Below are 56764 nucleotides of genomic sequence, written 5' to 3' on the forward strand. Positions count from 1 at the left end.
AAGAGATGGCATCGCGCAACTGAAAAGCCACTGCCCGCATCATGGCGCTAGGATCCGTGTCCGCCAATACCCGTACCTGCTGCCCTATTGCCAGGCGGATCGTAGCGGCGTAAATCAGGGGTTGCGCCACCGCGTAAGGCATGCCACACACGTCGATCACGTTCTGGGCCGAGACTCTGGGTGCGGGCGATATTGCTGATTGAATTGACATGGTGTGAAGTCCTTGATAGCAAGTTCGGCGGTGCCTGGGACGGCAACAGACCCTAACTTATGGTGCGTCTGCAGAGAAAAGCACGCCGGTCCATCATGATGAAGTCTGGAGACCGGGATTGCAATACGGGTAAGCCCGTCCGTCACCGGACCGCTTTCCCTGGGCGTCAGGAGTGCGGTATCTCGCCTCATATGATAGATTACAGCTTAGCAGTTGGCGCATGCCGAGATCCGTAGAAGAGCTCCGCAAAGGCGAGTGCCAGAAAGGCGCTAGCTCAAATTTATTTCGCTTATCTTACCTGAAATTAGGCAGAAACTAATGTTTAAAAAGTCACTGGTGATCATGGCTCGTACATTATTGGCAGCGTGGTTGGTATCGTCTATTTCGGCTTGTGCAAAAAAAACACCTCCTTCGTCAACCTCCACAGGAAGCGCGGCGACCGCTACTGCAACGTCCAGCATGACTGCCACACCCTCTAAAATGACTCCGAGCGATTTCTGGCAACTGATGGGGAAAAAACTTACCTATATCCAAGAGGGCCACCAGGGGCCTGTCGTTTACGATTTTACGGATACAAATTGCCCATTCTGTCATCTTTTATATGTGACCGAAGCCCGTCTCATTCGAGAAGGAAAATTGACCGTCCGCTATGTCCCTGTCGCTATAATAAAGCCCAGCAGCATGCCGGAGGCTGCCGCCATATTACAGGCTGATAACCCTGTAGCGGCCTTACAAAAGGCCGAAGATGCCATTGCTAAGGGCATGAAGACAGGCAAGCCAGCCAACCTCGCACGAGCTACGGACGCAATCGGCAAGGCGTCACCAAAAACCATCGCAGCGATCAAAAAGATAGAGGCAAACAATGTATTCTTGCAGGAAATAGGCGTCGACGATCTCCCGGATATTATTTATCTGCCCAAAAAAGGCAAGCTTGGTCTGATAACGGGATTGATAAGCGAGAAGAAGCTCACGGAACTGCTACCGCAAATTCAATGATCTGAATAAAAATGCTGCCATCAGGCTGCCGTCTCCAGATCAAACGCAGTGAGCCGGTGCGTATCGACGTCCGTATAGTGGACTTTGGAATTTGGCGGAATTTCTTACGCCATTTTAACCAGAGTTGATATAACCTCACGATGCAATCACTCAGCACAGTATGGTGGGTCCTTCCTGGTTTGTTCCTTGCCGGTATAGGTGCCGGGTTCGTCAATGTTCTGGCGGGTGCGGGGTCCATGCTGACCCTGCCTGCGCTCATTTTCGTGGGCCTTGATCCAATCGCCGCAAACGGCACCAACCGCATCGGCATCCTTTTGGAAAATCTCACCGCAGCGCGCACCTTTTACCACCATAACCTGGTGGATCTGAAAATGGGAATAAAGCTGGCGCTGTGGACGCTGCCGGGCGCCATGCTGGGCGCCATTGCAGGTATCCATATCGGCAATCTCTGGTTTCAGCGTATATTGGTGATTGTACTGGCAGTTAGCACTGCCACAATGTTTCTTCCAAAATTTGCTACCGGAGAATCCACACGTCCAGATGGCGATGCGTCGCCCTGGCTCTACCCAACGCTGCTCGCTCTAGGGTTTTACGGTGGCTTTATGCAGCTCGGTATCGGTTTTCTCTTTATCTTCGCACTGCGCCATTTCCTCACCAGAGATCTCGCCCAGGTAGCCGCTTATAAAACCCTAATTATCGCATTGTACACCTTACCGACTCTCGTTATCTTTGCCTGGATGGGGCAGGTTCACTGGGGTGCGGGCATCGTCATCGGTATGGGTGGTATGATTGGTGCGAGACTGGCCACGAGGCTTACCATGAGTCGCCGCGGAAAACTGTGGGTCAAGGTAATAATGGCGATAGTCATACTTGCGATGGCTGTCAGGCTTTGGGTTTGACAGCGAAAGCGCAGTTCGCATCGCATAAATCGCATCGCGTATTCGTGTAACCAATTGGTTTATAAGATGGTGCCCAGGGCCGGACTCGAACCGGCACGGCATAAGCCGAGGGATTTTAAGTGATTATTGTAGGCGTCCCACCTAATCCCATGCGGTTTGTTGATAAGAACGGCATCGATAAAAAACAGTAGCTTAGTTGTTGTTCTTTTCCTGATTTATCCCTTGCAATCCCGCCCAAGCCCGCTATAATTCCTATCAAAGACTTATCAAAGGATTCAGGCTATGGCGACCAAGACAGCACTCACCGACCGCGAAGTCAAAGCGGCTATCGCATCCGGGAAATCCGGCTGGTTGAATCAGAACATGGGCGCAGGCGAAGGCAGTCTATCGCTTCGATACTGGCCGACAGGGGCGACGTGGTATTACAGCTATAACGTGCGTGGCAAAACCCGCCGTATCGTCATCAAGCCCGATTCAGGAACCGCACAGTTGCTGACCTTGGCGCAGGCCAGAGCAAAGGCTCTTGAGCTCATCAAAGAGCGCCGCGATGCCCCAGGCGGCGACTTACTCTTGCACCAGAAAATGCAGACCGAGGCCGCGCTACGTTCCAAGGCCGCTCACGAAGCAGAAGAACGTGCCCGCAGTCTCAGGACCGTTGAAAAGCTCCTGAACAATTACCTGGATAACATGCGGGCGCGAGGAAAAATCAGCACAGGTTCCGTAGCCAATGAGTTCAATAACCTTCTGCGGGACTACCCGGCGCTTGCCGACCGCGATGCAGCCAGTGTAACGCCGCTTGAGTGGGTGGGCATCCTGCGGCGATATGGAAAAACGGACGGACACACCGATAAAATGCGGAAGCTACGTTCCTACCTTAGAAGTGCATACAGCACCGCGCTCCGTGCCGACCTGGACCCGCTACAGGACGCCAGTGCAGGCATGATGCTTACCACAAACCCGATTGACGGCATCCCGGCAGGCACGTCCAGGGCGAGGGATCGCAACCTGAGCGAGCAGGAATTCAGGGCGCTGTGGGCACGGTTGAGGGCAGACAGCCACCCGTTATCTCTGGCCTTGCAAGCTCTGATTTTACTTGGCGGCCAGCGGTACACGCAGCTTATTCGGGCCACCGTGCGAGATTATCAAGATGGCGAGCTCACCTTGTACGATCCCAAAGGGAGACGCGCCACGCCAAGGAAGCATGTATTACCCGTTCAGGGTATGGCTAAGGGGCTGCTGGATGAATTCGCCAACCGCTCTGCGCTTCTCGGTACGGACCTGCTGTTCACCATCACTGGTGCCGGCCCGGCGCTTCTCGATAGTGCCAGTCGCTACATCACGGATCTGAGCAAGGCAATGGTTGAGCGTGGCGAAGCGACCGATACGTTCCGTCTGAGCGATATACGCCGGAGCCTTGAAACCATCATGAGCGGCAAGCTCCGTATCAGCAAGGACGACCGGGCGCAGTTGATGAGTCATGGCGTATCTGGGGTGCAAGACAAGCATTATGACAAAAGTGCCCACATGGACGCCAAGGCGGAAGCTCTTGCCAAGCTGGAAAGGTGGCTGGTGCAAGATACTGCAATAGTCGTACCGCTCCGGGCTGGGGGTGCGGGATGACCGTCCAGGCGATGAATACCCGGCAATTCATTGATGTGGCCACAGATACCTACGTCAGAGGGCCAGAGCACCGGGCCTACGTGAACCGACGCGCAGACGTGTCAGCGCCCTTGGATGATTATCTGGACCAGCTCTGGGGACCGAGCTTTACGCCGCAAGAGGCCGATCTTTACAAGGCCGTACAGCAACAGCTTATTGACAACATCCTGTCAGGGGCCATCAAAACGTATGCGTGGCCTATGCTGGTGCCGGATATGCGCCCGACCATCGAAACCATTGAAACGGATTCCAGCGTTATCCTTTTGGCGGACTTTCAGAAGTGGGTAAAGAAGAATAACCCCGCAGCGCGTGCGGATTGGCTAGACCTGATTATGGACGCCACGCAACCTACCGGAGATCCGGTTCAGCCGGACAGCCCCGGCATGCCGGTGGTGCAGGTTCGCACGAAGAAGCCGCGCGGACCCGTTCCAAACGCAACAAAGAGCGCGGCTTATTTGGAAGGCGGCGAGAGGCTGGTGGCCGTGGCGCAGGAACTGGTGGACAGCGGCCAGAAGTTGACAGCCGAAACGCTAGGCAAAGCTCTTGAAAAAAAATACAGAGGCACAAAAGCGTCAATATGGAAGAGAGACTACGTAGCAGAAGCTACGATGGCATCAATAAAAAGCCAGACCACCCATGACTAATTGTTACTGGTAATAGCTCAGCAACAATAGGTAACAGCTTTTCCATTCGCAGTGAAAACACGAAACCGGCCTAACCGCCGGATTTTTATTGTCTTTAGTCCGGCATCAATAGAGCACGGAAGGGACATAACCGGACATTGTTGCACGACACAAAATAGGGGATAGATTGGGTATCGGTATTCATTTAGAGGACCGATACACATGAAAACAATTACCGAACAACGCGGGTTACGCGCCCAGGCAGCGGCGAAGTATTGCGGGCTGGGAAGATCAACTTTCTTGCGGTATGTCAGCGAGGGCAAAGCCCCGCAGCCCCGGAAGTTATCACCCGGCGCAGTTGTGTGGTTAAGGGATGAGCTTGATAAATGGCTGGAGGCGGCGGCATGAGCGCCGCCCAAAAGAAAACCGGGGCGGGCACCCCGGCGGCACACAGCAACACACTCGCACAGAAGCATACCAGCCCACGCGGTCGCCGTGCAATTTTCCATCTCTGGACAGCGAGCAGGGCAGTCCAACACGCTGCACTCACCGCCGACGACCTGGCGCTGATCCGGGAAGCCCTGGCCGAAATTGCGGGGGTGCTGGGATGACCCCTACCAACGAAGTGTTAAGCGATATGGCCGCATGTGGCCTGACGCCAAGCAAGCCGGACACAATCGAGTTCGATACTCCCGGCATCGTTCGCTACCACGTCCAGGGCGATAAACCCGGAACCCGCAACGGTTATTGGCGTGGGTTCAGCGATGGCCGACCTGCTGGCATTTTCGGAAGCTGGAAAACCGGCCAGACGCATCACTGGGTACATGGCGCGTCCACTGCCACCGATGCCGACCGCGAGCGCATACGGGCCATTCAGCGCGAACGTGAACAGGAACAGGAAGCCCGCCATGCGGCAGCCTCAGCCAAGGCTATCAGTATATGGGCCGATGCAGCGCCAGCGGACCCAGCGCATCCGTATTTGCAGCGCAAGGGCGTTGCGCCCGGTATTGCCCGCCAGCGTGGAGACATGCTGATTCTGCCTATCGTGGATTTTCCGGGGCCCTTACGCGGGATCCAGACCATAAGTCCTACAGGTGAAAAACGCTTTACCAAAGGGATGCACAAGCAAGGCGGTTTTATTCCAGTAAATGGGAAGAAGCCGGAGCCGGGAAAGCGGCTGCTGATATGTGAAGGCTGGGCCACTGGTCAGAGCTTGGCAGCACTCTCGCCGGAGGCCGTGGTCCTCGCTGCGCTGGACTGCGGAAACCTTCAGGCCGTGGCAGTCGAAGCCCGCCGCCGATTCCCCCAGATTGATTTGGTTGTCGCTGCGGACGCTGACGAAATCGGGATGGCGAAGGCAAAAGCCGCCGCCGTTGCCAGCCATGCGAAATGGATCTGGCCGAGGTTCCCGAAGGATGCACCAGAAGGACTCAGCGACTTCAACGACTGGTCGGTATGGCGGAAATCTCAGGGGGTGGCGCATGTTTGACGATTCCGAAGATTGGACGCAAAACATACCGCCCTATGGCGATGACTTCGAGCCGCCGGCGCCGCACCGGTCAGTTGTCCCTGATCCTGTCGCTGGTGCTGAAGACCTGCCGGAGCCGGAGGCGCCAGTGGATTCAACGACGGTTGCAATGGCCGAGCTTCTAGCCATCGCCCAAGCGGGAGACGCGCCAGCATTCTGGAGATCGCTCAAGCCCCATGCCGCGACGTTGAAATCGCTCATGGATAACGATCCCGGCGAATACCAGGCTTGGCGCGCAGAGATTAAATCAGCGTGCAGCAAGATCAATGTGGGGACACTGGACAAATTTATTAGCCCCTCCGGTGGCGACGGCGACGGCAGCCAAGCCACTGAGCTGGCGGATTTGGCCGCATCCCGTTGTGAACTCTGGCATGATGGAGATGGTAACGGTTTTGCCAGTTTGGAACGCGACGGGCACCGCGAACATTGGCGCGTTGACTCCACCGGCTTCCGGGATTGGTTGTCCTGGCTGGCTCATTCTGAGATGGGCACGGCACCATCAGCGGAGACCGTAAAAAGCGCCTGCAATGCTCTCGCCGGTCAAGCCAAGTTTGACGGTGACGAGCACGAACCTCGGCGGCGGGTCGGCAAAGACTCCTCCGGGTACTGGCTGGATGTTGGAGATGACCAATGGCGGGCGATTCTGATAACCGCGACCGGCTGGCGCATCATGAACGATCCGCCCGTACGATTCATCCGAACCAAGGCCACCAGGGCGCTTCCCGAGCCGGTATCTGGTGGCAGCGTTGACGTGCTCTGGAATCTGGTGAACGTGCCGAAGCAGGAAAGACTGCTGGTGCTGACGTGGATCCTCGAGTGCTTCCGGCCAGATACCCCCTACGCCCTGCTGGAACTCACCGGGGAACAAGGCGCGGCGAAGTCCACAGCACAGCGCACATTCCGGCGCTTCGTTGACCCTAACCAAGTGGAGCTACGCGGGAAACCAAAAACAGTTGAGGATATCTACGTCAGCGCCAGCAACTCCCACTTGCTCAGTTACGAAAATCTCAGCGGATTGTCGAACGACCAGTCCGACGCGCTTTGCACCTGCTGCACGGGTGGAGGTTACGCGGCGAGACAGCTTTATACGAATGGGGAAGAATCTACGCTCACGGCGCATTGCCCTGTGGCGCTGAACGGCATTTCCCCGGTCGTGCTCCGCCCCGATCTGCTGGATCGCGCAGTCTCTATAACCCTGCCCGAGATCATGGTACGAAGAACTGACGACGAGATCAGTACGGCCACCGAAGCGGCGGCACCTGGAATCATGGGTGCTCTGTTGACGCTGTTCAGCGAAGCCTTAGCCATCCTGCCTTCGGTAAACATCCCCCCTGAACAGCGGCCACGCATGGCGGATTTTGCAACGTTGGGTGAAGCCATCGCCCGAGTGCAGGGATACACGGAAGGCCACTTCCTCGCTCTCTACACCGATCACCGACGCACCGCGATAGGCCGGACGATTGATGCAAGCCCCGTAGCGGCGGCGATGGTGGCCTATGTGGATCGCGGCAATCGGTACGTGGGCACCGTCAAGGGATTGCTGGAAATACTCACCGAGCACAAGCCGGATCACGAACGAGACGAATACTGGCCGCGCAGCCCAAAAGGGCTTGCGGATGCCATGCGGCGATATGCCCCGGCGCTTCGTCAAATGGGGATCATCGCCCGCGTGGACAACACCCGGCGGAAGGATGGGGTTCATTGTGTACTTCACGTACAGGCACCGGACTATTCTCCCCAGCCCCAAGTACCGGGAAATGAAGTTCACCAAGTTCACCAAGTTCACCCATCCCAGAAACCGGAACCCCAAACAGTGGAAACCTGCCCCCAATGCGGCGGCTCAGGTTGCCCGTTGTGCTGGGATACAGATGATGATCCCGCTGCCGGCGCTGATGATTTAGTGGACGGTGAAATATGAGCGCGAAAAAGCTGCTGATCGAGATCACGAAGGCGGGCGGCACCATCGCCGCCGAGGGGGACAAGCTCAAGTTTCAGGGCATCCCCGCCCGGCTGGTCCACATTATCAAGCAAAACAAGGCTGAATTACTGGCTGAACTGCAAAAGGTGAACGTGGTGAACATGGTGAACATTGATTCCGGCTACTTGCCCCCGGCAAGAATAGTCTGTGACGCGGAACCGATGTTCACCCCGCTTCCGTCTGATCAATGCGTGGACGATTACGCAATGGCCGAACGCCTGGCGATTCAGGCCGAGTCATCCCTTGGCGAAGATCCCGGCGATGTTCCCGGCTTCGCTGACATGACTGAACTCACCCCGGAACAACATGGCGCCATCCTCCACCGTCTCATGAATGCGGCACCGGCCATGAGCACCACTGATACCACCCCAGCCGATACGATGCAGCCAACGCCAGCTATGGCCCCTCAGCGGGTATCCTGTGGGCAATGCTGCCGCTTCCAACCTGGACCGCAACCGCTATCCATTGGCCGATGTTTGGCGACCGTGGACGGGCAACCGCCAGCCGGGAATCGTGGAGACTACCGAGCGGCTTTTCCAACGGCACCGCGTCAGTGCCCTGAGTTTTCGGGGGTGCAATCATGATTTGTGAGGCCAGCCACCTTTTCAGGAGAACGAATGCCGTTGTCCACTCGCTGAGGCGCGCGCTGGACGTACTGGGCTGCCGCCTGCCCAGAGAGGCCGTTATCCATCTGCCGTACTGCTGGCATAACGTCCCAAACACCACCGACATGGTACTGCTGAATCGGGAATACCGGCCCATTGGCGTTGCTGGCGATTGGGTGAATTATGCCGATCATCCCGAACTCATGGCCCCGCGCCACATGGTTCATTCCGACTACCTGACCGCCGCAGTGCCCAGCCACACATTAAAGGATGTGGCCTTGCGTACCATGTTCTGCAACCCCGGCCCCGATCCGCGCCGCTGGTTTTTCAACGATGCCACCGACCCACGACGCGGCAAGAAATATCGGCAACGGCTGGCGGATTTGATAGAGAACAATCTCAACGCTCTGGAGGAGCTGCAATGAACGCCCAGCAAGCCCCCATACAGCCCCTACAGCGCACGCAATCAGCCGAGGTGCTACCCAAATGCAACGCAAAGGAGAAAACAGCCATGAATGACGACGACGAGCACAGCAAAATAGTGCCGATTGCTGGAAATCGGAAGCCACCAAACGCCGGCATGGGTAGGCGCAAGGGTGTCCCGAACCGAACTACGGCCAGTCTGAAGAATATGATTACGGGTGCGCTTGATGAGCTTGGCGGGCAAGCGTGGCTTGTCGAGCAGGCGCGTCAAGATCCGCGTGCATTTATGGCGTTACTGTCACGCCTTATCCCTTCCGAAATTAAAGCAGAGGTAAGTGTAAATGAACTCAGTGAATCCGAACGACTACAGCGCTTTAATGCCTTACTTGAGCGAGCCAGAACGCGCAGAGATGGAGGCTCTACTGGCGGCTGAGCCTGAACCGGTAGAGATTGTCTTTAGCGTTATTCGCCCCGACCTGAGCGTCCAGGCGCACCTGCTGAGAGAGCCGGGCGGGGGGCTACGGGAACTCAGCACCGACGAGATCGCTACTCGTGGCCTGCCCGCGCCGACGCCGGAAGTGAACGGCGGTTTTCGACGTGGTGACTTTTGCGAAACAATCCCATGAAGCCGACATATTGCGGCGCTAAAACTCGCGCAGGCACCCCATGCCGCCGTTACCCGATAACAGGCCGGAAACGCTGCAAGTTGCATGGCGGTACTAATCCCGGCCCCGGTTACGGCAATCAAAACGCCAAGACCCACGGTATTTACGCATCACGCTGGACGCCAGAGGATCATGAGCGTGCCGGTGAATCCCAGAAGCTGATCGGCACCCTGGATACTGAAATAGAACTGGTACGGGTGCGGATTGCCCGCATCCTGGATACCGAGGCGTCTGGCGGATACCCAGATGCTGCTTTTCATACGCTGCTGGATCGTTACGTGGGACGGCTCTGCACACTGGAAACGCAACGCAACGCCTTGAATGACGGCGGCCCAACTGAACAAATCATCACCATTCGCGGCGGCTTTCCCGGAACCTGACACCATATTACCGCACTGAACTAGGGCTTGAATTACGTGAAATGCTCGCAGCCCAGGCGAAGGCGCGACAGGCAACCAGCACAGGAGGAGCCGCACCCCAGCATAAGGCAAATTTGCCGGAAGCTGCTAAGGGAGAAACCCGCGATGCCATTGCCGAACCACCGGAACGCCTGGACCCGCACACCGCCGACCCTATCGCCCCCGGCCGCACCATGCCGGATCTTCAGATGCAGGGGTTATTCTTTGGGTGGGGCTGTCTATAAGCGCACCCTAATACCTATCAAAATCCTATCAAAACCGACTTATCAAGGATTTCGTCATGATGGGGAAAATGCCTAACCAATTGGTTTATAAGATGGTGCCCAGGGCCGGACTCGAACCGGCACGGCATAAGCCGAGGGATTTTAAGTCCCTTGCGTCTACCGATTTCGCCACCTGGGCATGACTGCGGCAACAGAAAGCAGAATTTGCCTGCTCCCCGTCCCCCTCCGTCCGGGAACCGGAAGGATAGCACAGCCCCAGCGGCTTGGGCAGAGTTTAGTGCTGACATTTGGCGCGTAACCGATTGGCAGTTTAACGGGTTCTGCATTCTGGGCGGATGAGTTACCTCATCCTCACCGCAGGCCCAATCGCCGTTTCTGCCACAGGGTGTAGAGGGTCGGGATCACCAGCAGTGCCTGCAACGCGGCGCTGAACGTGCCACCCACCATGGGGGCGGCGACGCGCTTCATCACATCGGCACCGGCACCATTGCTTACGTTACGGGAGCAGGTAATGGTGTCGTAAACATTGTCTACCCCTGTCCACAAGACGTTGCGGCCTTTGGTCTGACGCTTTGTTTGGCGTAATGGCTACGCCTGGGGGTGGTGGAGACCGTGAACCAGTCTCTCTCTTGCTCAGATGGCGAAAGACGTAACAACCAGACACCTTACGAGAGGTCTTTTACGCTTCAGGTTTCCTGGGCGCAGAGGGAGGGTGGTTGTTATTTGAATTCGCCGGCCCAAAAAACCCCACAAGAAAAGAGGGGTAGGCGGCGGCATCGTGCGCCATGTACCATTTCACGGTATGGCTATCATCCAGGCCATCGGAACGCGAGCACCCTGCAACGGCGGTTATTACGAACAGCATGACGAGGAGCTTATTCATGATGGCGTCCTTTTCAATGAGCATGCGATCAGTCGCTCTCACCCTTGGCCCAAGCACTATCATGTGCAGTGATGGATAGTTTAACTACCTCGATGGAGCTAACTATCGAGGTGGACTGCGATGACGCAAGCTGGCGTATGAAGGAGTTCGGCATATTTGGTCACAGTGGCAAGACCGTTCACCTCCCCGATTGGACCTGGAATTTAACCTTCACCCCGGCACGACACCAAAGGCACCGTTAAAGCGAGGTCGCACTGATTATCGCTGACAGACACCAGATTCCTCGTCCCAGGGTAAGTTATCTTACAGATGATACGGATACGGTTACATGCGGCAAATTGTCGCACCCCCATCGCTTTGCAATGCCTGGTTACGACGAGGGAGGGGCGGTTGCATTATCAGGACATCTGAATACTCTTTTGTTTGAGGACCCTAACGGATCAGAACAGGAAACCCATCCCTGCCCCGAAGTAATGGGTAAATCCACCCAGGTTTCCGCTCAAGCGCACACCTTCTTCGAGGTCCACCTCACAGTAGGGAGTAAGCAGATACTGCACACCGCCATCCGCATCAAAACCGGACCCCAGGCCCGGCCCAGTGCGGCTTTGTCCGTAGACCTCGCCGTAGAACTGTAGATTCCACAAAGGCAACCAGGTAAAGGTGATATCCGGATTAACGCTCGTGAAGCGACCACCTCCTGCGAGTGCGGGATTGGTCTGAGATGTGACGCCCAATTGCAAGGATATCCCAGTGTCGTTACTGGGGGCATAGTCAACGATACCGTTAAAAGCTACCCCTGTCCCCCGGCTGCCAAACGCCGGGCTTCCGGAGGGCAGGGTAAACAAGCTTTCCACGGCGCCCAGCCAGTGCTTGGTATAGCCCAGTTCGTGCTTGATACCGACCGTAGTGGACGAGAATCCCTGGAGATGTGGGCTACCTGGGACCTGCTGCAGATTGTCGTTGGGCGGCAGCAGGACGAATTCGTTGTGGCCCGGTAGGCCAAAGCGCAATTCCGCCTCGGGAAAATTATCGGCAGTGCCGCCTCCGGTTCCTGTAAGGTTGGCATGTTGGTAACCCGCTTCCAGTACGGCTTGGCCATATTGCACCACGCAGGCACTGTCAGACACCGTGGGCCGATCTAGCAGGGCGAACAATGCGGACGGCCCGGTACAGGGATTTTGGATGGCATCATCTGCACATACGGCTTGGATGCTCATGATAAGCGTTGCCAGCAAGGCGGTAACAGAAAAAATTTTTAGTTCGTTCATGTTGCTGGCATATTCCTTAAGAAGCGCTTTTCAACATATTGATTATATTGTCATTACCACCTGTCACTGATGGGCGGAATGGCGCCATTTCAAAGTGCCTGAAATGATGGCCTCGAACGGTGTTAAGGATGGGTGTTTTTGGCTCCTTTCGCAACAGTGATTTTCGGAGATTCCGGGAGCAGTTGGGGCGTGCGGTAACATCTCACCCTTTGAGATATTTACAATTTACCAAATTCTGGTGCGGATGCGCCAAGGAGATGTGGTGATTACCCGTTCTTGACTCATGGGGCGCAGGAGCTTAGGCGCCTTATAACAACACGCGGCAACACACGGCTGACTGGATCCTCAGCAGCCTTTGCCGGATGACAGCGAACTTGCGGTTCTGTAGTAGTGCGCAGGCAGTCCGTGCCCATCCAGTATGTTTCCGCCCACCGTCCCTTCCCCGCAAAAGTGGGGTCCGTTACTCCAAGCCATCCAGCCGGCAGATGCAGCGTTCTTGCCCGTCATAAAGGTCTGCTGGCGCCAGCAGTCACATCAATAAGCGTTTATTGCCTGTATTCGTTTACCGATCTCGGCAACCTCACGGGCATCCTTAATGACTTCCTCCCAGTGACCATCCTTGATCTGTACAATCATGGTGTACGTTAAATATTCTGCTTTATCTTTCAGTATTTTTGTCTCATACCTTGGATTAGTTGGCGCATGATCTTCGCGTGCATAGGCAGATAATGGCGCGGTCAAAAGGATCATCATCATAAACCCCCGTAGGGCAGCATGACGAAATCTGACAGTCGTGATCTGACTTTCTTTACCTATCTCCTGGTGGAATGTTCTCGGTGTCATGGCGAACTCTCCTGTATTGATTCAGATAAATTTAGTAGAAATCCAGTGGATGATATAATTCGATTCTGCTCGTCTATCCATCACTCATTCCTGGGTTTCGTGTCATCTCCGTTATTTGAAGTAATGTCGTCCAGCCCTTCCGTCCCGCTGCTCAGGTCCGCCTGGACACTGAACGCAACGTCCCAATCGGCATGAAGGGCTTGGTGTTCCGACTCGGTGAATCCCTTGTGGCCGTGGATCATGGCCGATACCAAGCCGTGGCGGCCCGCGATCTCGTGCGCGATCACCAGCGCCACATGGACCATGACGAAGGCAAGCAGCAGAAAGAAACCCCATTCATGTACCGTCATGAGGGGGGAGGTCATTGCCTCACTATCGCTCATGAGCGAGAGGGTGATCCCCAAGATCACCTGCGCCGCGGCAATGACAAAAAAGGCGAGATAGGCGGGGCCGGCGAAAGCGTTATGCCCCCGATAGGGGGAAATCGGGCGGCGGAAGCCGCTCAGATAGCAGGCGAGGGTTTCCCGCCAGATGCGGCGCTGGGCTATCGCTCATGAGCGAGAGGGTGATCCCCAAGATCACCTGCGCCGCGGCAATGACAAAAAAGGCGAGATAGGCGGGGCCGGCGAAAGCGTTATGCCCCCGATAGGGGGAAATCGGGCGGCGGAAGCCGCTCAGATAGCAGGCGAGGGTTTCCCGCCAGATGCGGCGCTGGGCTGACGTCAGGGGCAGGAGGTCGCGCCAACGCGCCGTCGGCGGGCCGACAAAGAGCCAGATGATGCGCAGCGCTAGCCCAGCGGCAAAAGCATAGCCGCCGTAATCGTGGACGATGTCGATCTTTTCCATCAGAGCGGCGGACATGTCATCACCCAGGGTCAGGAGAGTCGCCCCGGAGGTGAATTGCGCCATGATGGTAAGCGCCAGCCACCAATGCAGGGTCCGCAGCAGCGGGTCCCAGACGGGGTGCAGGATATAACGTGTGTCCGTTGTTGATGCCATTGCCTTCTCCTGGTCTGTACCGTCTTCACCGCAGGCCCAATCGCCGTTTCTGCCACAGGGCGTAGAGGGCGGGGATCACCAGCAGTGCAAGCAACGCGGCGCTGAACATGCCGCCCACCATGGGGGCGGCGATGCGCTTCATCACATCAGCACCGGCACCATGGCTGAACATAATGGGCAAGAGTCCGCCTACCACCAGGGTAAAGGTCATGGCCAACGGCCGCAGGCGCAGCATGGTCCCCTCGATGACGGCAAGCTGAAGGTCATGCCAACTCTGCAAGGTGTCGCGGGCCTGCCGCCGGAGAAGGGCCTGATCCAGGTAGAGGAGCATCACCACCCCGAATTCCACCGCCACCCCCGCGAGGGCGATGAAGCCCACGGCCACGGCCACCGAGAGCTTGTAGCCGAGCCAGTAGATGAGCCAGAAGCCGCCCACCAGGGACAAGGGCAAGGTAAGCAGGATGATGGCCACCTCCACCCAGTTCTTGAAGTTGAAGTAGAGGAGCAGGGCGATCAGCAGAATGACGGCGGGGATCACCAACTCCAGGCGTTTGGCGGCCTGCTCCATGACCTGATACTGGCCTACCCAGGAGAGGGTATAACCTCCTGGAAGGTCGACGGCCTTCGCAATCGCAGCTTTGGCGCGGGGCACATAAGCACCGATGTTGGTGCCGGGCTGTAGGTCAATGTAGATCCAACTGTTCAGCCGACTGTTGTCGCTAGTGAGCATGGCTGGCCCTCCCTCGATGCGGAGGTCGGCCACCTGGGCCAAAGGGATCTGGGCGCCGTCGGGAGCGGCGATGCGGCTTTCCATCAGGGTGGCCAGGGACTGGCGCAGTTCCCGGGGGTAACGGAGATCCACCGGGAAGCGCTCCAGCCCTTGCACCGCAGTGGTCAGGATCTCGCCACCGATCGCCGTCTCCACCAGACGGTTCACATCCGCCACCGAAAGACCGTAGCGGGCGGCCTTGGCGCGGTCGGTGTGAATGACGATGTAGCGGCCGCCGGTGACCCGGGCCGCATAGGCGCTTTGGGTGCCGGGGACCTTCCGCAAAACCGTTTGGAGCTCCTGCCCCAGGCGGTTCAGGGTGTCGAGATCCGTTCCGGCCACCTTGATGCCTAACGGCGTCTGGAGACCGGTGGTCAGCATATCCACCCGCCCCTTGAGCGGCTGTGTCCAGATATTCGACAGGCCGGGGATATTCAGGGCTTCAGTCATCTTGCTTTGCAGCCTGTGCAAGGTCATCCCGGCTGGCCACTGGTCGGGATTCTTCAAATTCACCACCGTATCGAACATGGACAGGGGCGATTGATCCGTCGCTGTCTGGGCCCTTCCCGCCTCACCGAAGACCGTTTCCACCTCGGGGAAGGTCTTGAGGATGCGGTCCGTCTGCTGCAGGAGCATGGCCGCCTGGCCGATGGAGACCGCCGGGTCCTGGGTGACGGGCATGTAAAGCAGCGTCCCCTCGTCCAGGGGCGGCATGAACTCCGAGCCCAGGCGATTCCAGGGATAATAAAGGGTGGCCGTGAGCAGCAGAGCGATGATCAGCATGAACCAGGGAGCGCGCAAAACACCGCGGATCACGGGTCGGTAAAGGAAAGCCAAGGCCCGGTTCAGGGGATTTTTGTTTTCGGGGAGGATGCGTCCGCGGATGAACCAGGCCATGAGGATGGGCACCAGGGTTACCGAGAGTATGGCGGCGGCGGCCACGGAAAATGTCTTGGTGAAGGCGAGTGGTGCGAAGAGCTTGCCTTCCTCGCCGCCCAGGGCGAAGACCGGCAGGAAGGAAACGGCGATAATGATCAGCGAGAAGAACAGGGCCGGACCGACCTCCTCCGCCGCCGCCATGGCCACCGCCCAGGGGTCGGCGCCGGACTCCCTTTCGAGATGCTTGTGCATATTCTCGATCATGACCACGGGGGCATCCATCATCACGCCGATGGCGATGGCGATACCACCCAGGGACATGATGTTGGCGGGGATCCCCAGAGACCACATGATGAAAAAGGCGGCCAGTATCCCCAGCGGCAGGGCGATGAGCGCCACCAGCGCCGAACGTGCACGCAGCAGAAAGAGCAGGGAGATGAGCGCCACCGCCAGGGATTCTTCCAGCAACTTGCCGGTCAGGGTATGGATACTGCGCTGGATGAGCGGAGCCTGGCTATAGGTCGTGACGACCTGCACCCCCTTGGGTAGGGAAGGCTGGATTTCCTTCAGCTTGCGCTCGATCTGGTGGATGAGGGCGTAGGCGTTGCCGCCCTGGTTCATCATGACGATCCCGCCCACCACCTGTCCGTGGCCGTTGAGCTCGGCGATCCCGTTGGGCAACTGCGGCCCCAACTGCACACGGGCTACCTCCCGCAGTGTAATGGGCACGCCGTTGCGCACCCCCAGCGAAGCATCCTCCAGGTCTTTCAGGGAATGGATGTAACCCGAGGTACGGACGATATAACTCGCTTCCCCCATATCCACCACCGAGCCGCTGGTCTCCCCGTTCGCGGCGCGGATGGCGGCCTCCACCTCCGGCAGGGTCAGGTTGTAGGCGAGGAGTTTCTGGGGGTTCACCACCACTTGGTATTCCTGCACCATCCCCCCCACCGTAGCTACCTCCGCGACGCCGGAGATGCCTTGCAGTTCGTACTTGAGGAACCAGTTCTGCAAGGTGGTGAGTTGGGCTAGATTCAAAGTTCCGCTGGGATCGGTGAGGGCATACTCGAAGATCCAGTCCACCCCTGAACTGTTGGGGCCAAGGGCCGGCGTGATCCCCGGCGGCAGCTTGGACTGCACCTGGCTCAGGTATTGGAGTACCAGATTACGGGCCTGATAGATGCTGGTGCCACCCTTGAAGAGGACGTAGACATAGGAGTCCCCGAACATCGAGTAGCCGCGCACGGCCTGGGCACCGGGCACCTCCTGCAGGGTGGTCTCCAGGGGATAGGTCACCTGATCCTGAACGATCTGCGGAGCCTGGCCCGGATAGGAGGTCTTGATGATGACCTGGGTGGGCGAGATGTCGGGGATGGCCTCCAGGGGAATATTGATCACCGCCAGCGTACCGGCGACGCTCAACACCAAGACAGCGATCATGACCAGCAAGCGGTTTTCCATACACCAACGCATGATCGCCCTAATCATGGGATTGACCTCCCTGGCCCCTTGTTCATTCCGGGCGTGGTACCCGGGCCGGACGAGGTCGGGGGCGTCGGTGGGGCGCCTGCATCCCCGTCGGGAGCGGCCGGCGCCGGGGATTCCCGGCCCTGAGTCAGACCACTGTTCTGCGACCGGGAACGTCCACTGCCCGGCATGGCACTCGTGGTGGGCGCCGTGTTGCCACCCAGCATGCGGGCCTTGACCGACTGGAACTGGGATTCGGAATAGAGCAGGAACTGGGCGCTCTCCACCACCCGGTCGCCCACCTTGAGTCCCTTGTCGATGGCTACCCAGCCGTCGGTTTCCGGCCCTAGGGCGACCTGTACCGGCAGGAAGTGCCCTTGGCCCTCACCCATCATCACGTAATCTCCCTGAGCAGTACGCAGTACGGCGCTGCTGGGCACCGCCAGGGTCTCCTTGGGGCTGGCTAAAATAGTGGCGGTGGCGTAGGTGCCGGGGCGCAACTCTCCGCCAGGATTGGGAAAGCTCAGCCGTGCCGTCACCGTCCGGTTTTTGGCGTCGAGGGTCGGATAGAGAAAGTTCAGACGTCCTTCCCAGGCCTTGCCGGGATAAGCCGGTAGATGCAGGCGCACGGGGTTGCCGATCCGTATCCAGGGCAATTGGTAGGAGTAGAGCGCTACATTGACCCATACCCGGTCGAGATTGGCGATTGCATAGATATTCGTCTGGGGCGAGACGTAACCACCTTGGCGCACGTCGAGGCTCTCGACCACCCCGGAAGCAGGCGCCAGGAGTGGCACGTCCCGTTGCGCCGTCCCGCGCTGGGCCAGGGCCGCGATCTCGCCTTCCGGCATGCCCAGCAGTCGCAATTTCGCCTTGGCTGCCGCCAGCAGAGCCGAGTCTTCCGTCGTTCCGCCCTGGCGGCGGGCAATGAGATATTCCTGTTGGGCGCTATACAGCTCGGGAGAATAAATCTCGGCGAGTACCTGTCCGCGCCGCACGGGGTCACCGACGGCGCGGACATTCAAGCGTGTCACCCAGCCGGAGAAGCGCGGATTGACGGAATAGACGCGGTTCTCGTCCACTGCCACGGTGCCCACGGTGTGGATGGCCTGACCCATCGGACGGCGCTGGACATCCACGAGACGCACTCCCAGGTTTTGGGCTAGGCGCGGATCGATGCTGAGGCCGGACGCCTTGGGCGCGTTCGGACTGGAGGCATAGACCGGGAGATACGCCATCCCCATGCTGTCCTTCATTGGGTGATCCGAATGAATCTTGGGGTTCATGGGGGCGGCCCAGTAGAGGATATGCCGTCCCTTTGGCGTGCCTTCCTGAGAATGGGTTGCGGTGGAGTTGGCACTCGGTGCCGCGGCAGGGACTCGCAGCCACCACACCGCGCCAGCCCCCAGACCTACACCAATGCCCAGCAGGCCCATGCCGATGATCCAGTTGCGTGCCTTCATGGTTGCGTTGCTCCTTGGGTGGTGAGGAAATCCAGCTCTGCGGCGCTGAGGTCCAGGTCGCGGCGGTATTGCAGGCGGGTCAGAGCATAGTCCAGCACTTCTTTCTGGGTGCGCAGCACCGCGCTCAGTTCGGCACGTCCCGCCGCGTAGGCGGCGAGCGTCGCGGAAAAGGCATTCCGGGCGGTGGGAAGCAGTTGCCGCTCGGTGCGCTCCAACTGGGCCTTGAGGGCTTCATAACGGGCAAAGGTGGCGCGCGCCTGCTGGGTCAAGGCAAGGTGCTGATCGTCATAGCGATATTGCGCCTGCAAGGCCTTGGCCCGGGCGGCGGCGACGTCCTGGTCCTGGCGATCGCCCGGGAATATGGGCAGGCTCAGGTTGACCCCCGCTGACAGCCAGTTGGGGCTGCCGGGGTAGAAATCCTGGCCATAATCGACGCTGACCGTGACTTCCGGCCAATAGCCACGCTTGGCCACCTGCACGCCAATTTGCGCGGCTCGCGTTTGCGCCTGGGCGGAACGCAGGAGGGGTTGGCCGGAAAGCCGGGCTTCCGCTTGGGCAAGAGTGGGCGGGGGTGGCAGGTTCGGCCATTGCTTTTCTATGGACGGCGGTTCCGGCAGATCCAGGATCTGCGCGATTTGTGCCAGATCGCTTGCCCGCTCTGCCTGCAATTTGCTGATATCATTGGCCAAGCTGTCACGCGCCAGTTGGGCGCGGAGTACATCGGCCTGAGATCCCTGCGCGGAGCGATAGAGTGCCAGCGCCGCTTGCACGCTTTCTGCCTGCAACTGCTCCTGATGCCGGACCGTTGCTACCGCATCTTCGGCATAGAGGGCTTGCAGCCAGGCGCGGCGCAGCAATAACACCAACTCGGCAGACTGGCCGCGCAGGGTGTCGGCGGCCGCCTGCGCCTCCACCCCCGCCTGCTGCCCTTCCAGCCCCAGTTTGCCAAAGGAGGGAAAAGTCTGGCTCAGGCCCACGCTCAACATGCTCATCTGCTGTTGGTTCATGGAGAAGTTGTTGAGGGGTGCGTTGACCACACCGAGGGCGAGGTGCGGATCGGGGAGTTGGGCTACCGCCACCGCTTGGTGCTGCAATTCCGCGATCTTTTGGGTCAGGGCGCCGAGACCGGGATTTTGCCGCAGGGCGATCGCCTCTGCGCTCTGCAGGCTCAATGGGGCGGCCCCGGCAGTCGTTGCCGACAGGAGCAACAGCACCCCAGCCAAGAGGCGGCTACTGCCCGGTGCCGGTGGGGTAAAACGACCAAGAATATTGGTATCCATAAAAAATCTCCATGGCAAAACAGTGACATATCTCCCCAGTTGAGAGGGAAGTGCCAGCTTGCTCAGGAGAAATTAAATGACCAACCGCACGTGCTGGAGGGGGGGAGGGTGATGGGGCGGGTGGGGGAAAAAAACCTGCACTGGTGCCGGGCGGAACATTGCCAAGCGGGAAAATGTCACGGAGCCCGTCATTACCTGGGCTGGGAAAGCCATTTCAGAAAGCTTTAGTCCGCCTGATGTATGAGCCCTGGCGCAGATCAACATGCACTGACCATGGGTCGCCCTAGAATGCGTGTTTATATCGGCGGCGCGATCGTCCCGGCAACAAGCCGGGCCTGTTGCCGGCATGCCTGTCACAGCAGCACATGAAAGGCAAGACGACATGCCCGCTGCAGCATTGCTCATCCATGCTCCCAGCAGGAACAAAGCCAGCAACGCAACCAGGGGGAAAGATCGGCTGATTCTCGGCATTTCGGTGTTCGACGCTTCCTTCCAGAATCCTTTAAAGATGGTAAACCCTGAAGTACGCTACAGAGTCAAGGAGCAAAATTGGCCTGTCTGGCATACCATCGGAACCATGACGCGGACAAACAACCGCCCCTGAAAAATATCCAAGAAGCTAGTTCATTGGCTTTTCTAAATGTCGATATGGCGGCGCGGCCGCTCCCCCACCACGTGAAGAGGATTACCGCTTTCGATCGCCCGATCGGAACATCTCTCCGTACTGCGACTTAACGATCGCCCTTGGCATAACGTCCCATGAGCGTGGCTTCGGCCAGCACATGTCCGTGCATGGCCGCCTGGAGGTTATCCTTGTCGGGACTTGGCAACACAGGCAGGGTCGTATCCAGGGCATAGAGCCGGAAAAAGTACCGGTGTCTACCGATGGGCGGGCAAGGGCCGCCGTATCCTCTGCGTAACCAGTCGTTGATGCCTTCCCGAACGCCGGGAGGGAACCTTTGTACCCCTGCAGAGAGTTCCTGAACACGGGGCGGAATGTCATACAGTACCCAATGTACCCAGATGCGCTGGGGAGCTGCGGGGTCTGGAGCGTCTGGGTCTTCCACAATAAGGGCCAGACTTTGAGTCCCGGCGGGAATATCCTCCCAGCGCAGGGGAGGCGAAAGGTCTTCCCCCTCGCAGGTATACTGGCGCGGAATAATGCCACCGCTGGCAAAGGCACTGGAATAGATTTGCATGGCTGCCTCCGGGGCGGAAGGTGCATGGGACGGCTCCGCCAATGCCGGACCCGCAGGAAGGCTGCCAATAACGATCAGCAGTACAGCCCACCACCCCATTCGGCACATGTCGGGTTTGGTCCCATCCCTGAAATTCGTGATCAGCAGGATCATCCGAATGATAGCTCATAAGTGACGACCAGAGCACATTTGGGAGAATGTCCCCATCCACCTCATCCAGGAAATTTCCGCCATCTGGGATTCACCGTGGAAAATGTGGTACAGGAAGCCCAACGGCTACTATAACGCGGGCGAGTCGCGGGATAGGTATAAAATCTATCCGTTTATCGACATGAAGCTCTGATTGAGGCATCTTTTATACGCCGTGATGATCAGTTTTGACGGATTTTCGGAAATGGGGCGAGCGCAATCCCGCCGATCTGGCGTAGAAGGCATTTCCGGGGCATACGTTAAGGGGGATATCCAATGACCCATGTGGTTACAGAAGCCTGTATTCGCTGTAAGTATACCGATTGCGTCACAGTATGCCCGGTGGATTGCTTCCACGAGGGCCCCAACTTTTTGGCCATCGATCCGGACGAATGCATCGATTGCACCCTCTGTGTGTCCGAGTGTCCGGTAGACGCCATCTTCCGCGACGTGGATTTGCCGGACGGCATGGAAAAATATCCGGAACTCAACGCGCGCCTGGCACGCCGCTGGCCCGTCATCATTCAAAAAAAGCCTGCCCTGCCCGATGCCGAGCAGTGGCGGCATGTGCGGGATAAACGCCAATATCTGGACACCGGGGAAGATGGGGCGGAATTGCCCCTGCCCGAGCCGCCCGTGCCCTTGAAGGAATACCAACGCACACCGGAGTTCACCGACGACGACGCCCCCGCCGGCCTGCTCCATGATCATCGCACCAAAGCCGGGGTCTGGGGGCGCATCGTGCTCCTGGAAGGGAACTTGCGATATTGCCTGGAAGACGGCAGCGCCCGCGCGTGGATCCTGAGTCCGGCACGGCCTGCATGGATACCGCCCGATCTGCCGCACCGGGTGGAGTTCCTGGGCCCAGCACGTTTCTACGTAAGCTTTTGGCGCTGAGGACACCTCATGAAAAAGCCGCCGGCACCGCGCTTTGCCGTGGGCGATCACGTTACCTGGAATTCGGAGGCAGGCAGGGTAACGGGGCGGATCGTGGCCATCCACGAGCAGGATTTTCCGGTCCACGGCTATACCCACCATGCGAGCCCGGAAGACCCGCAATACGCCATCCAAAGCGACAAAAGCCGCCATGTGGCCTACCATAAGGGTGGCATCCTGTGTCTCGCTGAGGAAGGATCGCAGGACTGATCATCCAGGCCTTACGGAGGGGGCAGCGATATGGAAAGGAATCGGACGGGTCTGCCCCGTCTGGTAGACTCCGCCGCCGAGAACTTGGCTCCTGCCTATTTCGCTTTGGTGATGGCCACAGGTGCTGTCTCCTTGGCGGCTCAGGCGGTGGGCGATTCTTTCCTCGCCCGGTTACTCTTCTGGCTCAACGGAATATTCTACGTAGTGTTATGGTTCCTGACTATTTGGCGCATGCTGCGCTTCGGTCGGCGGATGGGCGTGGATTTCAAGGATTACCAGAGCGGCCCAGGTTTTTTTTCCGTGGTAGCCGGATCCGCCATTCTCGGCAGCCAGTTCGTCCTTTTGGCGAACGAGGAAAAAAAGGGGATGCTGCTCTGGGGGCTTGCCATGGCCCTTTGGCTGATACTGAACTATGGCATCTTTACGGCCTTCACCATCCAGAAACATAAGCCTTCTCTGGAGGAGGGCATCACCGGCATCTGGCTGCTGGCAGTGGTCGCCGCCCAGTCCCTCGCCGTGCTCGCTGCCGTTCTGGATGCGCACTGGGACCCTGTGCATCGGCTGGAATTCAACTTCATTGCCCTCTCCCTGTGGCTTTGGGGCGGCATGCTCTACATCTGGATCGTGGTGCTTATCTTTTATCGTTACACTTTCTTCCGTTTTTCGGCGGAGGATCTGGTGCCGCCGTACTGGATCAACATGGGAGCCATGGCCATCTCCACTCTGGCGGGTTCCCTGCTCATCGCCAACGGCGGCAAGGCACCATATCTGCACTCCCTTCTACCATTCCTTAAGGGTTTCACCGTGTTTTACTGGGCCACCGGAAGCTGGTGGATTCCGCTGTTGATCGCCTTGGAGTTCTGGCGCCACGGAGTCAAGAGGCTTCCGATGCGTTACGATCCTCTCTACTGGGGCGTCGTCTTCCCCCTCGGCATGTACAGCCTCTGCACGCTCCATATGGCGCAAAGCATGGATCTGCCCTTTTTACTCCCTCTCGGGCATGTCTTCCTCTATCTGGCTCTGCTCGCTTGGGTGATCACCCTGGCCGGAATGATCCATCATTTGGGGCTGGGTCTACGCGCCGGGACGAAGACCAGGATCCCCCGCCCTTTGCCATGAGGCCAAAAGCGGACAATCCTTGCATCTCAGGGCATCCATATTAATATGACGGGGTTGGCGATGTACCCGCTCCCAGAGCATTGGCCTCGGGACGGAAACCAGTGGGATCCAACCGGAAAGTTTCCGTCGCCTGTAAACCTGGAAAACGTCATCATGGAGGGGTAATGGTGCACACGAAACGCCTGCTCAATTTGGAATGGGATGCCATCGCAGGCGTTATCGCGGCGGTCACGGCCATCGTCATGGAACTCCTGCACCTGATTCAGGGTGAGGTATTGCTTACCCTGACTGTTGCGCTCATCGCTCTGCTCTTTCTACGCGACATGCGCCGGGAAAGGGCCATGGAGCGTTTGGAGGGCCGACTTGCGGCCGTCCAGGTAAGCCTGCGTGAAATCGAAGTGGGCCTCCTGCCTCCCGATGCCGTACTCATCGGGCCGAACCGGATCCGCAAGGTCAGCACGGAGTTCTTGACCCACGCCAGCGGCGAAATGATCTGGTTCAATGTCTGCCTTTCCATGTACAAGCCCCCGGCCTTGTTTGACGCCTTGCTCCGGCCGGCCCTGGAGAATCCACGCATCACGACCATGCGCTTCATTCTGGACAAAGATCAGCGCCGTCCCTGGGAAGAAATCCTGCCCACCATCCGCGCCTGCCCGGGCGCCCATAAAGTTCAGGAACCCACCTGGATCGATAATCAAGAAAGCATCTCCCTGATTGTGGCGGATTCGGCGGCGACGGGGCGGACGGAGGCCCTCCTGAGCTTTTGGGGAGAGCCCTTCATGGCTCGCAGCACCGAACGGAGCGTGCCGCGTTATATCTTCCACATTCAGGGGCATTCGGAGCTGATCAGCCGCTTTCTGGAAATCCTACGCAATTACCGCCTGTCCGCCTGATCCGAATGGGACAGCGGCAGTTCATCGCTGGGGCTCAACATATGTCCCTCTCCTTCCAGTCGCCGCATCAACAACAGAAAATATACCATGCCGGCGTAGGGCTGCCATGACCGGAGCCGATGGGCGACCTGGGCATAATCCAAGCTGCCGTTTTCCTCCAGCCAGCGGGCCAGGGCCTTGCGCGCCCCCACGTCGTCACCGGGGAAAATGTCCAGACGCCCCAAGGCGCGCAGCAGGACGTACTCTGCCGACCAGCGGCCGATGCCGCGCAAACGCAGCAGACGCTGTACGGCTGCGGCGTTGGGCAGGTCCTGCCAGTCTTCACGCTCTAGTCTGCCGGCCGCCGCTTCTTCCGCCAGAGCGCGCAAGGCGGTCACCTTCTGGCGGCTGAAGCCTAGACCACGCAGGGCCGTCACCTCCTGCCGCAGCAGAGAGCGGGGATCCGGGAAAGGATACACCCGGTCCATTTCTTCCACCCCCTCCCTGCAGAGCTCCGAGAGGCGATTGAGGAGGGTGATACCCAGATGCAGACTCAGTTGCTGGCAGGCGACGGCATTGACCAGTCCTTCGAAGAGGGAGGGGAAACGGGGTGGCCGGAGACCCCGGTAGCGCGCCGCCAGGGACGCAAGACGAGGATCGGCAGCGGCCACCGCGTAAAAGGGGCCGAGATCCCGATCCAGGCTCAGCATCCAGGTGAGTTGCGCACGGACCCAAGAGACAGTCCGCTCGTCCTGGGGCCTTCGTAGATTTCTCCTTCCAGAAACGGATCGGGATCACCCTTCGTCTGCCAGAGCCGGACTTTCAGCCATCCGTCCCCATAGCGCCAGACCCGCCGATAGGTTTCGCTCTCCCAGCCATCCATCCTGTTATGGGCTTGACGGCGCAGCGCCCAGACCGTGAGATCCAGGCGAAAGGGCGGTCTCGGGCTGAGGCGGAAGTAGTATCCCATCTATCGGTCCAGATCCGGCCGATAGCTGCCGGCGGGGGTACGGAAGGCAATGGCTAGGCGGTTCCAGGCGTTGAATTCCTCCAGGGAACGCGCGCCGTGGCCGATGGTCAAGATTCGCGGCGCCGGCCCTTCAGCCGGAACAGCGCATGCCCTACACTTCATAGCGCTTGATTCATGGGCACAATGTCTCCCGGGCCTGGGCTCCGGTGTGAAGGCGACACGGCAGGGTCGTCGGGACGGATGCGGGTGATCGACCGTATCGAAAACACGAAGAGGGCACAAACGGCTTTCTGCCATATTATCGTCCAAAAAATCCTCATGCTCGGTTGCAGCGCACGTTGGCGGGATGGATGCTAACCGGTTAGCGCATTCAGCGTATCTCGGTAATAGTAATAGTCTCCGAAGTCCAGCTTACGGATTGAGCGTCCTGCCATACGGGCTTTCTCCAGAAAGGCATGATCTTCTCCGTAGCGCAGGTCGTCAAAGCACCCCAATCGCTCAAAAACTTCAGCCTTAACCACTATGGTCGCCCCTTGGGAGGTTTCTGATATGGCAATGCGCCGTTTCCTATTTCTTGCGTCAGGAACCGTCTCAGGGCCATTGATGACCCGGATTCCACCATGAAACAAATCCACCTCTGGATACGTACGGATGACCCGTAGTCGGTTTTCCAGATAATCCGATGCATACACGTCATCGGAGTCCAGCCGCGTTATCCAAGGTACGCTTTTGCTGCGGCTCACCTCCGCCCCGATATTCAGCGCGGTTCCAACACCGATATTTTCAGGCAGCCGGATCAAAACCGATGGATGTGCCAACTTTTTGGTGAGATCCATCGCGCGTTGCAGACTGTTATCGTTGCTGCCATCATCGATCACCACCAAACAGAAATCCTGAAAGGTCTGCCGATAGAGAGAACCAATAGCCCTTTCCAATAGGTTCATACGGTTAAATACAGGCATTAACACCATGAAAACTGGTGACTTACTGTCCAACATGAAATTAGTTCCTCACCTGTGTTGGTAATGATACACCATGCATCTGACCATATCTCAAAAGCGGCCACGATCCATCGTGCAAAACAACACCGCCCGTCATCAATGTAAGCGGTTTGCGTTTTCTCAAATTCCCCAGCTAATGCATGGCATGCGTCGGCTAGATCGGCTGTATTCATATGCCTTCTCCCATCTCCTTGTACGCTGATTCGGAGGGAGCCCGTGTCACATCAAATTTTACGGATGCGGTAGAAAATTCAGCTCCGTGAGAAACGAATGGCAAATAAGGCAGTGGCAGTCATGTGCCAAGCATTTTCAACGACAATGCCGGGTGATGGCTGCTAGCCGGGGGTGGGCAAATCGTCAGGGCCTGCCCATTCGTAACGTGGTTCACCCTCTGTATCTGGGATATACCCCTGCTCCCGGAGCAAGTTGGCGAGGGCCAAGGCAGCATTCCCCGCCTTGGCACCATTCTCGATAATATCGGCAGAAATAGCTCCGGCCTCGCGGGCGCTCAGATGGATGGTTACCGTTTTTTCCTGTTCGTCCTTGATGAGCATGGTAGCTCCTTATTGTCCGAAGGGATGGGGCGGTTGACGGAAATGATCGTCTATCCGGTAATCCTGCTCGGCCAGCAGATAAACCAGATCCAGGGTTTCCTTGCCGAATTGCTCGGCATTCTGGATGATCGGCTCAACCAAGCTGCCGAGATCTTTCTTCTCGAAACGCAGAGTGATGCCCGATGAATCTTTCGCTAAAACTTCCATGGCGTCTCCTCATGCTAGGAAAATAAATAATACATACCGAGTAGTTCAAGAAGCAGAACTTGTCAAATTGCCGGCCTGCATTTTATGCCGGGATGGCTGGGTATGGACGCACGGATCCGAAGGATCGGTAGGAGAGCGAATGATTTCCACGGCGGCGCCGTGGCGCAGGTAATCCGTTCCCCAGTCGAGCAGGGTGAGCAGGCGGTTGCGGGTGCCGATGATGCGGTAGAGGTGCAGGCCTAGCCAGAGCAGCCAGGCGCTCCAGCCATGCCAGCGCAGATGCCAGCGTTCGATCTGGCAGACGGCATCGAAACGGCCGAGGACGGCCATGCTGCCAGGGTCCCGGTAGGCGAAAGGGGGAGGGAGGGGACGCCCGTGCCGTTGGGATTGCAGCACCAGGGCGGCGTGGCGGGCACTCTGCAGGGCGAAGGGCGCAACCTGGGGCCAAAACGCACCATCGCTGCCATAGGCCAGGTCGCCGAGGATGAAGACCTCGGGGTGTCCCGGCAGGCGCAGGTGGGGATCGACGATGATTCGCCCGCCGGGCCCCTTGGCGCCGGGCATGGTGGCCGCCAGTGGATGGGCCGTTACGCCGGCGGTCCAGACGACGGTATGGGCAGGAATGTCCGGGTCCGGCTGGCATTGCACCGTTTGCCCGTCAAATCCCAGGACATGGGTGTGAAAGCGCAGTTGGGCACCGAGTTTTTGCAGCTTGCCTGCAGCTTGGGCCTGGAGGGGGGCGGCAAAGCCGGGAAGTAGGGCTGCGCCGCCCTCCACCAAGGTGAGTTGCAACTCTTCCAGGCGCAATTCCGGGTAGTCGCGGGGGAGCACGACGCGCAGGAGCTCCAGCAGGGCGCCGCAAAACTCCACCCCAGTGGGACCGCCTCCGGCAATGACGAAGCTGAGCCAGCTCCGCCGTTCGGCGGAGTCGGTGCAATGGCTGGCCGCTTCCAGGGCGCTGAAGATGCGCGAACGGACTGCTTCCGCCGCTTCCATGCCTTTGAGCTGCAGGGCATGGCTGGCGATGGCGGCATTGCCGAAAAAATTGGTGACGGTGCCGAGAGCGATGAAGAGGTAGTCATAGGGAAGGACGTCGCCGTCATCAAGAAAGATCGAACGCTGGGAAAGGTCCAATCGGGCGACCCGTCCCAGGCGAAAATGCAGGTCGCCGCGCAGGAGGCGCCGTTGCGGCGTGGCGATGGCCTCCGCCTGGAGATCGCCGGCAGCCACCTGGTAGAGGAGGGGTTGGAAGAGGTGGTAATTGCGCTGGTCGATGAGGGTCACCTCCAGCCCTTGACCCCGGAGCGCACGGGCGGCGGCGTTGCCGGCGAAGCCGCCGCCGAGGATGAGGACGCGTTCAGCCATGGGCTCAGGTCCTCGGCGTACGGGCAGGCCGGCTGTTGCGCCAAGCCAGCCAGAAGAGGGGGATGGCCCAGAGGGCCGATAGGGTATAGATGTGGCCGAGGCGGAGCAGATCCTGCAGGGGACCAAGCCCGAAGGAGCCGATGCCTTCGCCCACCATGAGGGCCCCGACCAGGAGTCCGGCCATCTGGGTGCCTTCCTGGGGGTGGGCAGCAATGCCGTAGGCCATACTGTAGGGATAGTAGATGCCGCAGGCGACCCCGGCGGCGGTGAAGGCCATGAGCAGGGCGCCGGCGGTGATGAGTTGGGGGATGAGGAGGAAGCACGCGGCCATGCCCAGGGGGGCGAGCAGATAGACGATCCGGCGGTGCAGCAAGCGGTTGGGGATGAAGCCCAGGGCAAAACGCGCGGCGGTCATGCCGCCCCAGAAAAGGGCCAGGGCGAGGGCGCCGCTGGCGGCGGGCAGGCTGCGATTGACGCTGACCAAGACATTGGCCCAACTGCCGAAGCTGCCTTCGCAGATGGCGTAGATCAGCACGGCGCCGGCAAAGGGGAGCATGGAACGGCGCCAGGCGCGCAGGCCACCCAGCTCCGCCGGACCATCGGCGGCAATGGGCAGCAGGAGCAGAGCCAGCCAAGCAATGGCGAGGAGGGCCGGCCAGCCCGCCCAGCCGATGCCGCTGCGAAAGCCTTCGAGGATCAGGGGCGAGATGGCGGTGGCGCCGCCGATGACGGCGTTGAGAATGGTCACCGCCGCTGCTGCGGCTCCGGCAAAGAGGAGGGAGGCCGAGCGGTTGATGGCGGCGTTGGTGAGGCCGAAGCCGATACCGAGGAGGAAGGTTTCGGCGAGGATCAGCCCATAGGCTGGATTACCACCCGTAAAGGCGGCGGCTACCAGCAGGAACATGGCGGCGGCGTTACTCAGCGCCCCCAGGCGAAAGACGCCGGAGCCGCCGAGGCGGCTGTGGATGCTGCCGGCGGCCAGGGCGCTAAGGATGGCGCCGATGATCTCGGGGAAATACAGGAATCCATAGGCGCTGCTGCCGAAAGCGTAGGGGGCTTGGTGCAGGATGTGGCCCAGGGCGGGGACCAGGACGAAGGCCGCCCCCTGCAAAAAGCCCGCAGTGTAGACGGCGGTGACGCCGCGTTTCACGCCCAGACCCCTGTTTTGAAGCGCTCGGCCAGATGCGCGGCGACGCGGATGGCGTTGGCCATGATGGTGAGGGAGGGGTTGACCGCGCTGATGGAGGGCATGAAGGAGGCGTCCACGACGTAGAGGTTGTCGATGTCATGGGTCTTGCACCAGGGATTCAGGACGCTGTCTTTGGGGTCTTCGCCAAAACGGCAGGTGCCCACCTGATGCGCAGTGGCGGAGATGTCCATGGCCTGAAAGAAGACCAGGGGAAAGCCCGCCTGGTGGAGGATCCTGCGCCATTGAGCACAGAGGCGCTGGTGGCTTTCGCGGTTTTTGGGCTGCCAGGCGAGGCGAATCTGGCCGTCGCTGTCGAGGGTGACCCGGTTGTCGGCGTCGGGCAGGTCTTCGGTGGTGAGCCACCAGTCCACGGAGTGGCTGGCGGTCCAGGCGCTGACGGGGATGGGGAGCAGGGGCTGTTGGGCATGGAGCAGCGCCGGCGTGACCTTGCCGAGATTCTGGATGTGGCCGAGGGGATAGGGATAATCGGGGTCGCCCGAGTCGTCGTAAAAATCGTTGATGGCCAAGGTCTTCTGGAAGACGGTGGTGTTTTCCTGGGCGGCTTTGAGGGCCATGCAGGCACTGTTGAGATGACACATGTAGTTGCGCCCGACCTGATCGCTGCTGTTGGCGAGGCCTCGGGGCGCGGTGGCATCGGCGGAGGCGAGGAGGAGGGCGGCGGAGTGTACGGCGCCGGCGGCGAGGACGACGACGCGGGCGCGCAGGGCGCCCTGATCGGTTTCCACACCTTCCACTCCCTTGCCGTCGGCGCCGCGCAGCAGGCGCAGGACGCGATGCCGGGTGAGCAGGCGGACGTTGGCGTGGGCCAGGGCGGGAGTGACGCCGCAGACTTCGGCATCGCCCTTGGCGCGCAGCAGGCAGGGGAAGCCGTCACAGGTGGGGCAACGCACGCAGGGGCTATGGGCGGGGTCTTCATCCTGGCGCTGGAGGGCGAGGGGGAGGGGAAAGGGGTGCAACCCCATATTCCGCAATTTTTGCTCCAGGGCCGCGAGGATGGGCTCATGGGGGAATGGGGGAAAGGCGAAGGGGCCGCGGGGCGGTTCCAGGGGATCGGCACCGGCCTTGCCATGGGCAAAGTACCAGGCCTCGGCCTGCTCATAGTGGGGCGCGAGATCGGCGTAGCTGATGGGCCAGGCGGGGGTGAGGCCGTCGCGATGGCGGCGGGGGAGGAAGTCTTTTTCGCGCCGGCGCAAAACGGCCGCCCCGTAGAACTTGGTGTTGCCCCCCACATGATAGCCGGTAACAGGGGTGAAGGGCTGGCCGCCGCCATCGTGCCATTGTTCGTGGGTGTGGTAGCGGTGTTCGGCAAAGACGGTGTGTGGGTCCCAGTTGCCCCATTCGCGGGGGAGGTAATCGCCGCGTTCCAGGATGAGGATGGATAGTCCCGAGGGGGCGAGGGCTCGGGCCAGGGTGCCGCCACCGGCGCCGCTGCCGATGATGATCACGTCAGCGTCGAGGCTAGCCGCCATGGCGGAAATCCGGATAGATGAGCATGCCGCCGTCGACGGCGATGGTGGTGCCGGTGATGTAGCTGGCGAGGTCGCTGGCGAGGAAGGCCACGACATGGCCGATCTCCTCCGGCGCGCCAAGGCGTTCCATGGCGATTTTGTCGTCGAGGTCCTTGAGGGTATCCGGGTTGCCCCAGACGGCTTCGTTGATGGGGGTCTTGATGGCGCCGGGGGCGATGGCGACCACGCGGATGCCCTTGTCGGCCGTTTCCTGGGCGAGGGTCTTGGTGAACATGGAGAGTCCCGCCTTGGCGCTGGTATAGGCGCTGTAGCCTTCCCAGGGGATGAACTCGTGTACCGAGGTGATGTTGATGATGACGCCGCAAGCGCATTTTTCCATGCGCGGGATGGCGGCGCGGGCGCAGTAGTAGGGGCCCATGAGATCGACGGCGAGGATTTTTTCCCAGACCTGGGGATCGTCATCGCCGACGACGGCGCGGGGACCATCCATGCCAGCATTGTTGACGAGGAGATCGAGGCCGCCAAAGGCGCCATCGATCTCCTGCAGCAGCTTTTCGACGGCGGCCGGATCGGAGATGTCGGCCTGGAAGGCCTGCGCCTTGCCGCCTTTGCCCTGGATGGCAGCGACGACCTGTTCGGCCTCGGCCTGCCCCTTGCGGTAATGAACGGCGACCTGGGCGCCGGCGGTCGCCAGAATTTCGGCGATGGCCTGGCCCAAACCACCGCTCGCGCCGGTGACCAGGGCACGGCGTCCGGTGAGATCGATGGCAATCATGAGTTTTCTCCTTGCAGGGTGATGCTGAAGTCCTCGCCCTGCCACTGGCCGGTATCCCGCCAGTAGAAGGTGAATTGGAGCGTGGTTCCGGGCGCCATTTTCTGCGTGGGCAAAATGGCGACATGGCCGAGATCCCAATCCTCCGACGGGGTGTCCATGGGGTCTTGCCAGCCATCGACTCCCCAATGCACCGTAAAGGGCGCCGGGAGCAGGAAGCGCAACTCATTGCCGGCCGGCATTTGCCGGGAGCGCTGGCGAAAACGCCAGAGCGTATACGCAATCTGCGGCGCCTTGCCCTGATAGCGTTTCCAGGTGGCCTGGGGGCGATCGACGGGGTAGCCGCGTTGCCAACTGTGGCAGAGCTTGACGAACTCACCATGGGTCCAGACCAGGGGCATGGCGGAACCGCTGGGCCGTCCGGGGAAGAGGTCACGATTGGGAATGGCGGCGCTGTCCCAGACCTGTTCGGGCAAGAGCCCTCCGTGGCCGGTCATCTTGGTCATGGCTTCCATGTAGGGCAGGGCGTCGTCGCCCCCCAGGAGGGCGAAATGGCCGCGCTCTCCCACCAAGAGTGGCCAAGCACGGCCGCGGCCGCTGCCATCGAAGGGGCTACCATCGGGGTGCTCGCCATAACCATCGCCGTTGTAGCGGTGCCAGACGGGGCCGCTGGGGGTGTCGGTTTTGAGCAAGGCATCCATCACCTTGACGGAGTCCTGCATGTGCGGATCGTCGGCGCGGCGCAGACCATAACGGCAGAGTTGCAGGAAGTCGGTGGCGACCTGCTCCGCGGCGGGCAGATGCGGGTCGTTGGCGCGATTCTTGATCATCATCCATTCCTCCTTGGCGCCCGCATGGATGAGCACGTCCTGGGGGGCAATGCGCAGATAATAGCCGGCGACGCCGTATTTCCGGGCGAGATCCGTGCCGGATACGAAGGTCCAGTCCTCCAGGCGCGCATTCCAGTAATCGGCCAGCAGCAGCGCGCAATCCCGTGCCTTGCCGCCGAGCAGTTCGCCGCCTTCCACCAGCGCGGCAATGGCCACCGCCAAGGTGAAGGGATTGACGCCGCCGTCCTCTTCCCAGCGATCCTGGCCGGTGACCGGCCCTTCGCGGAGGATGAAGCCCAGAGCGCGGCGCAGCATGTCGCCAACGGCGATCCCTTCCAGTGCCTGCTCCGCCTGGAGGGCAGCGGCAAGGAGGATCGGAAAGCCGGTTTCATCCAGTTGCACTCCCTGCCAGAATGGCTTGCCGCCCAGCCATTGATTTTGCAGCCAGTGGCCGTCGGTCTGCTGGGTGCTGATGAGATAGGTCAGCACCTGGCGCGCTTCGGCAGCGGCGCCCATGGCGAGGAGGGCGCCGGCGCTTTCCACCAGATCCCGGGACCAGACCAGATGGTATCCGCCCCGGCTGTCGCTGGCCTCGCCCCAGGGTACGGAGAGGCTGGCCACCAGGGCGCCGGGAAAGGTACGGTCTTCGTGGACCTTGAGGACGGTGGCTGAACGGGTATAGAGGGCTTGGACGGCGGCGGGGAGCTTGCGTTTCCACTCGGGAGGCATGGGGTATCGGCTATGCCAGGCATCCCAGGCAGATTGATAACCCGCTTCGGCGGCGGCGAAGCCCTCGGCCAGGGAAGACCAGGCCAGAGTGGCGGCCGCCTCCTTGCTGGTGCCCAGACCCAGGGCCAACGTGCCTTGACGGGGCAGGCGGGCGGACAGGGAAACCTCGCCGGGGCCGGCTTCTTGATACTGCCACAGCATCCGTCCGTTGGCGTGGAAATCCTGCCAGAGGTCGCTGGCGCCTACTTCGCCCACGGAGGGGGCCTCCAATCCGGGCAAGCCCTCTGGACTCCGGCAGGATATGGCCAGGCCGAAGGGTCCCTGCTGGGCCCAGAGCACGGGTCGGCCCTCCCATTGGCCAACCCAGGCCTGATTGTTCTCGGCGTCTTCGCCCAATCGCGCCGCACAGAGCAGATAAGGGCGCAGATCGGCGTCCCCCTCCAGTTGGAAGTCCATCAGCAGGACGTCCCGTAGCGGATCGGCGCAGATCCGGAGGGTACAGGTAAAGCGCTCATGACGATGGATAATGATGGGCAGGGGGATGGCCGGATCGTCGATCTGCAATTGCGGTTCGGGCAAGGCCTTGAGTTCCTGCCAGAAACCCTTGCCATCGGCAATGATCAAACCCATGTCCCGGACCTGGGGAATGTCGATGCGCGGATAAAAGACCTCCGTGATGATGCCCTTGCCGACGGTGAACCAGAGTCTAGCCGGTCCGGGGGCCGTGCCGACGAAGTCTTTTTTGGCGGTGGACCAGACCGCATGCCGGCAGGCGGGGCCGGGGGCTTTGCTCGTTGCTGCCATGGCGTGCTTTCCTTCCAATACGCGCGGGGAGGGGGACTCCGTAACCTATAGCAGAGTATAGGAGATGTTGATCAGGCAGAACGGCGGCGGTGCGGGAATCCATCGCTGCTGCCATGGGCGAGAAAGGGAGCGTTGCCGTACCAACCAGCGGACTTCCCTTTCATGCCGGCGCAATATCCGACCGCTTTTTGCGCTGGAAAGTTCCATCTGATCCGGGAAACGATTTTTCAACAAATAACGCCGATGCGGGCCCAATGTTTGCTTTTAGCGGAATGCAAGGGACCGGTTGTTCATGCGCCGGATCCGCCGCTGGCAATTGCCTGGCGATGCGGGGAAAGCAGCCTGATGTCTTGCAAAGCAGCGCATCGGCCAAGGCTCGCATCAAGGATCGAGAGAAAGAAAAACAGCCATCACCGTTTGAGGAAACGCAGCCTTCTGACGATCAGCATTCGCTGAAAAAAAAGGTTAACACCGTCTCAGTCTGGTCGAGTGATCCACAGCCGTGTTGGTACGCTGCTCCGCTATAACACCTGTTCGAAATTCAACGCGCACAGGTGGCCAGTTTTACATGCACGCCAACAGATAACAAAAAAGGCCTAGGAAGAATCCTAAACCCTTGTGTTATTTGGTGGGTTGTGAGGGGATCGAACCCACGACCCGCTGATTAAGAGTCAGCTGCTCTACCAACTGAGCTAACAACCCGAAGCGCCACATTATAGGAATTTCCGCCAAGAAGGCAAGGGCGGGCGACACAGTGATTTAGTGCGTCGCGCGCTGCCGAAGCCGTATCACCACCTCGACTTTCTCCACTTCTGTCTCCGGCGGCAGGTCAGGGAGCGTGCCGATTTGCAGGGAGGATGCCGGAATATCCACCAGATCTCCCGAATCTACGTAGTAGAAATGATGGTGAGGAGACACGTTGGGGTCATAGAATACCTTACCCGGCTCCACAATCACTTCCCGCACCAGCGCATGTCCGGCGAAGAGGCCCAAGGTGTTGTAAACCGTCGCCTTGGATACTACGGGATAATCTGCATTGACGCGTTGCATGATCTCTTCGGCGGACAAGTGCGCGCAAGAGGAGAACAACGCGTAACCAATCTCCACACGCTGGCTTGTCGGATTGACTCCGGCGTCACGGAGCACTTCCAGCACACGTTGTTTGTTCCAGTCATTGTTATTCATGGATAGTCTCACTTTACTTCTAAACTGGTTATAGTTATAACGCTTCTCTAGCGACAAGAAAAGGCCTTAATGTGCTGACCTCGGTGTCAGGGCTGCATAGGGGGCAATATCCAACGGCAGCGGTGTCCCCGTCAACAGGGAGACCAGGATATCGGCTGTCGCGGGCGCGTTGGTGAGTCCATAGCGAAAATGGCCGGCAGCGACAAAGAGCCCCTCCCATTCGGGAATGGGGCCGATATACGGGACGCAATCCTGACTTCCCGGCCGCAATCCGGACCACTGCCTGAGGACCTGGGCCTGCTCCAAATCGGGAAGTGTCTTGATAGTAAAGTCCAATAGTTCTTCTCGTGCCTTGTTTGTAGTCGACTTATCAAAACCGACAAATTCGCTCGTGCTGCCAGCCAGAATCAGTCCATCCCGCCGCGGCACCAAGTAATGATTATCGCGCATCAATATCGTATCGAGGACTCCGGGTTTGCCCTGAAACAGGAGGATTTGCCCGCGCACGGGAATGATATCCAGATGACTACCCGTTTCCGCAAGGATTTTTTCGCTCCAGGCACCGGCCGTCACGATGACCCGCTCTACCGGCATAAATCCGGCGGTGGTTTCTACGCCCTCCAGTCGTTCACCCCGTCTACGGAAATGGGTGACCGCAGTATTTTCATGGAATACGACGCCCAGCTGGCGGCAACGTACGGACATTGCCGCCAGCAGGCGAGGATTCCGTACCTGGGCGACCTCCGGACACCAGAGTGTTCGCGTTTTTTCTACAGGCCCCAGGTGCCAATCCAGCCCCAACGACGCCCCCCAAGCCAACACATCATTGGGGATTTTCTCGTGTTCGCCCTCCAGAATAAGCAAACCGGAGGGTGTCCATTCAGGATCAATGCCAGTTTGCTGTACCAACCTGGAAGTCAGGGAGAAATAGCGCTGCATACTATACAGCGCGAGACTCAATAGGGCAGGTGGGTAATGCCACGGATACAACGGGCTCAGGATGCCCCCGCCAGCCCATGATGCCTCCTGACCGATATGACCTTGATCAAGCACCGTAACCCGCAGACCGGACTCCGCAAGCCTGATCGCACTGAGTAAGCCAATCGCGCCGCCGCCAATCAGCAGAACATCCGTATGTGCAGAGATTTCAGTCGGCATGTGAGCTTACCACCATCTTAAAAGTCGATACGGTAAAATATGTTGGCGCCGTTCTGGGTCCCGCTCTCCGTCTGAATTTCAATATGGCGGGAAATCCGGTAACGCAGTCGTGCTACAGTCCCGCTACTCAGTACGGATTGTCCGACACTGAGATAAAGATCGGGAGTAAGATAATGACCCATGGTAACCATGGCGCCTGCCAGACCCGAATTACCTTCGGAGCTTACACCTACATCAATGCCACTGCTATCCAGGCTGTTGCCGAACAATGCGGCGCGGCTTGCAGAAAAAAGTGTTCCCGCAGCGGCGGAAAGCAGCGCGTTCTGACTGGTGAGACCACTGCTCGGCGTACCCAGCACGAGATAGGAGAGGATATCCGTCTGCGACATGGAAGGTTTGGAGTAGAGCGCTACCTGGGGCACTTGCAGTGTACCGGTGACTTGTACACCAGCCTCTACGGGGGTGTTGTCCACGGCGAAGCTAGAGGAGCCTTTGATAGTGCGTACCGCCAGCACGTCCAGGTTGGCTTGGTTCGCCGCACCGTGGAAAAGGATGGAACCACGCTGGAAGGTGAGGGTGTGCCCATAAATCGCATAACGGCCATCCACCATGCGCAGAGTGCCATTAACCTGCGGACTTTGGCCGTCATGCATGTCTACTGCAAGGTCACCGACCAACCGGGCACGCAGCCCGCTGATGATGACTCTCGCATCGTCCCCAAGGGTTACATGCAGATTGACATCCAAGGCAGGGCCGCTGCTTTTGTGTACATTTTTCACAAAAACGACGTCGCCTGAGGGCTTGGGTCCGCTGAAATCCGTACCCAATATACGCAGACGATCGGTGTGTATATTTCCCTGCACGTCGATTTTCTTTAGGTTTCCGGAAATGCTCAGGTCGGGGCTGACCGCAGCTTGTACCTGCGGCAGATTGAGCGCGGTGAAGTTCTTCCCAGTGACGTGGAGCGTAAAGTCATTCGCCTGCTGAAATTGGACGATGCCTGTCCCGGATATTTGGCCAGCGCCGGAGCTGGCTTGTAATTGATTGATTCGCACTTCTTTTCCATCTCCCACGAGTTTGGCGCCCACGTCACGAACATCCAAACCCGCCTGCGGGACGAAAAAGCCCAGACCCTGGAGTTGTGCTGTACCAGTCCACTGCGGATGCGCCCAGGTACCCAGAACCTGTGCATCTATACTCCCTTGACCTTGCGGGCGAATCCGCAAATTCCCGACGGGGATGGCAGCAAAAAGTGGTGCACCTACATGCGCCTTAATAGCCCCTTGTATTGGGGCATTGGCGTCCCAGTGCCAGGGCAGAACGAGTGTCGCGGGGCTGTGCATGGTCAGCTGGGCATTACCCCAGTCATTGGCAAGACCAAGGTCAGCAGCAAGCGAGAGGTCTTTGGGCAACCATCGGAGTTGACCGGTAAACCGCTGCAGAGAGAGCGTATGCGGCGTGCCTGCCTGCCGCCATTGCAATTGGGTTTTCTGAAAATTCCAATGTCCTTCCGCTTGGCAAACTCCGTGACACTGCGCTTGCAGATGCGCATTTAAAAAACCATGGAGCGATGCATCCTCCGCCTGCGCAAAAAAATCCAGAGGTAGAGATTGCAAATCGAGTCCCAAATCGGCCTGGTTGGTGGCGGGATTGTAGTGACCTTGCGCGGTAATCCGGGCAGCATGCGCATCGGCGAAAGCCATTTTGCTGAGCGATGCAGCACCATTGACCCATTGCAGAGTGGCTGGGTGGAGTAACCGCCAGTTTCCCAGAGGGATGCTGGTCAGTGTGGTCTTCTCCAATCGCAGTCCCCACGCATTGGCCTGATGAGACACCAACCCCATGACAGAGAGGCGGCTTTGCGGCCACTGTGCGTCCAGTCCCAGCGTAAAACGTGTTAATGGTCCTTGCGCATGGGCCTGCAAATCAATGCGGTGGCCAGCGTATGCCAGTCCCTTTACATTGATCATCGCCTGCAAGGCGTTCGTGGCGCGGAATTCGGCCCGTGTTTTCAGTGTATTGATCTTTACTTCATGATAGGCAAGCCCTTGGCCGGTGCCTTGGATTTCTCCAGTCCACCGCGCCTGAGGCCGCGCCACCCAACCCTGAAGCAAACTTTTCCCTTGGGCACCGGGAAGCAAGCCCTGCCACTGCGCCACGTTGAGGATGAAATGCAGACGTTGTTGTAAATTACCTTGCGCGCTCAGGCTTACACCCGGACCAAAAAACTGTGCCTTTTGCAGATCCCACGCACTCCCTGCGAAGTGCACCAACGCCTCGCCCTGCAAGGTTTGGCGGTAAAGCTCGCTAGGCAGCAATTGCAGCCGCACATCACCCGTGATTACCTTGGAAATTTGGGTGGCGTTGACGCTGAGTTCTCCGGAAAAATTGCCTGGTACCTGAGCCATAATGTGCTGTGTTTGCAGGCCCCTGACCCGAACCTGCCCGGTGACGGTGAGTTGTGGCCGCCACCGGACGGCCAGCACCGAAGGCAGCAGATCTGCGCCCAACAGCTTGCCGGCATAATGGTATTGCAGGTTTTGGCGATTGCCGTTCACATGGCCCTGAATACCGCCGAATTTGGGATCACCGTGCAGCGCCAGTTGTCCTTGATAACGCTCAGTGTTCCCCCGCAAAGTCAAACTGACGGCCAATGCGCCCACCGGTAACGTGCTGGGCAGCGCTTTTGCCAGGATCTGCTCGAAGCCGCCACTGATCTGGTAATTCCCTGCGGTATTGTTGGGCAAATCAAGGCGCCAATGCCCCTGTGCGGGTTTCTGGAGCGCAGGATTACTAAGCTGTAGTGACTGAAGCAAAATCTGCTGTGGGGAGATCTGCGTCATACCGCTCAAAGTCGTCAGTCGCTTGTTTTCTTGTATCTGAATCTTCAGGGGGCCGCCAAATGTCTGGGCCGAAATGCCATGCCAGTGTGTTTCCCAACTTACGGTCAACGCGTTGATGGCACTACCTTGTCTCCATACACCCAGGCTTCGCAGTCCGCGCTCTCCCATTTGCAGGTCTGCCGTAAGCTGGAGTCTGCCCTGGGGTATTTGCGCCGACAGGTTTTGGATGTGCAGATTGCCACGCTGCCAGGCCAGATCGGAAAATGTCGCCAGGGAGAGGACGAAGGGCTTCTGCGTTCCTTGCCATATGCGCAGGTTCGTACAAGTAACCGGGCTCAGTTTCAGGTCGATGAGACGGGTCCACAGAGGCAATGCGGGCCAGCGCAAATGAATAGGGCTGGGTTTGTCAGAGGGCACCGGCAGGTGCAAATCGGCCTGGTGAAGCTGGAGGTCGGCAAAGTCGATTTCTCCCCAGAGCAAATGGGCAGGATGCAAGTGCCACTGCAAAGATTGCGCACGAAAGCGCATGTCCGCATTATGCCAGGAAATACCGGAAAGCCGCATCTTGCCGGTAAGCGAGCCTTTTACCTGTTTGACCTGTAAGTTTGGGACCTGCGCTAACGCCCACTGTGCACCGTAACTGGTAGTGAGCAGCCAGATCAGGACGGTGGCCAGCGTAATCAGGACCAGCAGCACACCGGCAATAATGCCGTGGCGGACGCGAATCATAGGCTGAAACCTACCGAGAAGGCGACACGGACAGCCGGTGTTTGCGGAGCAACCAGTGGGTGTGCCAAGTCAAAGCGTATGGGTCCAACGGGGGAATACCAGCGCACGCCTAGCCCAACATCTTGAAGCGCATGGAAACTGGACCAACTGTTGAATGCATTACCCACATCATAAAATGCGACGACAGCCCAGTTTTTAGCGACAAAGCGCTGAATATCGAAGCCACCAACGGCAAGAAGACGCCCACCTTCCACTGCACCGTTCGCAGCCAATGGACCCTGCGATTGATAGGCATAACCGGGCAGGCTATTTTGCCCACCTGCGAAAAATCGTAGATTAGGTGGCAATTCGCCAATGGACCCGTTTAACCACATTGCCCCCAGCTTGGCACGGGTACCGAGGACCCAGTTCTGACCCAAGCGCTTGCGCCATTCTCCCTGGGTGCTAAAGCGGATAAAATTTGCATCACTACCCCATACCTTGCTGGCACCCTCAATCCTCGCCGTCAGTGTATAGCCGGCTATGGGGCGCAAAATATTGCGGAAGTTTTGTATGCTATACTGTACCGACGGATAGATATACAAGCTCGTGTTAAACTGCCCAGCCACATTGTAGTTGGCGTCCTCAAAATTAACCAAGGCCTCTATGGTTTCACCTTTACCCAGACTGTTATCGCTGCGCAATGACCACTGCCGACCAGCGCTGGCAAGGATCTCGTTAGCGTTATAGGCGGTCAGATTTTGATTCTGATAGCTGCCTTGCGCAATATATTCAGACCCCAGGCGCGCACCGACCGGCCAGCTATAGGTAATACTGGCATTGCGATTCAGTTGCGCCGCCAAAATGGAAACGCGAACATGCTGAGCCTGTTCAAAAGCATTATAATTATCGTATATAATTGCTGCATTAGGGCCGATATCAGTACTGTAACCGGCGCCTATTTTCAGGTGTTGCCCCGGCATACTTTTCAAGTTGACTGAAACAGGTATGGCATTATTTTTCGATTTCCCCAAATCGCCATGCACGGAAATATCAGAGAACCGGTCGGCATTGCGCAAATTGCTTTGAGTAACTGCCAGCGCTTTTGGTGAATACCAGTCTCCTGTCTTGAAAGAAATATAGCGCTGAATGAACCATCGCGGATAGTGCCTCGCACCGGTGATATTAATATCTCCAACTCGGAAGCGTGGCCCGGTATTGAGCCACAAATAAATATCTGCCCAGAACTGGTCACGATCTATAAGAATCTCATGGCGCGAATAACTGGCCTGCGCATAACCGCGCGCAGTGAGGAGTGAGAGGAGATTACCCTTCCAGTCCTCGTAAATGACCTGATTGAGAACCTCTTTTTTATGAAGTGGAAACCGAGCGAACAGCTTTTGTAAAGCCGGTAGTTTGGATCCATCGCCGGTGGATTTTAGGTCGATTTTGCGGACCAGAATAGGCCGCCCGGGGGTGACGGAGAAGGTTACGAGGACTTTCCCCGCTGCGATGTGTTTACTGCTCTTCGTCCAGGTAGCGCCGTAGTAACCATAGGCTTCGAGCGCATCCTTAAGGCGCAAACCGGCCGCCATCTCTGCTTCTTCCAAACGGTCCGCCTGGGATCCGATCACTGCAGGGGGGAGGGCACGTACGAGATTTACTTCCAGGGGCTTGGAGACCCCTTTCACGATGAAAGTTACATCATCAGCGTTAGCCATTCCGCCATACAGCAACGAAACCGCCAAGCCCGCCAGCCATAGGCCACGGAGCAGGTCACGCGGACGACCTTGTTTCGCGCTTCTATCCCCCCTGACCGAACCCAGAAAACCTCCTGCCGTTTCACTTGTGGTCCAGAATAACAATAACGCCACAGGGAATGCCTTGGGTCAACGCACCCAAGATTGTGCTCATCGCGTGACGATTTGCCGAGTTTAGCACGATTTATGGGGCTAGGATGCGGCGCGCGGAAGGGGAGAAGCGTACACACAAATTGCAGTGCATGCCTTACTAATCTTCGACTTGGCCAGACTGTCTCAGGATGCCTGAAAAGATAATCAACGATGGAGATTATCGAAAGGCGGACGTGGGCGGTGAATCTCCCGATAGTCCGTAACCACGATATCCGTATGCATTCCCTTGCGCATTTTTCGTCGCTGCCACCAGAGGAAAAGCATCCCACTGCCCGCGAGCATCGCCACCGCAATGACAGCGAAGATGGCAAAAAAGAATAGACCGACCAGCAGGACCATGCCCACCATCACCGCGAGCAGACGCACCCACCAAGGCCCCCGACTGCTGAATGATTGATAATAAGCCATTACGCTCCCTTTAAGCATTTCGGAATAACACCGTATCTTCAGACTTCAAAACGGCCCAAGAAGTTCACTTTACATAATAAGTATTATGCGAATTTGAACATGTGGAAACTTTCTACATAGTGTGGCCGCCCAGAGCAACACGCTGCACCAGGGCGTCCATTCGTCTGCGGATACGCTCTTCGGGCCCTCTGAAATGTTCCACCAAAATGGCAAACGCATATTGCCGGTGGCCGAGGTTATTCCGAATAAAACCAGCGAGGGACAACGCATCGCGCAGAGTACCCGTTTTGGCTTGCACCGTACCCGCAGGCAAAGCGCCCAGACGATGCCGGAGCGTTCCATCCTCGGCGCTGACCGGCAGCGAATCGCGCCAGGATTCCCCCCAGGGTTCCCGATAAGAGTGCATCAACATACGCACCAGATCTGCGGCGCTGAGGCGATTCTCACGAGATAATCCGCAGCCATCTATCAGTCGAGATTGGGTGTCCAGTATACCGTTCACAGAAAGCCAACGGTGCAAGCCCTGCATTGTCGATGCACGGCTTCCATCACCGCCGCGAGCCAGATCCGCATCCCGGAGCAGTACTTCTACATGGGTGTTTTCACTCACCTTGTTGGCCACCGCGATCTCCTCCACCAATGGCGGTGACTCGTGTTTAGCCAATAAGACATAGTGCGCATATTCCCCGGACTGCTTTGCACCGCGTTTGTTGTTCAATACTTGGATAGCATTACCTACAAGAATGCCCTTTTCCTCCAAAGCCTGTCGCAATGCTGCGGCGGCAAAATAGGCTGGATCTGGCTGCGCCAGCATGGCGGCGAAAATACCGCCATTGGCGGAAATCGCGCCAGTCAATAGATATCCGCTTCCAGATTTTTCCAAACGTACCAGACGAATGGGATCCTTCGCCGAAACTGTGATCACCGTGTTCCGAATGAGTCCTCCTGGGTTGGGGATAATCTCGGCGTTGGTGCGTACCCCCGCGGCCCGCCCCGGTTTGATTTGTACCGCGATCATGGCGTCGTTGAACATGAGTGCATGGATCGGTGCGCCATACCAATAGCGCTGATCCTGTTCCATCCAACCCGGCAGCGTGCCATCTGCGGGAAAGTACGTGGCATCCGCCAGAATACCCTCCGGAATTTGGCGAACACCCGCCGCCCATACTTGAGCGGCAAGCATGCGCATAGGGTACATGGGGTCATCTCGTACTGTTCTTCTGACAAACGGGAAGCGACGACTGGAAAGATCGGGGTCGCCACCACCCAGAAAAATCAAGGGCCCCTGCACTACGCCATCATCGATAGTCTGGGCTAGTATCCGAGTTTTCTGGCGAGATTCAGGCCCCAGTTCGTGCAGAATATACGCTGTGGTCAGCAGCTTTGCTGCGGACGCAGGCAGTTGTCCATGATCTGCCTGCACGCTCAGAGTGGGCCTGCCCTTTTGCATATCCTGAATCAGGATACTCCATTGGCCGTCGCCAAACTGGGGGTTTGCGTCCTTGTGGCCGGTAGCGGCGACAGCGGGTATAAGCCAGAAAAACGGCAACATCCCGACAAAAAAACGCCGCCATAGCCGACCTCCATCCCCTTTCCACTGCCGCCCATCCGAACGCATCGTACGCTCCAATTTCTACTTATATGAAACTATTAGACTTGTCCCTACATAGGGTCCGATCCCGACATGGACTCCTGACGATCTGTAAACAGGACCGCTGGCATGCGCAGCGCCAGCCACAAACTAGGTAGTGCCGCAGCAAACGCCAGTAGAAAGAATTCCACAAATCCCACTTGTGCTGCAAGAAAACCGCTGAATCCGCCGACAACCGTGGCTGCCACGGACATCAGGGCGGAGCCAATAGCAAAATGCGTTGCCTGGTAATCCCCCTGACAACGCTGCATAAGGAAGACCATCAAAACGGCAGTGCCGAGACCCGCCGCAGCCTGCTCAAAGGCCACTGTGACACCTACCCACCACACAGAGGGTGTCACCCAGGCCAGCCACGCATAGGCCGGAATCGCCAGGGATTGGATCAAAGTCAACGGCAGCAATGCATGGCGCAACCCCCAGCGGGATATGATGATACCGCCCAGCAAAGCGCCTCCGATAGTCGTCACCGTCCCTACTGTTCCGGTGAGAATGCCGCGCGCCACGAGGCCGTAGCCCAAATGACTGAGAAACGGAGTCACCATCGCCGCCATCATGGCGTCGCCCGCGCGAAAAAGCAGGATAAAGGCCAGTGCCCAAAGAATCCCTGGTTGCTGCATGTAGGTGGTGAAAGCTTCGCGCGCGGCGTGCCAATGGCGTCCTTTGTGGCTTGTGGACGGGGGCGATGGCGGCAGTGCGCGCTGATGAAAAGCCGCCAATCCCCATATCATCGCCGCCGCAGTTAAAAAACAGGCGATCCAGGATATCCACCCGGCGATAATAACCAGCACGCCGTTTCCAACCAGCATGGCAACCCGATAGGCTGCAACCCGCAATCCGGAAAAAGCCGCCTGATCGGATGGGCTAAGTGTCTGGATATAATACCCGTCTACGGACATATCATGGGTGGCCGACAGGAAGGCCATTAACATAAAAATTTTGGCGGCGAGGTCCAGATTCAGGTGCTGTGCCGGCCAGATCAGCAAAGCGGCCACGCCACCCAAGACGATTTCCATCACCACAAGCCAACGCTTTTTGTCCGCGAAAAGATCGATCAAGGGGCTCCAGAACAGTTTTAAATTCCAGGGAAGCCCGAAAAACGAGAGCAATCCGATAACCTGCAAGCTGGCGCCTGCATAGGTAAAAAACTGTACGGACACCTGTTGCACCAGCGAATAGGGCAACCCTTCCGCGTAATAGGTGCTGGAAATCCATCTGAATGTCTTAAATTTTTTCCGCAATGTTCATCCAGATATAAAAAACCCCCGCAAAGCGGGGGGTTAGACGACCAAAAGAAGTCCACTAATTAGATTTTGGGGGAGCGACAGGCCTTTGCGCTAACACCCATGAAACCAATTCCTCGGCTTCCACGGGAGTCACGCTCTGCGCCGGCATAGGCATGGAACCCCATACTCCGGACACGCCGTGCTCAATAGCGTACTTTAACGTTGCTACCGCCTTGGGATCGCGCTGATAGCGGTAGGCGACCCAAGCAAAAGCGGGCCCGAGGACTTTGGTATCTACCTGATGACAGGAGAAACAGCCCTTGGCTTCCGCCAGCGACCGCGCCGTGGTCAACACCTCAACAAGGTGCTTATCTCCTTTTCGCTCGTCAAGCCCAGGCGGCGCCACACTTCCACCATGCCCATCAGTCCGGGCAGTTCCAGAACTCTGCCTGCTGTCCGCCACCGGACTGCCCGTAGAACTACCAACCTGCGCAGTAGCAGATCCGTCCTTCCTGGCACAAGCGGTGGCGAGACTGATGACGCCGACTAGCATCAGAAAACGCACAACTGGCTTCATACCAAACTCACCAATGTAGCGCGCTCCCGATGTCCAGCTTTGAACGAGCCCGTATAGACCTGTGGAGTGCCGAATCAGCTCGCGGAAGAAGTGTCGCTGCTGGTAGCGCTGGCACTAGGTGCTGCGGATTCCATTGGTGCCATGGCGCTGCTGCCGGTATTGTCGGTGGCCGCAGGAGCGGCAGACTCGGTGGTGGTGGTCGCCGGGGCAGCAGACTCAGTGGCGCTGCTGCTAGATGCAGTAGTGGACTCTTCCTTCTTGGCGCAAGCTGAGGCAAGCGCGATGGCGCCTGCAACAAGAATGATCCGGGCAACAGGCTTGATCTTGGCAATATCCAACATGTTTTAACTCTCCTTACGTAGGTTTTACAGGATGACCGCGTCAGTAGCTAAATGGTATAGCGCAAATGACTTCATAATGGTAGCACTAATTTCCCTTGTGCCAAACAGTTCCCAGCACCCTACCGGCAGAGGAGAAGATCAGCATCGTACACCCTCGACGGTACCCGGCAGGTACGGCATGGTTTGCTTCGCCCCCGGATTCTATAATCCGGTTGTATAACAGGATATGCGGGTATACTATAATGCGGTGAACATGGATTTGCCAAGGAGTACATTGCTATGCCACTTACCTCTTCCCATGCTGACTTCGAGGCATTGCGCCCCGTCAAGCTGCAAACCATCCGGGACGTGATTCGGCCGGAACGCTACCAGCGATCAACAGGCATCGCCCTCGCGTGGTACATGTTTGACGCAATTTTCTACCTCTCCGCCATCACCGGCGCCCTTCTCGCTGGGCCTTGGTGGCTCAAGCTGTTATTTGGACTCCTTGCGGGGTCGGCGGTGGCATCCATGTTCGTCTGGGCACACGACGCAGCGCACGGCGCCCTCTTCCAGAGCAAGCGCACTGCCGAAATCCTGGGCACCATTTTCATGCTGCCGTCGCTGAACATGTACCGCCTCTGGGCCTTTGGGCACAATCGGGTGCATCATGGCTTTACCAGCCTGAGCACCATCGACTGGGTATGGCGCCCCTGGACTCCGCAGGAGTACAGAAGCAAAACGGTCTGGCAGAAGATGATCTATCGGTTGGAACGCAGCCCTTATACTTGCGCGCTGCACTACTTGTTGCGGATCTGGTGGCCGGGCATGGTCCGTTTCAAAGTAGACGCCAAAAACAAAGATCGTTGGCCATTTTTCTATAGCAAGATGATAACGCTGGTGTTTTTTATAAGTTTTTCCGCGTTGGCATACTGGATATCCGGTCCAATGGGCATCATAGCCGCCGTTATACTGCCTTTCCTGGTATTCAACTATTACATCGCGCTGTTTGTCTTTCTCCACCACACGCACCCCAACGTGCCATTTTTCTCGGAAAAAGAGGAATGGAGCCAGAGTATTGGCCAGCTTTATTGCAGCATAATCGTCCGTTGCTCCAAGGTCAGCGAGTACCTGATCCATAACATCCTGATCCACACACCGCACCACGTTGACCCACGGATACCCTTCTATCGCCTGAAGGGGGCTTACGAAGATTTACGTGCGGAGTACGGCCAGTACATTCATGAAACGCGTTTCGGCTTTTTTGAGATTCGGCGTATCTTCAAGGAATGCAAGTTATATGACTACGAGGGAAAATCCTGGTTGAGTTTCCGGTCCAGCCGTAGCTGGATCGAAGAGAAGGCCGCTGACATCGCCGCCTCCGCGACCTCCTCCGTATATCAGCCTGGAAAAACCGCACACTGAATAGGACGCCCTTGATGGCGTGTCTTGGTTCTGTGTGCTGGTCGACACCTCCCGGTTATAGCTCGTCTTCCGAGCGTTCCGGGAGGTGTTTTTCCTGTACCGGAGACGGTGTATGAAGTGCCTGGAGGTGCAGGATTTTCATAAGTCGTTCCACCAATGGGTATAAAAGCACTGCAGATACCGCCAGGTAGACCACCCCTGAGTATAAGGCATAGGCGCTGGCGAAGAGTTTCGCGCCGGTACCATGCAAACTGGCAACGGGCCCCATACCGCTCAGAATCATGCTCGCATTGAGCAGGCTATTGATCCAGTCGATATGCGCCAACAGATGATAGCCCAGCATGCCCATTCCCAGTGAAAGCAGCATAAAACCCAGGGCAGCACCGGCATAGCGTAATTGTCGCCACAAAAACTCCGTCCGGCTAAGCAGGTGCAGTGGTTGATGCGCGCGTCTATTCATGGAGCTACCCCGGTTTCTAAAAATGTCGGGCTGTCAGCCGTAGTACTGGCGATACCAGGTTACAAAGCGCTGGAGGCCTGCCCGTAAAGGGGTGTCCGGGGCAAATCCCACGCTCTCCTGTAACGCGGTAACGTCGGCATAGGTAGCCACCACGTCACCATCCTGCATGGGAAGCCATTCAATTTGCGCGGACTTACCGAGGCACTCCTCCAGAATGTGGATAAAGTCCGTGAGTGCAACGGGTGTGTGGTTGCCGATATTCTGAATGCAGAAGGGGGCGGCACTGCTTGCAGGGTCTTCCGGCCAGATATCCTGCGCTTCTGGCGCATGTGGAATGAGCCGCGCCACCCCTTCGATGACGTCATCAATATAAGTGTAATCGCGCTGCATCTGGCCGTGGTTGAATACGGGGATGGGCTGCCCGGCCAGGATTTTCTGCGTAAAACTGAAATAGGCCATATCGGGACGCCCCCAAGGGCCATAGACTGTAAAAAACCGCAATCCAGTACTGGGAATACCATAAAGATGAGCGTAGCTGTGCGCCATGAGCTCACCCGCTCGCTTGGTGGCCGCATAAAGGCTGACCGGATGATCTACCGGGTCGTGGACACTGTAAGGCAAACGATTGTTGGCACCGTACACCGAACTGGAAGAAGCGAAAAGCAGATGACCGACACCTTGCGCCCGGCAGCCCTCCAGCACATTCAGAAAACCAACGACATTACTGTCCACGTAACTGTGCGGTGCTTTCAGGGAGTGCCGCACCCCTGCCTGAGCCGCGAGGTTGACGACGGCATCAAAGTGGGGGCCTGCGAAAAGCGTCTGCATACCCTCGCGATCGGCCAGATCCAGAGGTTGAAACTGGAAGGCTGGGTGTCCCTCCAGTTGCGCCAGACGGCCGCGTTTCAGGCCGGGATCGTAGTAATCATTGAGGTTGTCTATCGCGCTGACAACCCATCCATCGGCCAACAGACGACGCGCCAGATGAAAACCCACAAAACCCGCAGCGCCGGTAATTAGTATTCTGCCTTCCATCAGGTCGCCCGTTCCGTGAGCCATTGCACATAGCGATCCACCCCCTGTCCCACAGTCAGAAAGGGTTTGTCATATCCTGCATCACGCAGTTTGCTGATTTCCGCCTGGGTGAAGCTCTGGTACTTACCATTCAGGGCTTCGGGCATGTTGACATAACGAATGGTCTGCGTTTTCTGCAGTGCGGGCAAGGTTAGTGTCGCGCGGTTTGCACGGCGCTCCAGGCTATTGATGACGGCGACCGCCATCTCGTTGAAACTCTGCGCCTGTCCTGTGCCTACATTGTAAATTCCGCTGTGCGGGTGATCCAGGAAATGCATATTGACGGAAACCACATCGTCTATATATATGAAATCACGCCGTTGTTCACCATCGGCATAGCTGCCAGACCCGGCAAACAGGCGAACATGGTTGTCCAGCCGATATTGGTTATAAAAATGCAGCGCTACTGAGGCCATGCGGTTTTTGTGAAACTCGCGTGGACCGTAGACGTTAAAGTAACGAAAGCCATGTACCGGCGCCCGCAAATCCGTCCAGATCTGCCGGAGATACTGGTCGAACTGAAATTTGCTGAATCCGTAGATGTTGAGGGGCGATTCGGCGTAGCGCTCCTCGACAAAGATACCAGTCATACCGTAGACCGAGGCACTGGAGGCGTATAGGAACGGAACGTCATGATGTTGGCACCAATGCAGCAGTATTTTGCTGAAAGTGAAGTTGTTTTCCATAACATAACGGCCATCCGTCGCCATCGTATCGGAGCATGCGCCTTCATGGAAAACGGCGTCGACACCCTTCAGATGCTTGTTCTCTATCAGCCGAAGAAAAGCCTCTGCCTCCATGTAGTCGGCAATTTCCAGATCGGTGAGATTGAGAAACTTGTCGGCGCGGCTCAGATGGTCGACGACGAGAATATCCGTAATGCCCCGTTGATTGAGGGCCTGCACGAGATTGGCGCCGATAAAACCGGCCCCGCCAGTGACGATATACATGCGTACTCCTCCTTTTGCGGCTATGATAACAGAAAGCAGGCACCTTCCTATAAGGTGCCATCACCCTGCTCTTTCCCCAGGCTCACACCTGCCCTATTCCTGCTGCAAAAATCAGATAGTGCCCTATAGACGGGCACTGCCATGTCCGAGGAGGAACATGCAAGACCATGGCCTGTTGACGATCATCCTGCTTTTGGCTACCGGAGTGCTGCTGGTTGGCTTTCTGCGCCACCTGCGTCTGCCGGCAGTCTTTGCATATCTTTTGACAGGTGTCATTCTGGGTCCGCACGCCCTGGCCGTAGTGCCCGATCTTGCCAGCACCCGACAGCTTGCCGCCTTCGGGGTGGTTTTTCTGATGTTTACCATCGGCTTGGAATTCAGTCTAGCGCAGTTCCTGAGTATGCGCCGTCTGGTATTTGGCATGGGACTGGCGCAGGTCGTTCTGACCAGTCTGGTCTTTGTCGGCATCGCGTTGCTCATCCCGCTTTCCTGGAAGACGGGGGTAATCCTCGGTGGAATTTTGGCCATGTCGTCCACTGCCATGGTGGTGCGGGCGCTAGCCGAAAAAATGGAAATACAGACCCGGCATGGACGTATCGCCGTAAGTGTGCTGCTGTTCCAGGATCTCGCCGTAGTCCCGTTACTGATTCTGATCCCCGCGCTTGCCGGTTCGACCGACGATCTGGCAGATGACCTCGCCATGGCCGGACTGAAGGCGGTGCTGGTACTGTTGGTCCTGCTGGTGGTCGGGCGGCCGGTGATGCGACCCTGGTTTCAGCTCGTGGCCAATCGAAAGTCGACAGAGCTGTTCATGCTCAACGTGTTACTGGTGACCCTCGGGCTCGCGTGGATTACCGAACAGGCGGGGCTATCGCTGGCACTGGGTGCTTTTGTAGCGGGGATGCTGATTTCCGAGACGGCTTACCGCTACCAGGTGGAAGCGGATATCGCGCCTTTTCGCGATATTTTGCTGGGTCTTTTTTTCGTTACCATTGGCATGCTCGTGGATTTGCCGGCGTGGTGGGCGAATCTGGGCTGGGTCATCGTCGTGCTGGCCATGATTCTACTGCTCAAGGGCGCGCTGGTCTGGGGGCTCGCACGTCTTTTCGGTTATGAGTCGGGCGTGGCGTTGCGCTCAGCCATTGTACTGGCTCAGGCGGGTGAGTTTGGTTTCGTGTTGCTGGCGTTAGCCAACCAGTACCAATTGTTACCTGCCCATGTGCTGCAACCGGTTCTCGGCGGCATGCTCCTGTCCATGATGCTCGCACCTGTTCTGGTGGAGCGTAATGGATGGTTGACCCGTCAAATGGTGGGCAGCTATCGCCACCATCGTGATCAGCAACTGGCGGATATCCGTTCGGCAAATTTGCAGGCTCATGTTGTGCTCTGCGGCTATGGGCGGGTAGGACAGAGTGTGGGGCGGGTTCTGGAAGAAGAGGGTATCCCCTTTGTGGCGCTCGATCTGGACCCGGTACGGGTGCGCCAGGCGCAGTCGGCGGGCGAGTCCATTTTTTATGGCGACGCCAGTCGTCGCGATGTGTTGCAGGCGGCAGGCATTTTTTCTGCACGGGCTGTAGTCATTACGTATGCGAACGTTACCTCTAGCCAGAGGGTCCTGTCCATTATCAAGGAACTACGCCCGGACTTGCCAGTCGTCGTGCGGGCCCACGACGACAGCCAGTTGGAGAGACTGGAGGCCGCCGGCGCTGATGAGGTCGTGCCGGAAGTAACCGAAGGCGCTCTGATGCTGGCCTCACAGGCCTTGTTGCTGATCGGTTTCCCAATCAGCACGGTGCTGCGTCGAGTGCGACGTTTCCGGCAAGAGCGTTATCAGTTCTTCCGGGGAGCGTTCTGGGGGAGTTCCGAACCCGGTGAAGACCAGGGTTCGGCGCGGCTGGCTTCCATTGCGCTAGGTGAAACCGCTTTTGCCCTCCATCTCAGCCTGCGCGAGCTGAACCTCACCAGTTTTGGAGTGGTCGTAGTGGCCGTACGACGCCACGGAATCCGCGGACGTGAACCGTCTCCCGATACGGTGCTGCAACCTGGGGACGTGCTGGTGTTATTTGGGACGCCTGCGGCACTTACCCAAGCTGAACTCTACGTGCTGGAAGGCAATATAGTACAGGAAGCAGCGGCGGTGTAAGGTTTTGGGCACGGTGGAGTGGCAACAATGTGTGTGCGGTGCTATGTTTGCGAACGCCTGTTCAACCGTATAAACCACTTCACCAGGTACTTTTTATGCCGACATCTATAGACTCTGCCTTATCCGAAACACGATCCTTCCCTGTTCCCGCCCATTTTGCCGATCAGGCCAATATGGATGCCGAAACCTTCGCTCGCCTAACCCGGCAAGCGACAGAAAACCCCGAGAGTTTTTGGGGGGATCTAGCGCGTCAACATCTGGACTGGGATGTCCCGTTTCAGCGTGTGCTGGAAGTGGATCAGGCACCCTTCTATCGCTGGTTCGGCGATGGTCAACTCAATGTAGCGTACAACTGCGTGGATCGGCACTTGCAGGGTGCCACACGCCATAAAGCAGCATTGATATGGGAGGGCGAGGATGGCAGTGTGCGGACCGTGACCTACGCACAACTGCATCGGGAAATCAGCCTTTTTGCCAATGCGCTCAAACATCAGGGGGTGCAAAAGGGGGATCGGGTCGCGATCTACATGCCCATGGTGCCGGAAGCGATCGTCGCCATGCTTGCCTGCGCGCGGATTGGGGCAATCCATACCGTGGTATTTGGCGGATTCTCGGCGGAGGCCCTCAAGGACCGTCTGGAGGACACGGATGCCAAGGTGCTGATCACCGCCGATGGAGCCTGGCGTGCAGGAAAGGTGGTGCCACTCAAACGCCATGCGGATCAGGCTCTGCTGCGCGAGCATGAACATTCCGTACGGCACGTCATTGTCCTGCGCCGTACCGGGGCGGATATCGACATGCAGGAGGGCCGCGATATCTGGTGGGAGGATGCTGTCGCCGACGTGAGTGCCGACTGCCCTGCCCTGCCCATACAGGCTGAGGATACGCTCTTCATTCTTTACACCTCGGGTAGTACTGGCAAACCCAAGGGCGTATTCCACAGCAGTGCAGGCTATCTGCTCTGGGCTATGCTCACCACTCGCTGGGTATTCGATATCAAGCCGGAAGATGTGTATTGGTGCACCGCCGACATCGGCTGGATCACCGGCCACAGCTACGTCGTCTACGGTCCGCTGGCCAACGGTGCCACCGTCTTCCTTTACGAAGGGGCGCCCATGCATCCGCAACCGGATCGGTTCTGGAAAATGATCGCACGGCATGGCGTGAGTATTCTCTATACCGCCCCTACGGCGGTACGTGCCTTCATGAAAATGGGCGATGAATGGCCGCAGCGCCATGACCTCTCCAGTCTGCGGCTTCTGGGTTCGGTGGGTGAACCCATGAATCCGGAGGCCTGGATGTGGTATTACAAACATATTGGCGGTGAGCGCTGCCCGGTAGCCGATACTTGGTGGCAAACGGAAACCGGGGGGCACATGATCGCGCCGTTGCCTGGCGTGACAGCCAATAAACCAGGTTCTTGCGCCCTACCCCTCCCCGGCATCAGCGCGCGCATTGTGAATGACCATGGTGCTCCCATCACCGCCCCCAATGCCGGTGGCTATCTGGTCATTGATCGGCCGTGGCCAGGCATGCTGCGCGGCGTCTGGGGTAATCCGGAGCGCTATGTGGAGAGTTACTGGGCCAGGTTTGATAATCGCTACTACATTGCCGGAGATAGTGCGCGCCGCGACGCGGATGGTTATTTCTGGGTGATGGGGCGTATCGATGACGTGCTCAATGTTTCCGGGCACCGTCTGGGTACGGCGGAGGTGGAATCCGCATTGGTGGCGCACCCTGCGGTCTCGGAAGCAGCGATCGTTGGAATTCCGCACGAAATCAAAGGAGAGGCTATTTGTGCTTTTGTTGTACTGAAACATCAGCATCAGGGTGACGATCGTGATGAACTGGGTGCGGCGCTACGCGCGCAGGTGACCGAACTGATCGGTGCGATCGCCCGACCCGACGATATCCGTTTCACCGACGCTCTGCCCAAAACCCGTTCCGGCAAAATCATGCGCCGCCTGTTGCGCTCCATTGCCCGTGGTGAAGAGGTCACCCAAGACATGAGCACGCTGGAAGACGAGGACACCTTGCAGAACCTGGGTACCGTAAAGCGATAATAAGCACTTCTGCGCACTGCGTGCGCTGTGTCATTAGGGTGCCATCTTGCTCCGGCAGAGCCCACCTTGCGTATCCTGGTAACCACAGGGAAGTCTGGCGCGCCGGCTGACGTATCCCTGTGGCGCAGAACCTGTCACAGTTCTACGCCGGTATCATCGGCCACACCACCACTATTTCGCGGCACACGCTCAGTGTACCCGTTGCCCGACAAAGGTAAAACTCTCTCCTTCAAGAACTACTTCAATAATCTCACCGGGTCCGAAGTCACCTCGCAGGAGTTTCTGGGCAAGGGGATTTTCGATCTCCCGCTGAATCACCCTTTTCAGGGGGCGGGCGCCATAGACGGGGTCATAGCCGACCTCGGCCAGACGATCCAGTGCGCCATCACTAAGTATCAGATCCATATCCCGCTCGCGCAGGCGTGACCGCAGGAAGCCCATCTGAATCTCGGTAATCTCACGGAGCTGCACTGCGGTGAGAGGATGGAAGATGACCAGATCATCAATGCGGTTGAGGAACTCCGGGCGGAAGTGGTCCTGCACCACGTCCTGTACTGCCACGCGCATACCGTCATAGTCCCCTTTGCGACTGAATTCCTGAATTCGGTCGGAGCCGAGGTTGGAAGTCATGACGATGACGGTATTGCGGAAATCTACCGTGCGCCCCTGGCCATCGGTGAGCCGACCGTCATCCAGTACCTGCAGAAGGATATTGAAAACTTCCGGGTGGGCCTTCTCCACCTCGTCCAGCAATACGACCGAGTATGGTTTGCGCCGCACCGCTTCAGTGAGATAGCCGCCTTCTTCATAACCCACATATCCCGGAGGCGCGCCAATGAGCCGTGCTACCGAATGCTTCTCCATGAATTCGCTCATGTCGATGCGCACTAGATGGTCTTCACTGTCGAAGAGGAATTCGGCTAGGGCCTTGGTCAACTCTGTTTTACCGACGCCCGTGGGGCCGAGGAAGAGAAAAGAGCCGTTGGGGCGCTTGGGGTCAGACAGCCCTGCCCGGGAGCGACGAATGGCGTTGGATACCGCGGCCACCGCCTCGCTCTGGCCCACTACCCGCGCCTGCAGACGCTCCTCCATCTTGAGGAGTTTTTCTTTTTCGCCCTCCAACATTTTGGAGACAGGAATGCCGGTCCAGCGGGCCACCACTTCGGCGATTTCCTCCTCACCCACCTCGGTACGCAACAAGGTAGGTTTAGCGCCTGAACCTGCTGATTGCGCACGAGTTTCCGCAGCATGGAGCTGAGCTTCCAATGCCGGAATAGAGCTGTATTGCAGTTCCGCCATACGCTCCAAGTCGTTGGCACGACGCGCCGTATCGAGCTCGACGCGCTTTCGGTCCAGTTCTTTCTGAATCAGAGAAGTGCCTTCGATAGCCAGCTTTTCGCCTTTCCAAATTTCTTCCAGCTCCTGATATTTGCGATCTGACTCGTTGATTTGGGCCTGCAGGATATCCAGGCGCTTACGGCTGGCTTCATCCTTCTCCTTCTCCAGTGCCACGCGCTCGATGTTCAACTGAATGATGCGGCGCTCTAGTTCATCCAGTTCCTGAGGTTTGGAATCGATTTCCATCTTAATGCGGGAGGCTGCTTCGTCCATCAAATCTATGGCTTTGTCAGGCAGATTACGGTCGGTGATATAGCGGTGTGAAAGCTGTACTGCAGCGACCAGTGCCGGATCGGTAATGCGTACCCCGTGATGAGCTTCATAGCGTTCTTTCAGGCCGCGCAAAATAGCGATGGCGTCTTCCACACTGGGTTCATCCACCAGCACCCGCTGAAAACGTCGTTCCAGCGCCGCATCTTTTTCAATATATTTACGATATTCATCCAGTGTGGTGGCACCGATGCAATGTAACTCGCCGCGCGCCAGCGCCGGCTTGAGCATATTGCCTGCGTCCATGGAGCCCTCGGCTTTGCCAGCTCCCACCAATGTATGAATTTCATCAATAAAAAGAATGATTTTACCCTCACTCTTCTCCAGATCGTTCAATAAAGACTTCAGACGTTCCTCGAACTCACCGCGAAACTTGGCACCCGCAATCAGTGCCCCCAAGTCCAAACCCAGAAGGCGCTTATCGCGCAAAGATTCCGGCACTTCGCCATTAATCAGGCGCAGCGCCAAGCCTTCGACA

General features: G+C 58.1%; 55 protein-coding genes, 2 tRNA genes and 1 pseudogene (2 of these 58 running past the window's edge). 22 read left to right on the forward strand and 36 right to left on the reverse strand.

Features of this window, described 5'->3' with window-relative positions; translation table 11 throughout:
- Nucleotides 1–211, reverse strand: partial view of a DUF2249 domain-containing protein gene (locus AFERRID_RS14480; protein WP_126605585.1) — the start only. The gene continues 557 nt to the left of window position 1, outside the view; only the first 211 of its 768 coding nucleotides appear in the window; its start codon is at nucleotides 209–211; the stop codon falls past the left edge of the window.
- Nucleotides 212–529: 318 nt separating this feature from the next.
- Here AFERRID_RS14480 and AFERRID_RS14485 point away from each other — a divergent pair, with 318 nt between their 5' ends.
- The 14 genes from AFERRID_RS14485 (at nucleotide 530) to AFERRID_RS14545 (ending at nucleotide 10230) form a co-directional block, all read left to right on the forward strand.
- Nucleotides 530–1207: a thioredoxin fold domain-containing protein gene (locus AFERRID_RS14485; protein WP_113525591.1), complete on the forward strand. Its 678-nt coding sequence runs from the start codon at nucleotides 530–532 to the stop codon at nucleotides 1205–1207.
- 140 nt (nucleotides 1208–1347) lie between these two features.
- Nucleotides 1348–2106, forward strand: a complete 759-nt coding sequence (locus tag AFERRID_RS14490; protein WP_113525590.1) for a sulfite exporter TauE/SafE family protein — start codon at nucleotides 1348–1350, stop codon at nucleotides 2104–2106.
- 282 nt (nucleotides 2107–2388) lie between these two features.
- Complete coding sequence (locus AFERRID_RS14495; protein ID WP_126605586.1) at nucleotides 2389–3726, forward strand: integrase family protein; 1338 nt, start codon at nucleotides 2389–2391, stop codon at nucleotides 3724–3726.
- Nucleotides 3723–4409, forward strand: a complete 687-nt coding sequence (locus AFERRID_RS14500; RefSeq protein WP_126605587.1) for a hypothetical protein — start codon at nucleotides 3723–3725, stop codon at nucleotides 4407–4409. The genes AFERRID_RS14495 and AFERRID_RS14500 overlap by 4 nt, the downstream gene beginning before the upstream one ends.
- A 201-nt stretch (nucleotides 4410–4610) precedes the next feature.
- On the forward strand, nucleotides 4611–4796 hold the full coding sequence (locus AFERRID_RS16290) for a helix-turn-helix transcriptional regulator (RefSeq protein WP_126605588.1): 186 nt from the start codon (nucleotides 4611–4613) through the stop codon (nucleotides 4794–4796).
- On the forward strand, nucleotides 4793–4999 hold the full coding sequence (locus tag AFERRID_RS15215) for a hypothetical protein (protein ID WP_172959385.1): 207 nt from the start codon (nucleotides 4793–4795) through the stop codon (nucleotides 4997–4999). The genes AFERRID_RS16290 and AFERRID_RS15215 overlap by 4 nt, the downstream gene beginning before the upstream one ends.
- Entirely contained in the window at nucleotides 4996–5877 is an 882-nt protein-coding gene (locus AFERRID_RS14510; RefSeq protein WP_172959386.1) for a toprim domain-containing protein, read from the forward strand. Before AFERRID_RS15215 ends, AFERRID_RS14510 begins: the two co-directional genes overlap by 4 nt.
- Nucleotides 5870–7834, forward strand: coding sequence for a hypothetical protein (locus AFERRID_RS14515; protein WP_126605590.1), 1965 nt, complete (start codon nucleotides 5870–5872; stop codon nucleotides 7832–7834). Before AFERRID_RS14510 ends, AFERRID_RS14515 begins: the two co-directional genes overlap by 8 nt.
- Nucleotides 7831–8478: a hypothetical protein gene (locus AFERRID_RS14520; protein ID WP_126605591.1), complete on the forward strand. Its 648-nt coding sequence runs from the start codon at nucleotides 7831–7833 to the stop codon at nucleotides 8476–8478. The genes AFERRID_RS14515 and AFERRID_RS14520 overlap by 4 nt, the downstream gene beginning before the upstream one ends.
- Nucleotides 8475–8924, forward strand: a complete 450-nt coding sequence (locus AFERRID_RS14525; RefSeq protein WP_126605592.1) for a hypothetical protein — start codon at nucleotides 8475–8477, stop codon at nucleotides 8922–8924. The genes AFERRID_RS14520 and AFERRID_RS14525 overlap by 4 nt, the downstream gene beginning before the upstream one ends.
- Before the next feature lie 86 nt (nucleotides 8925–9010).
- The gene (locus tag AFERRID_RS14530) at nucleotides 9011–9355 is read left to right on the forward strand and encodes a hypothetical protein (RefSeq protein ID WP_126605593.1); all 345 of its coding nucleotides are present in this window, start codon (nucleotides 9011–9013) and stop codon (nucleotides 9353–9355) included.
- Complete coding sequence (locus AFERRID_RS14535) at nucleotides 9333–9548, forward strand: hypothetical protein (protein WP_126605594.1); 216 nt, start codon at nucleotides 9333–9335, stop codon at nucleotides 9546–9548. The genes AFERRID_RS14530 and AFERRID_RS14535 overlap by 23 nt, the downstream gene beginning before the upstream one ends.
- Nucleotides 9545–9967: an HGGxSTG domain-containing protein gene (locus tag AFERRID_RS14540; protein ID WP_151528144.1), complete on the forward strand. Its 423-nt coding sequence runs from the start codon at nucleotides 9545–9547 to the stop codon at nucleotides 9965–9967. Before AFERRID_RS14535 ends, AFERRID_RS14540 begins: the two co-directional genes overlap by 4 nt.
- A gap of 41 nt (nucleotides 9968–10008) precedes the next feature.
- Nucleotides 10009–10230: a hypothetical protein gene (locus AFERRID_RS14545; RefSeq protein WP_126605596.1), complete on the forward strand. Its 222-nt coding sequence runs from the start codon at nucleotides 10009–10011 to the stop codon at nucleotides 10228–10230.
- 93 nt (nucleotides 10231–10323) lie between these two features.
- On the opposite strand, the gene AFERRID_RS14550 is transcribed toward AFERRID_RS14545, so the two are convergent.
- The 11 genes and pseudogenes from AFERRID_RS14550 to AFERRID_RS14600 all read right to left on the reverse strand — a co-directional run bounded on the left by AFERRID_RS14550 (nucleotide 10324) and on the right by AFERRID_RS14600 (nucleotide 21433).
- Nucleotides 10324–10408 (reverse strand) — tRNA-Leu (locus AFERRID_RS14550).
- Between the two features lie 173 nt (nucleotides 10409–10581).
- A complete protein-coding gene (locus AFERRID_RS14555; RefSeq protein ID WP_126605597.1) occupies nucleotides 10582–10776 on the reverse strand; it encodes a hypothetical protein in 195 nt (64 codons plus the stop codon).
- A gap of 133 nt (nucleotides 10777–10909) precedes the next feature.
- Nucleotides 10910–11113 carry a hypothetical protein gene (locus AFERRID_RS14560; protein ID WP_113525876.1) on the reverse strand — a complete coding sequence of 68 codons (204 nt, stop codon included), beginning with the start codon at nucleotides 11111–11113 and terminating at the stop codon, nucleotides 10910–10912.
- Between the two features lie 440 nt (nucleotides 11114–11553).
- A complete protein-coding gene (locus AFERRID_RS14565; protein WP_113525589.1) occupies nucleotides 11554–12381 on the reverse strand; it encodes a transporter family protein in 828 nt (275 codons plus the stop codon).
- 534 nt (nucleotides 12382–12915) lie between these two features.
- A complete protein-coding gene (locus tag AFERRID_RS14570; RefSeq protein WP_113525588.1) occupies nucleotides 12916–13224 on the reverse strand; it encodes a hypothetical protein in 309 nt (102 codons plus the stop codon).
- Between the two features lie 80 nt (nucleotides 13225–13304).
- Nucleotides 13305–13628, reverse strand: a complete 324-nt coding sequence (locus AFERRID_RS14575) for a hypothetical protein (protein ID WP_407923812.1) — start codon at nucleotides 13626–13628, stop codon at nucleotides 13305–13307.
- Between the two features lie 58 nt (nucleotides 13629–13686).
- Complete coding sequence (locus AFERRID_RS14580; protein WP_232027629.1) at nucleotides 13687–14223, reverse strand: cytochrome b/b6 domain-containing protein; 537 nt, start codon at nucleotides 14221–14223, stop codon at nucleotides 13687–13689.
- A 25-nt stretch (nucleotides 14224–14248) separates the two neighbouring features.
- A complete protein-coding gene (locus tag AFERRID_RS14585; RefSeq protein ID WP_126605598.1) occupies nucleotides 14249–17359 on the reverse strand; it encodes an efflux RND transporter permease subunit in 3111 nt (1036 codons plus the stop codon).
- A pseudogene (locus AFERRID_RS14590) lies at nucleotides 17352–18801 on the reverse strand (efflux RND transporter periplasmic adaptor subunit). The gene AFERRID_RS14585 and the pseudogene AFERRID_RS14590 overlap by 8 nt, the downstream one beginning before the upstream one ends.
- The gene (locus AFERRID_RS14595; RefSeq protein ID WP_126605600.1) at nucleotides 18798–20081 is read right to left on the reverse strand and encodes a TolC family protein; all 1284 of its coding nucleotides are present in this window, start codon (nucleotides 20079–20081) and stop codon (nucleotides 18798–18800) included. Before AFERRID_RS14595 ends, AFERRID_RS14590 begins: the two are co-directional and overlap by 4 nt.
- Before the next feature lie 731 nt (nucleotides 20082–20812).
- Complete coding sequence (locus tag AFERRID_RS14600) at nucleotides 20813–21433, reverse strand: YbhB/YbcL family Raf kinase inhibitor-like protein (RefSeq protein ID WP_225981769.1); 621 nt, start codon at nucleotides 21431–21433, stop codon at nucleotides 20813–20815.
- A 312-nt stretch (nucleotides 21434–21745) separates the two neighbouring features.
- Between AFERRID_RS14600 and fdxA the strand changes: the two genes are divergently transcribed.
- The 4 genes from fdxA (at nucleotide 21746) to AFERRID_RS14620 (ending at nucleotide 24627) form a co-directional block, all read left to right on the forward strand.
- Nucleotides 21746–22366, forward strand: coding sequence for a ferredoxin FdxA (gene fdxA, locus AFERRID_RS16380; protein WP_113525582.1), 621 nt, complete (start codon nucleotides 21746–21748; stop codon nucleotides 22364–22366).
- Between the two features lie 9 nt (nucleotides 22367–22375).
- Nucleotides 22376–22615, forward strand: coding sequence for a hypervirulence associated TUDOR domain-containing protein (locus AFERRID_RS14610; RefSeq protein WP_113525581.1), 240 nt, complete (start codon nucleotides 22376–22378; stop codon nucleotides 22613–22615).
- A gap of 30 nt (nucleotides 22616–22645) precedes the next feature.
- Complete coding sequence (locus AFERRID_RS14615) at nucleotides 22646–23734, forward strand: tellurite resistance/C4-dicarboxylate transporter family protein (RefSeq protein WP_113525580.1); 1089 nt, start codon at nucleotides 22646–22648, stop codon at nucleotides 23732–23734.
- A 164-nt stretch (nucleotides 23735–23898) separates the two neighbouring features.
- Nucleotides 23899–24627 carry a hypothetical protein gene (locus tag AFERRID_RS14620; RefSeq protein WP_197722457.1) on the forward strand — a complete coding sequence of 243 codons (729 nt, stop codon included), beginning with the start codon at nucleotides 23899–23901 and terminating at the stop codon, nucleotides 24625–24627.
- On the opposite strand, the gene AFERRID_RS14625 is transcribed toward AFERRID_RS14620, so the two are convergent.
- The 10 genes from AFERRID_RS14625 to AFERRID_RS14665 form a co-directional block, all read right to left on the reverse strand.
- Entirely contained in the window at nucleotides 24609–25316 is a 708-nt protein-coding gene (locus AFERRID_RS14625; RefSeq protein WP_232027637.1) for a DNA-3-methyladenine glycosylase family protein, read from the reverse strand. The two genes, AFERRID_RS14620 and AFERRID_RS14625, sit on opposite strands and share 19 nt — an antisense overlap.
- Nucleotides 25310–25576 carry a hypothetical protein gene (locus AFERRID_RS15840; RefSeq protein WP_232027639.1) on the reverse strand — a complete coding sequence of 89 codons (267 nt, stop codon included), beginning with the start codon at nucleotides 25574–25576 and terminating at the stop codon, nucleotides 25310–25312. Before AFERRID_RS15840 ends, AFERRID_RS14625 begins: the two co-directional genes overlap by 7 nt.
- A 353-nt stretch (nucleotides 25577–25929) precedes the next feature.
- Complete coding sequence (locus AFERRID_RS14630) at nucleotides 25930–26574, reverse strand: glycosyltransferase family 2 protein (RefSeq protein WP_113525578.1); 645 nt, start codon at nucleotides 26572–26574, stop codon at nucleotides 25930–25932.
- Nucleotides 26575–26912: 338 nt separating this feature from the next.
- On the reverse strand, nucleotides 26913–27131 hold the full coding sequence (locus AFERRID_RS14635) for a hypothetical protein (protein WP_113525577.1): 219 nt from the start codon (nucleotides 27129–27131) through the stop codon (nucleotides 26913–26915).
- Between the two features lie 9 nt (nucleotides 27132–27140).
- Nucleotides 27141–27338 (reverse strand): hypothetical protein, encoded by a 198-nt coding sequence (locus AFERRID_RS14640; protein ID WP_113525576.1) that lies wholly within the window; start codon nucleotides 27336–27338, stop codon nucleotides 27141–27143.
- 45 nt (nucleotides 27339–27383) lie between these two features.
- Nucleotides 27384–28703, reverse strand: a complete 1320-nt coding sequence (locus tag AFERRID_RS14645; protein WP_126605601.1) for an NAD(P)/FAD-dependent oxidoreductase — start codon at nucleotides 28701–28703, stop codon at nucleotides 27384–27386.
- Nucleotides 28704–28707: 4 nt separating this feature from the next.
- Nucleotides 28708–29853 carry an MFS transporter gene (locus tag AFERRID_RS14650; protein ID WP_126605602.1) on the reverse strand — a complete coding sequence of 382 codons (1146 nt, stop codon included), beginning with the start codon at nucleotides 29851–29853 and terminating at the stop codon, nucleotides 28708–28710.
- Entirely contained in the window at nucleotides 29850–31382 is a 1533-nt protein-coding gene (locus tag AFERRID_RS14655) for a GMC oxidoreductase (RefSeq protein ID WP_126605603.1), read from the reverse strand. The genes AFERRID_RS14650 and AFERRID_RS14655 overlap by 4 nt, the downstream gene beginning before the upstream one ends.
- Complete coding sequence (locus AFERRID_RS14660; protein ID WP_126605604.1) at nucleotides 31372–32157, reverse strand: glucose 1-dehydrogenase; 786 nt, start codon at nucleotides 32155–32157, stop codon at nucleotides 31372–31374. The genes AFERRID_RS14655 and AFERRID_RS14660 overlap by 11 nt, the downstream gene beginning before the upstream one ends.
- Nucleotides 32154–34517, reverse strand: a complete 2364-nt coding sequence (locus tag AFERRID_RS14665; protein WP_126605605.1) for a glycoside hydrolase family 15 protein — start codon at nucleotides 34515–34517, stop codon at nucleotides 32154–32156. Before AFERRID_RS14665 ends, AFERRID_RS14660 begins: the two co-directional genes overlap by 4 nt.
- Before the next feature lie 89 nt (nucleotides 34518–34606).
- On the opposite strand from AFERRID_RS14665, the gene AFERRID_RS14670 reads away from it, so the two are divergent.
- Nucleotides 34607–35044 (forward strand): hypothetical protein, encoded by a 438-nt coding sequence (locus tag AFERRID_RS14670; RefSeq protein WP_126605606.1) that lies wholly within the window; start codon nucleotides 34607–34609, stop codon nucleotides 35042–35044.
- A 99-nt stretch (nucleotides 35045–35143) separates the two neighbouring features.
- Here AFERRID_RS14670 and AFERRID_RS14675 read toward each other — a convergent pair.
- The 10 genes from AFERRID_RS14675 to AFERRID_RS14720 all read right to left on the reverse strand — a co-directional run bounded on the left by AFERRID_RS14675 (nucleotide 35144) and on the right by AFERRID_RS14720 (nucleotide 46524).
- Nucleotides 35144–35219 (reverse strand) — tRNA-Lys (locus AFERRID_RS14675).
- 57 nt (nucleotides 35220–35276) lie between these two features.
- On the reverse strand, nucleotides 35277–35702 hold the full coding sequence (locus AFERRID_RS14680) for a Fur family transcriptional regulator (protein ID WP_009567370.1): 426 nt from the start codon (nucleotides 35700–35702) through the stop codon (nucleotides 35277–35279).
- Nucleotides 35703–35768: 66 nt separating this feature from the next.
- Nucleotides 35769–36860, reverse strand: a complete 1092-nt coding sequence (locus AFERRID_RS14685) for an NAD(P)/FAD-dependent oxidoreductase (protein WP_126605607.1) — start codon at nucleotides 36858–36860, stop codon at nucleotides 35769–35771.
- A 17-nt stretch (nucleotides 36861–36877) separates the two neighbouring features.
- Entirely contained in the window at nucleotides 36878–40432 is a 3555-nt protein-coding gene (locus AFERRID_RS14690) for a translocation/assembly module TamB domain-containing protein (RefSeq protein WP_126605608.1), read from the reverse strand.
- Complete coding sequence (locus AFERRID_RS14695; RefSeq protein ID WP_126605609.1) at nucleotides 40429–42285, reverse strand: autotransporter assembly complex protein TamA; 1857 nt, start codon at nucleotides 42283–42285, stop codon at nucleotides 40429–40431. Before AFERRID_RS14695 ends, AFERRID_RS14690 begins: the two co-directional genes overlap by 4 nt.
- A gap of 183 nt (nucleotides 42286–42468) precedes the next feature.
- Complete coding sequence (locus tag AFERRID_RS14700) at nucleotides 42469–42732, reverse strand: hypothetical protein (protein WP_113525567.1); 264 nt, start codon at nucleotides 42730–42732, stop codon at nucleotides 42469–42471.
- A gap of 112 nt (nucleotides 42733–42844) precedes the next feature.
- Entirely contained in the window at nucleotides 42845–44350 is a 1506-nt protein-coding gene (gene dacB, locus AFERRID_RS14705; RefSeq protein WP_126605610.1) for a D-alanyl-D-alanine carboxypeptidase/D-alanyl-D-alanine endopeptidase, read from the reverse strand.
- 44 nt (nucleotides 44351–44394) lie between these two features.
- Entirely contained in the window at nucleotides 44395–45621 is a 1227-nt protein-coding gene (locus tag AFERRID_RS14710) for an MFS transporter (protein ID WP_113525565.1), read from the reverse strand.
- 61 nt (nucleotides 45622–45682) lie between these two features.
- Nucleotides 45683–46183, reverse strand: a complete 501-nt coding sequence (locus AFERRID_RS16120; RefSeq protein ID WP_226828971.1) for a c-type cytochrome — start codon at nucleotides 46181–46183, stop codon at nucleotides 45683–45685.
- Between the two features lie 74 nt (nucleotides 46184–46257).
- Nucleotides 46258–46524, reverse strand: a complete 267-nt coding sequence (locus AFERRID_RS14720; protein ID WP_113525564.1) for a hypothetical protein — start codon at nucleotides 46522–46524, stop codon at nucleotides 46258–46260.
- 279 nt (nucleotides 46525–46803) lie between these two features.
- On the opposite strand from AFERRID_RS14720, the gene AFERRID_RS14725 reads away from it, so the two are divergent.
- Entirely contained in the window at nucleotides 46804–47928 is a 1125-nt protein-coding gene (locus tag AFERRID_RS14725; protein WP_113525563.1) for a fatty acid desaturase, read from the forward strand.
- A 55-nt stretch (nucleotides 47929–47983) separates the two neighbouring features.
- Here AFERRID_RS14725 and AFERRID_RS14730 read toward each other — a convergent pair whose 3' ends face one another.
- From AFERRID_RS14730 to rfaD, 3 genes are read right to left on the reverse strand one after another with little or no spacing between them, the layout of a single operon-like run.
- Nucleotides 47984–48388: a hypothetical protein gene (locus tag AFERRID_RS14730; protein WP_113525562.1), complete on the reverse strand. Its 405-nt coding sequence runs from the start codon at nucleotides 48386–48388 to the stop codon at nucleotides 47984–47986.
- A 33-nt stretch (nucleotides 48389–48421) separates the two neighbouring features.
- Complete coding sequence (locus tag AFERRID_RS14735) at nucleotides 48422–49423, reverse strand: NAD-dependent epimerase (protein ID WP_113525561.1); 1002 nt, start codon at nucleotides 49421–49423, stop codon at nucleotides 48422–48424.
- Entirely contained in the window at nucleotides 49423–50412 is a 990-nt protein-coding gene (gene rfaD / locus AFERRID_RS14740) for an ADP-glyceromanno-heptose 6-epimerase (RefSeq protein WP_113525560.1), read from the reverse strand. The genes AFERRID_RS14735 and rfaD overlap by 1 nt, the downstream gene beginning before the upstream one ends.
- 157 nt (nucleotides 50413–50569) lie before the next feature.
- Between rfaD and AFERRID_RS14745 the strand changes: the two genes are divergently transcribed.
- Both AFERRID_RS14745 and acs read left to right on the forward strand, forming a co-directional pair.
- Nucleotides 50570–52555 carry a monovalent cation:proton antiporter family protein gene (locus AFERRID_RS14745; RefSeq protein ID WP_113525559.1) on the forward strand — a complete coding sequence of 662 codons (1986 nt, stop codon included), beginning with the start codon at nucleotides 50570–50572 and terminating at the stop codon, nucleotides 52553–52555.
- A 95-nt stretch (nucleotides 52556–52650) separates the two neighbouring features.
- On the forward strand, nucleotides 52651–54618 hold the full coding sequence (gene acs, locus AFERRID_RS14750; protein WP_126605611.1) for an acetate--CoA ligase: 1968 nt from the start codon (nucleotides 52651–52653) through the stop codon (nucleotides 54616–54618).
- A gap of 189 nt (nucleotides 54619–54807) precedes the next feature.
- Here acs and clpB read toward each other — a convergent pair whose 3' ends face one another.
- Nucleotides 54808–56764, reverse strand: partial view of an ATP-dependent chaperone ClpB gene (clpB, locus tag AFERRID_RS14755; RefSeq protein ID WP_126605612.1) — the 3' portion only. The gene runs 644 nt beyond the window's last position; only the last 1957 of its 2601 coding nucleotides appear in the window; its start codon lies beyond the right edge, outside the window; its stop codon occupies nucleotides 54808–54810.

Origin of the sequence: Acidithiobacillus ferridurans (assembly GCF_003966655.1) — a bacterium.
In the GTDB taxonomy this organism is placed as follows: domain Bacteria; phylum Pseudomonadota; class Gammaproteobacteria; order Acidithiobacillales; family Acidithiobacillaceae; genus Acidithiobacillus; species Acidithiobacillus ferridurans.

Coding starts and splice junctions, on each gene's coding strand:
- AFERRID_RS14720 (WP_113525564.1), bottom strand. CDS start 46,524: ATGTTGGATATTGCCAAGATCAAGCCTGTTGCCCGGATCATTCTTGTT.
- AFERRID_RS14560 (WP_113525876.1), bottom strand. CDS start 11,113: ATGAATAAGCTCCTCGTCATGCTGTTCGTAATAACCGCCGTTGCAGGG.
- AFERRID_RS14515 (WP_126605590.1), top strand. CDS start 5,870: ATGTTTGACGATTCCGAAGATTGGACGCAAAACATACCGCCCTATGGC.
- AFERRID_RS14525 (WP_126605592.1), top strand. CDS start 8,475: ATGATTTGTGAGGCCAGCCACCTTTTCAGGAGAACGAATGCCGTTGTC.
- AFERRID_RS14680 (WP_009567370.1), bottom strand. CDS start 35,702: ATGAATAACAATGACTGGAACAAACAACGTGTGCTGGAAGTGCTCCGT.
- AFERRID_RS14690 (WP_126605608.1), bottom strand. CDS start 40,432: ATGATTCGCGTCCGCCACGGCATTATTGCCGGTGTGCTGCTGGTCCTG.
- AFERRID_RS14640 (WP_113525576.1), bottom strand. CDS start 27,338: ATGGAAGTTTTAGCGAAAGATTCATCGGGCATCACTCTGCGTTTCGAG.
- AFERRID_RS14540 (WP_151528144.1), top strand. CDS start 9,545: ATGAAGCCGACATATTGCGGCGCTAAAACTCGCGCAGGCACCCCATGC.
- AFERRID_RS14545 (WP_126605596.1), top strand. CDS start 10,009: ATGCTCGCAGCCCAGGCGAAGGCGCGACAGGCAACCAGCACAGGAGGA.
- AFERRID_RS14610 (WP_113525581.1), top strand. CDS start 22,376: ATGAAAAAGCCGCCGGCACCGCGCTTTGCCGTGGGCGATCACGTTACC.
- AFERRID_RS14570 (WP_113525588.1), bottom strand. CDS start 13,224: ATGACACCGAGAACATTCCACCAGGAGATAGGTAAAGAAAGTCAGATC.
- AFERRID_RS14625 (WP_232027637.1), bottom strand. CDS start 25,316: ATGCTGAGCCTGGATCGGGATCTCGGCCCCTTTTACGCGGTGGCCGCT.
- AFERRID_RS14595 (WP_126605600.1), bottom strand. CDS start 20,081: ATGGATACCAATATTCTTGGTCGTTTTACCCCACCGGCACCGGGCAGT.
- AFERRID_RS14660 (WP_126605604.1), bottom strand. CDS start 32,157: ATGATTGCCATCGATCTCACCGGACGCCGTGCCCTGGTCACCGGCGCG.
- AFERRID_RS15215 (WP_172959385.1), top strand. CDS start 4,793: ATGAGCGCCGCCCAAAAGAAAACCGGGGCGGGCACCCCGGCGGCACAC.
- AFERRID_RS14700 (WP_113525567.1), bottom strand. CDS start 42,732: ATGGCTTATTATCAATCATTCAGCAGTCGGGGGCCTTGGTGGGTGCGT.
- AFERRID_RS14620 (WP_197722457.1), top strand. CDS start 23,899: ATGGTGCACACGAAACGCCTGCTCAATTTGGAATGGGATGCCATCGCA.
- AFERRID_RS14745 (WP_113525559.1), top strand. CDS start 50,570: ATGCAAGACCATGGCCTGTTGACGATCATCCTGCTTTTGGCTACCGGA.
- AFERRID_RS14665 (WP_126605605.1), bottom strand. CDS start 34,517: ATGGCAGCAACGAGCAAAGCCCCCGGCCCCGCCTGCCGGCATGCGGTC.
- AFERRID_RS14500 (WP_126605587.1), top strand. CDS start 3,723: ATGACCGTCCAGGCGATGAATACCCGGCAATTCATTGATGTGGCCACA.
- AFERRID_RS14535 (WP_126605594.1), top strand. CDS start 9,333: ATGGAGGCTCTACTGGCGGCTGAGCCTGAACCGGTAGAGATTGTCTTT.
- AFERRID_RS14495 (WP_126605586.1), top strand. CDS start 2,389: ATGGCGACCAAGACAGCACTCACCGACCGCGAAGTCAAAGCGGCTATC.
- AFERRID_RS16120 (WP_226828971.1), bottom strand. CDS start 46,183: ATGAAGCCAGTTGTGCGTTTTCTGATGCTAGTCGGCGTCATCAGTCTC.
- AFERRID_RS14730 (WP_113525562.1), bottom strand. CDS start 48,388: ATGAATAGACGCGCGCATCAACCACTGCACCTGCTTAGCCGGACGGAG.
- AFERRID_RS14580 (WP_232027629.1), bottom strand. CDS start 14,223: ATGGCATCAACAACGGACACACGTTATATCCTGCACCCCGTCTGGGAC.
- fdxA (WP_113525582.1), top strand. CDS start 21,746: ATGACCCATGTGGTTACAGAAGCCTGTATTCGCTGTAAGTATACCGAT.
- AFERRID_RS14565 (WP_113525589.1), bottom strand. CDS start 12,381: ATGAACGAACTAAAAATTTTTTCTGTTACCGCCTTGCTGGCAACGCTT.
- AFERRID_RS14485 (WP_113525591.1), top strand. CDS start 530: ATGTTTAAAAAGTCACTGGTGATCATGGCTCGTACATTATTGGCAGCG.
- AFERRID_RS14490 (WP_113525590.1), top strand. CDS start 1,348: ATGCAATCACTCAGCACAGTATGGTGGGTCCTTCCTGGTTTGTTCCTT.
- AFERRID_RS14635 (WP_113525577.1), bottom strand. CDS start 27,131: ATGCTCATCAAGGACGAACAGGAAAAAACGGTAACCATCCATCTGAGC.
- AFERRID_RS14520 (WP_126605591.1), top strand. CDS start 7,831: ATGAGCGCGAAAAAGCTGCTGATCGAGATCACGAAGGCGGGCGGCACC.
- acs (WP_126605611.1), top strand. CDS start 52,651: ATGCCGACATCTATAGACTCTGCCTTATCCGAAACACGATCCTTCCCT.
- AFERRID_RS15840 (WP_232027639.1), bottom strand. CDS start 25,576: ATGGGATACTACTTCCGCCTCAGCCCGAGACCGCCCTTTCGCCTGGAT.
- AFERRID_RS14685 (WP_126605607.1), bottom strand. CDS start 36,860: ATGCCGACTGAAATCTCTGCACATACGGATGTTCTGCTGATTGGCGGC.
- AFERRID_RS14510 (WP_172959386.1), top strand. CDS start 4,996: ATGACCCCTACCAACGAAGTGTTAAGCGATATGGCCGCATGTGGCCTG.
- AFERRID_RS16290 (WP_126605588.1), top strand. CDS start 4,611: ATGAAAACAATTACCGAACAACGCGGGTTACGCGCCCAGGCAGCGGCG.
- rfaD (WP_113525560.1), bottom strand. CDS start 50,412: ATGTATATCGTCACTGGCGGGGCCGGTTTTATCGGCGCCAATCTCGTG.
- AFERRID_RS14655 (WP_126605603.1), bottom strand. CDS start 31,382: ATGGCGGCTAGCCTCGACGCTGACGTGATCATCATCGGCAGCGGCGCC.
- AFERRID_RS14735 (WP_113525561.1), bottom strand. CDS start 49,423: ATGGAAGGCAGAATACTAATTACCGGCGCTGCGGGTTTTGTGGGTTTT.
- dacB (WP_126605610.1), bottom strand. CDS start 44,350: ATGCGTTCGGATGGGCGGCAGTGGAAAGGGGATGGAGGTCGGCTATGG.
- AFERRID_RS14725 (WP_113525563.1), top strand. CDS start 46,804: ATGCCACTTACCTCTTCCCATGCTGACTTCGAGGCATTGCGCCCCGTC.
- AFERRID_RS14600 (WP_225981769.1), bottom strand. CDS start 21,433: ATGATCCTGCTGATCACGAATTTCAGGGATGGGACCAAACCCGACATG.
- AFERRID_RS14645 (WP_126605601.1), bottom strand. CDS start 28,703: ATGGCTGAACGCGTCCTCATCCTCGGCGGCGGCTTCGCCGGCAACGCC.
- AFERRID_RS14585 (WP_126605598.1), bottom strand. CDS start 17,359: ATGATTAGGGCGATCATGCGTTGGTGTATGGAAAACCGCTTGCTGGTC.
- AFERRID_RS14630 (WP_113525578.1), bottom strand. CDS start 26,574: ATGTTGGACAGTAAGTCACCAGTTTTCATGGTGTTAATGCCTGTATTT.
- AFERRID_RS14615 (WP_113525580.1), top strand. CDS start 22,646: ATGGAAAGGAATCGGACGGGTCTGCCCCGTCTGGTAGACTCCGCCGCC.
- AFERRID_RS14530 (WP_126605593.1), top strand. CDS start 9,011: ATGAATGACGACGACGAGCACAGCAAAATAGTGCCGATTGCTGGAAAT.